Annotated in this window: 40 protein-coding genes (2 of these 40 only partly in view); 29 read left to right on the forward strand and 11 right to left on the reverse strand. The window is 37.6% G+C overall.

What is annotated here, in order from left to right:
- The 5 genes from XM47_RS00665 to XM47_RS00685 form a co-directional block, all read left to right on the forward strand.
- On the forward strand, positions 1–450 hold the final stretch of the coding sequence (locus XM47_RS00665) for a PstS family phosphate ABC transporter substrate-binding protein (protein ID WP_048688206.1). 519 nt of this gene lie to the left of the window's left edge; 450 of the gene's 969 nt are visible here — the last part of the coding sequence; the start codon falls outside the window, past its left edge; its stop codon occupies positions 448–450.
- Positions 451–683: 233 nt separating this feature from the next.
- Entirely contained in the window at positions 684–2,117 is a 1,434-nt protein-coding gene (locus XM47_RS00670; protein WP_048688209.1) for a sigma-54 dependent transcriptional regulator, read from the forward strand.
- Between the two features lie 151 nt (positions 2,118–2,268).
- Positions 2,269–3,360: a sensor histidine kinase gene (locus XM47_RS00675; RefSeq protein ID WP_048688212.1), complete on the forward strand. Its 1,092-nt coding sequence runs from the start codon at positions 2,269–2,271 to the stop codon at positions 3,358–3,360.
- Between the two features lie 11 nt (positions 3,361–3,371).
- On the forward strand, positions 3,372–4,700 hold the full coding sequence (locus XM47_RS00680; RefSeq protein WP_048688215.1) for a sigma-54-dependent transcriptional regulator: 1,329 nt from the start codon (positions 3,372–3,374) through the stop codon (positions 4,698–4,700).
- A gap of 59 nt (positions 4,701–4,759) precedes the next feature.
- Entirely contained in the window at positions 4,760–5,644 is an 885-nt protein-coding gene (locus XM47_RS00685) for a hypothetical protein (RefSeq protein ID WP_149865421.1), read from the forward strand.
- On the opposite strand, the gene XM47_RS00690 is transcribed toward XM47_RS00685, so the two are convergent.
- Entirely contained in the window at positions 5,622–8,090 is a 2,469-nt protein-coding gene (locus tag XM47_RS00690; RefSeq protein WP_048688219.1) for a glycoside hydrolase family 2 TIM barrel-domain containing protein, read from the reverse strand. The genes XM47_RS00685 and XM47_RS00690 overlap by 23 nt on opposite strands.
- 346 nt (positions 8,091–8,436) lie before the next feature.
- On the opposite strand from XM47_RS00690, the gene XM47_RS00695 reads away from it, so the two are divergent.
- The 7 genes from XM47_RS00695 (at position 8,437) to XM47_RS00725 (ending at position 20,548) form a co-directional block, all read left to right on the forward strand.
- Complete coding sequence (locus XM47_RS00695) at positions 8,437–11,271, forward strand: TonB-dependent receptor (RefSeq protein WP_048688222.1); 2,835 nt, start codon at positions 8,437–8,439, stop codon at positions 11,269–11,271.
- A 92-nt stretch (positions 11,272–11,363) separates the two neighbouring features.
- Positions 11,364–13,751 carry a glycoside hydrolase family 2 protein gene (locus tag XM47_RS00700; RefSeq protein WP_078061789.1) on the forward strand — a complete coding sequence of 796 codons (2,388 nt, stop codon included), beginning with the start codon at positions 11,364–11,366 and terminating at the stop codon, positions 13,749–13,751.
- A 67-nt stretch (positions 13,752–13,818) separates the two neighbouring features.
- On the forward strand, positions 13,819–16,395 hold the full coding sequence (locus tag XM47_RS00705) for a family 1 glycosylhydrolase (protein WP_048688224.1): 2,577 nt from the start codon (positions 13,819–13,821) through the stop codon (positions 16,393–16,395).
- Positions 16,396–16,399: 4 nt separating this feature from the next.
- Positions 16,400–17,788: an MFS transporter gene (locus XM47_RS00710; RefSeq protein ID WP_048688227.1), complete on the forward strand. Its 1,389-nt coding sequence runs from the start codon at positions 16,400–16,402 to the stop codon at positions 17,786–17,788.
- Complete coding sequence (locus XM47_RS00715) at positions 17,789–18,799, forward strand: LacI family DNA-binding transcriptional regulator (RefSeq protein WP_048688230.1); 1,011 nt, start codon at positions 17,789–17,791, stop codon at positions 18,797–18,799.
- 122 nt (positions 18,800–18,921) lie between these two features.
- Positions 18,922–19,827 carry a D-hexose-6-phosphate mutarotase gene (locus tag XM47_RS00720; protein WP_048688232.1) on the forward strand — a complete coding sequence of 302 codons (906 nt, stop codon included), beginning with the start codon at positions 18,922–18,924 and terminating at the stop codon, positions 19,825–19,827.
- 64 nt (positions 19,828–19,891) lie between these two features.
- Positions 19,892–20,548, forward strand: coding sequence for an HAD family hydrolase (locus XM47_RS00725; RefSeq protein WP_048688235.1), 657 nt, complete (start codon positions 19,892–19,894; stop codon positions 20,546–20,548).
- Here XM47_RS00725 and XM47_RS00730 read toward each other — a convergent pair whose 3' ends face one another.
- Positions 20,549–21,505, reverse strand: coding sequence for a DMT family transporter (locus XM47_RS00730; protein ID WP_048688237.1), 957 nt, complete (start codon positions 21,503–21,505; stop codon positions 20,549–20,551).
- Between the two features lie 243 nt (positions 21,506–21,748).
- Here XM47_RS00730 and truA point away from each other — a divergent pair, with 243 nt between their 5' ends.
- The 9 genes from truA to XM47_RS00775 all read left to right on the forward strand — a co-directional run bounded on the left by truA (position 21,749) and on the right by XM47_RS00775 (position 31,428).
- Positions 21,749–22,537 carry a tRNA pseudouridine(38-40) synthase TruA gene (truA, locus tag XM47_RS00735; protein ID WP_048688239.1) on the forward strand — a complete coding sequence of 263 codons (789 nt, stop codon included), beginning with the start codon at positions 21,749–21,751 and terminating at the stop codon, positions 22,535–22,537.
- 150 nt (positions 22,538–22,687) lie between these two features.
- Positions 22,688–23,548 (forward strand): acetyl-CoA carboxylase, carboxyltransferase subunit beta, encoded by an 861-nt coding sequence (gene accD, locus XM47_RS00740; RefSeq protein ID WP_048688243.1) that lies wholly within the window; start codon positions 22,688–22,690, stop codon positions 23,546–23,548.
- Positions 23,548–24,837 carry a bifunctional tetrahydrofolate synthase/dihydrofolate synthase gene (gene folC / locus XM47_RS00745; RefSeq protein WP_048688247.1) on the forward strand — a complete coding sequence of 430 codons (1,290 nt, stop codon included), beginning with the start codon at positions 23,548–23,550 and terminating at the stop codon, positions 24,835–24,837. The genes accD and folC overlap by 1 nt, the downstream gene beginning before the upstream one ends.
- 2 nt (positions 24,838–24,839) lie before the next feature.
- On the forward strand, positions 24,840–25,430 hold the full coding sequence (locus XM47_RS00750) for an SPOR domain-containing protein (RefSeq protein ID WP_048688250.1): 591 nt from the start codon (positions 24,840–24,842) through the stop codon (positions 25,428–25,430).
- A gap of 63 nt (positions 25,431–25,493) precedes the next feature.
- Positions 25,494–25,991, forward strand: coding sequence for a CvpA family protein (locus XM47_RS00755; RefSeq protein WP_048688253.1), 498 nt, complete (start codon positions 25,494–25,496; stop codon positions 25,989–25,991).
- A 14-nt stretch (positions 25,992–26,005) separates the two neighbouring features.
- Positions 26,006–27,514 (forward strand): amidophosphoribosyltransferase, encoded by a 1,509-nt coding sequence (purF, locus tag XM47_RS00760; RefSeq protein ID WP_048688257.1) that lies wholly within the window; start codon positions 26,006–26,008, stop codon positions 27,512–27,514.
- A 96-nt stretch (positions 27,515–27,610) separates the two neighbouring features.
- Positions 27,611–28,381, forward strand: coding sequence for a sulfite exporter TauE/SafE family protein (locus tag XM47_RS00765; RefSeq protein WP_048688259.1), 771 nt, complete (start codon positions 27,611–27,613; stop codon positions 28,379–28,381).
- A 345-nt stretch (positions 28,382–28,726) separates the two neighbouring features.
- On the forward strand, positions 28,727–29,542 hold the full coding sequence (locus XM47_RS00770; RefSeq protein WP_048688262.1) for a hypothetical protein: 816 nt from the start codon (positions 28,727–28,729) through the stop codon (positions 29,540–29,542).
- A 230-nt stretch (positions 29,543–29,772) separates the two neighbouring features.
- Complete coding sequence (locus tag XM47_RS00775; protein ID WP_048688263.1) at positions 29,773–31,428, forward strand: sugar porter family MFS transporter; 1,656 nt, start codon at positions 29,773–29,775, stop codon at positions 31,426–31,428.
- Between the two features lie 121 nt (positions 31,429–31,549).
- Here XM47_RS00775 and XM47_RS00780 read toward each other — a convergent pair whose 3' ends face one another.
- Both XM47_RS00780 and XM47_RS00785 read right to left on the reverse strand, forming a co-directional pair.
- Complete coding sequence (locus XM47_RS00780; RefSeq protein ID WP_048688265.1) at positions 31,550–33,202, reverse strand: polysaccharide lyase family 7 protein; 1,653 nt, start codon at positions 33,200–33,202, stop codon at positions 31,550–31,552.
- A gap of 68 nt (positions 33,203–33,270) precedes the next feature.
- Positions 33,271–34,716, reverse strand: coding sequence for a polysaccharide lyase family 7 protein (locus tag XM47_RS00785; protein ID WP_077066424.1), 1,446 nt, complete (start codon positions 34,714–34,716; stop codon positions 33,271–33,273).
- Between the two features lie 430 nt (positions 34,717–35,146).
- On the opposite strand from XM47_RS00785, the gene XM47_RS00790 reads away from it, so the two are divergent.
- Together XM47_RS00790 and XM47_RS00795 are read left to right on the forward strand one after the other, a co-directional pair.
- Entirely contained in the window at positions 35,147–38,071 is a 2,925-nt protein-coding gene (locus XM47_RS00790) for a TonB-dependent receptor (protein ID WP_048688268.1), read from the forward strand.
- Between the two features lie 141 nt (positions 38,072–38,212).
- Positions 38,213–39,064, forward strand: coding sequence for a hypothetical protein (locus XM47_RS00795; protein WP_048688270.1), 852 nt, complete (start codon positions 38,213–38,215; stop codon positions 39,062–39,064).
- 817 nt (positions 39,065–39,881) lie between these two features.
- Here the strand turns inward: XM47_RS00795 and XM47_RS00800 are convergent.
- Entirely contained in the window at positions 39,882–41,582 is a 1,701-nt protein-coding gene (locus XM47_RS00800) for a VCBS domain-containing protein (protein WP_048688272.1), read from the reverse strand.
- A 367-nt stretch (positions 41,583–41,949) separates the two neighbouring features.
- Positions 41,950–43,038 (reverse strand): polysaccharide lyase family 7 protein, encoded by a 1,089-nt coding sequence (locus XM47_RS00805; protein WP_048688276.1) that lies wholly within the window; start codon positions 43,036–43,038, stop codon positions 41,950–41,952.
- 275 nt (positions 43,039–43,313) lie between these two features.
- Between XM47_RS00805 and XM47_RS00810 the strand changes: the two genes are divergently transcribed.
- Complete coding sequence (locus XM47_RS00810; protein ID WP_053084483.1) at positions 43,314–44,321, forward strand: hypothetical protein; 1,008 nt, start codon at positions 43,314–43,316, stop codon at positions 44,319–44,321.
- A gap of 78 nt (positions 44,322–44,399) precedes the next feature.
- On the opposite strand, the gene XM47_RS00815 is transcribed toward XM47_RS00810, so the two are convergent.
- Positions 44,400–45,131, reverse strand: a complete 732-nt coding sequence (locus XM47_RS00815) for a FadR/GntR family transcriptional regulator (RefSeq protein WP_048688278.1) — start codon at positions 45,129–45,131, stop codon at positions 44,400–44,402.
- Between the two features lie 241 nt (positions 45,132–45,372).
- Here XM47_RS00815 and XM47_RS00820 point away from each other — a divergent pair, with 241 nt between their 5' ends.
- The 4 genes from XM47_RS00820 to XM47_RS00835 all read left to right on the forward strand — a co-directional run bounded on the left by XM47_RS00820 (position 45,373) and on the right by XM47_RS00835 (position 51,788).
- Positions 45,373–48,432 carry a TonB-dependent receptor gene (locus tag XM47_RS00820; protein ID WP_048688280.1) on the forward strand — a complete coding sequence of 1,020 codons (3,060 nt, stop codon included), beginning with the start codon at positions 45,373–45,375 and terminating at the stop codon, positions 48,430–48,432.
- Positions 48,433–48,598: 166 nt separating this feature from the next.
- Positions 48,599–48,934, forward strand: a complete 336-nt coding sequence (locus tag XM47_RS00825; protein WP_048689147.1) for a cupin domain-containing protein — start codon at positions 48,599–48,601, stop codon at positions 48,932–48,934.
- 8 nt (positions 48,935–48,942) lie between these two features.
- Positions 48,943–50,214 carry an MFS transporter gene (locus tag XM47_RS00830; protein ID WP_048688283.1) on the forward strand — a complete coding sequence of 424 codons (1,272 nt, stop codon included), beginning with the start codon at positions 48,943–48,945 and terminating at the stop codon, positions 50,212–50,214.
- A gap of 386 nt (positions 50,215–50,600) precedes the next feature.
- Entirely contained in the window at positions 50,601–51,788 is a 1,188-nt protein-coding gene (locus tag XM47_RS00835; RefSeq protein WP_048688285.1) for an iron-containing alcohol dehydrogenase, read from the forward strand.
- A gap of 563 nt (positions 51,789–52,351) precedes the next feature.
- Here the strand turns inward: XM47_RS00835 and XM47_RS00840 are convergent.
- Both XM47_RS00840 and XM47_RS00845 read right to left on the reverse strand, forming a co-directional pair.
- Positions 52,352–55,231, reverse strand: coding sequence for a chondroitinase-B domain-containing protein (locus XM47_RS00840; protein ID WP_245623393.1), 2,880 nt, complete (start codon positions 55,229–55,231; stop codon positions 52,352–52,354).
- Between the two features lie 709 nt (positions 55,232–55,940).
- Positions 55,941–56,150: a cold-shock protein gene (locus tag XM47_RS00845; RefSeq protein ID WP_048688287.1), complete on the reverse strand. Its 210-nt coding sequence runs from the start codon at positions 56,148–56,150 to the stop codon at positions 55,941–55,943.
- A 325-nt stretch (positions 56,151–56,475) separates the two neighbouring features.
- Here XM47_RS00845 and XM47_RS19435 point away from each other — a divergent pair, with 325 nt between their 5' ends.
- On the forward strand, positions 56,476–56,610 hold the full coding sequence (locus XM47_RS19435) for an alpha-crystallin domain-containing protein (protein ID WP_281175784.1): 135 nt from the start codon (positions 56,476–56,478) through the stop codon (positions 56,608–56,610).
- 211 nt (positions 56,611–56,821) lie between these two features.
- Here XM47_RS19435 and XM47_RS00855 read toward each other — a convergent pair whose 3' ends face one another.
- Both XM47_RS00855 and XM47_RS00860 read right to left on the reverse strand, forming a co-directional pair.
- Positions 56,822–57,511, reverse strand: coding sequence for a hypothetical protein (locus XM47_RS00855; protein WP_048688289.1), 690 nt, complete (start codon positions 57,509–57,511; stop codon positions 56,822–56,824).
- Positions 57,508–57,671: the final stretch of an FTR1 family protein gene (locus tag XM47_RS00860; protein WP_048688292.1), read on the reverse strand. It continues 631 nt past the right edge of the window; 164 of the gene's 795 nt are visible here — the last part of the coding sequence; its start codon lies off the right edge, out of view — the gene reads right to left on this strand; its stop codon occupies positions 57,508–57,510. Before XM47_RS00860 ends, XM47_RS00855 begins: the two co-directional genes overlap by 4 nt.

Raw genomic sequence — 57,671 nt, forward strand, 5'->3', positions numbered from 1 at the left:
GATGTTCAATTGTTTGGCCGTAACTCAGTATCGGGTACATATGGTTATTTCAAAAAGAAAGGCCTATGTAAAGGTGACTTTAAGAATAATGTAAATGAGCAACCTGGTTCGGCATCTGTTGTACAATCAATTTCATCATCGCTAAACGCAATTGGCTACTCAGGTATTGGTTACAGAACTTCTGGCGTTAAAGCGGTTCCTTTAGCTAAGAAAGGTACTAAGTATGTTGCGGCGACTATGGAAAATGCGGTAGCAGGTAAATATCCTTTATCTCGTTTCTTATATGTATATGTTAATAAGCATCCTAATAAACCACTTGATCCATTAACTTCAGAGTTTTTACGTATGGTATTGTCTAAAACAGGCCAATACATAGTAGAGAAAGATGGTTATATTCCTTTGCCAGCTGCGGTGGCAAATAAAGAATTAAAGAAACTAGGTTTATTATAAATTTAAACTCATCTCTTTAGTTGAATAAATGGCATTCAGGAGACTGAATGCCATTTTTTATTTCACAAGCCCAATCGTAAGAAAAACTTTTTTGATAAAAGCTTTTGGTTTTTATCAGCTAATTTAGCTTAAAAACCAAAAAATTGACGTTTTACCTTTTTTTATTTGGAATTGCTGATATATTTGTCAATAATTTAACTCGTTTTTATATAACAACAATAAATTGACAATACATGCCAAATAATAAAAGAATTTTATTAATAGCGTCAGAAAACCGAGATCTATCTGTATTAAAAACAATACTGCAGTTTATGTCTGAAGATTTTGATGCTGTAGAGCTTGATAACGCTGATACCTGTCTTAAGCAATATGATGAATGGAAAGCGATTATTTTTAATACTTCTGCGGAAGATATAGAAACTTGTCAAAAGTTAATAAATGCCTCTCCTGAGTTGCCGTTTATGGTTGCTGATTGTTTAGCTGACCTAGCTGGCTTGGCAAATGTAGTTGCAACCCTCAGTCAAAATGTTACTTATGCTGATTTCACCCAAGCACTTCATCACTGTGAATCGTATTTAAGAAATAAACCAAACAAACAAGTTAAAACGTCAAAAGATCTGATCCACACCTTGGTTGGTCGCAGCGGCGAAATGCAAACTGTGCGGAAGCTAATTGAGCAAGTCTCTCCGACTGATGCTAACGTGTTAATTTTAGGTGAATCAGGCACAGGTAAAGAAGTGGTTGCTCAGGCAATACATAGGCTTTCCAAAAGAGCTAAAGGCCCATTTGTACCTGTTAATTGTGGCGCTATACCTGGTGATTTACTTGAGAGTGAACTCTTCGGCCATGAGAAAGGTGCTTTTACCGGAGCAATTAGTGCCAGAAAAGGGAGATTTGAGCTCGCGCAAGGCGGTACTTTATTTCTAGATGAAATAGGTGACATGCCTTTACAGATGCAAGTTAAGCTATTAAGAGTATTGCAAGAGCGAGTATTTGAAAGAGTTGGCTCTGCGATTCAAGTAAAAGCAAACGTTAGAGTTATCGCAGCAACACATAGACAGCTTGAATCTTTAGTTGATGAAGGTAAATTTAGAGAAGATCTGTTTTATCGACTCAATGTTTTTCCAATTGAAACACCTTCATTACGTGAAAGACGAGAAGATTTACCGCAATTAGCAACTGAATTAATCCGCAGGCAAAGCGAACAGGGAAATGAAAGCATTAAATTTACCGATAATGCGATGCAATCATTAATGGAACATAAGTGGTCTGGTAATGTTCGAGAGCTTGCTAATTTAGTTGAGCGTTTAATTATCTTATTTCCAAATCAGGTTGTTGATGTTGCCGATTTACCTAAAAAATATCAGCATATAGAAGTTGAAGCTTTCGAGCCGGAATATCCTGAAAGCTTTATGGAGCGTGAAGCCTTAAATGATTTATTTGCGTTTGATGAAGAAGAGGAAGAGCCTGAAGACGAAGGTTTAGCTGTTATGACTAGCTTGCCGGAAGAAGGGATAGTACTAAAAGATTATTTAGCTGAGTTAGAAGTCAATCTGATTAATCAAGCCTTAGCTTTTCATGAAGGCGTCGTTGCCAGAGCAGCAGAAATGCTGGGTATGCGCCGAACAACTTTAGTTGAAAAAATGAGAAAATATGGTTTAAATTAGCGGAGTTTCCATTTTCTGGATTTCGCTTATTTAAGCGTTGTCAAAAAAACATCAATTCAATTTCACCTTAACTAGCTGATTATTAAATAAAAAATATTGGCACTTCAATTGCTATATTACCTGTAGTAAATTTTTTGACGCAGGTGATGACATGCAAGTCGCATTTAAACAAACTCCAGAGCTTAAACAAGAATCTTATCTAGGTGAACTAGATGAGTTAAGAGGTCAGGCTGCCCGTTTAACGCATTTAGTTAATGTATTACCTGCTGGCGTCGTTATTTTAAATGAATTTGGTTTTGTCGAAGAAGCAAATCAAATTGCGATCGATTTGCTCGGTGAACCTTTAATTAATTTAAAGTGGCTTGAAGTTATTAAACGTTCATTTAATCCACAAGCCGACGACGGTCATGAAGTGTCACTACATGATGGTCGTAGAGTGAAATTAGAAACAATAGACTTATCGCCTGAGCGCGGTCAATTAATTCTAATCACAAATTTAACCGAGACTCGACTGCTTCAAGCGAGATTAAATCACCTTAGCCAGTTAAGTGTACTGGGTAAAATGATGGCTTCACTTGCTCATCAAATTAGAACCCCTTTATCAGCTGCTATGTTATATGCAGCCAATTTAGCGAATCAAAGTTTAAATAAAACGGCACAGTCGAATTTTCAGAAGAAACTCGTTGCTCGTTTACATGATCTTGAAAGCCAGATTAATGATATGTTGCTGTTTGCTAAAAGCGGTCAAAAACAAGTCGCTGAAAAGTTATCTTTGCAACAGTTATTATCAGAAGTTCAGGCAGGTAGTGAAGCTATGATTATTCAAAATCATGGTCAACTTACAGCGGAATTACCAGAGCCTGATATCTTAATTTTTGGTAATCAAAATGCTTTAGCCAGTGCAATACAAAACTTGATCCATAACAGTATTCAAATGATACCAAAAGGGGCTCAAATTAGGGTATCGGCTAAGCGTTCAGATAAAGATCCTAGCTTGGTTTGGATTCAAGTTTCAGATAATGGCCCTGGTATTTCACCTGAATTACAGCAATCTGTATTTGATCCCTTTTATACAACCCGTACTAAAGGTACTGGCTTGGGATTAGCTGTGGTTAAATCAGTTGCCGAACAACATCAAGGTAGAGTGTTTATTGATTCCAAACCAGAGCAAGGTTGTACTTTCACGATAGAATTAGCTGTCGCTGAAAATGCTGTTTTAGCGCAAGTCGCTGGCCAGAACTAATGGAGAATACCATGGAAAATCAAATTTTAATTGTTGAAGATGACGCCAATTTAAGAGAAGCCATAGTCGATACATTAGCTATAGCAGGCTATCAGTGTATTGAAGCTGACAGCGGAGAAGACGCTTTAATTAAATTGAATTCGCATTCTGTCTCTATGATATTTAGTGATGTGCAAATGCCTGGTATCAATGGTTTATCTTTGCTACGAAATGTTAAAGCTAAATTGCCGAATATGCCATTTTTACTCATGACCGCATTTGCCAATATTAAAGATGCTGTTGATGCGATGAAAGAAGGCGCGACAGATTATTTAGCAAAACCTTTTGCGCCTGAAGTTTTACTGAGTTTAGTCGGTCGTTATATGCCAACTACTGAGAACCCTAAATTAAACCCAGTGGCGCAAGATGATAAAAGCTTAGAACTATTAAAGTTAGCCAGCCGAGTTGCGAAGTCTGATGCATCTGTCTTAGTGCTTGGGCCAAGCGGATCGGGTAAAGAAGTACTCGCACGCTATATCCATCAAGAATCGCCTAGAGCTGAAGAAGCTTTTGTTGCGATAAACTGCGCTGCTATTCCTGAAAACATGCTAGAGGCTACTTTATTCGGCTATGAAAAAGGCGCATTTACTGGCGCTTTGCAAGCCAGCCCTGGTAAATTTGAGCAGGCGCAAGGCGGTACGATTTTACTCGATGAAATTTCTGAGATGGATTTAGGACTACAAGCAAAATTACTTCGTGTTTTGCAAGAAAGAGAAGTCGAAAGGTTAGGCAGTCGTAAAACTTTGAAATTGGATGTCAGAGTGATAGCAACCAGTAATCGGGACTTAAAACAAGCGGTAGCTGAAGGCCTGTTTAGAGAAGATTTGTACTATCGATTAAATGTTTTTCCGTTAACTTGGTTATCTTTAGCGGAACGTAAAATGGATATATTACCTTTAGCTGAGCATTTAATTGAAAGGCATGTTAAAAAAGACAATAGAACCGCACCTAAACTCACTATGGCAGCGCGAACTAAATTACAGCAACATGATTGGCCAGGTAATGTCAGGGAGTTGGATAATGTTATTCAGCGAGCGTTAATACTGGCTCAATATCAAGTAATTGATGGTTGCGATATTTTAATCGAATTAGATACCGCTATGCCGCAAAATGAGCCAGTGAGTCAAGAGGAATCTCTGGGTAAAGAGTTAAGACAACAAGAGCATCAGATTATTCTAGATACTTTGTTGGCTTGTCATGGCAAACGAAATCGTGTTGCAGATAAGCTAGGTATCAGCCCACGTACTTTAAGATACAAGATTGCTAAGATGCGAGAAATGGGGATCGAAATTCCAGTCTAGGTATTTTCTGCTAGATAAGCTATGCTGTTAATTAGATATTGTTAACTATTCTGATTGATGTGACTAAAAAAATCTTTATTAACAGCTTTATCATTAGTTTGATTTTCATTTTTAGCATCACTGTATATGCGGCTGAGGTATTTACTTATAATCAAGGTGAAACCGAAGACGATGATAGAAATAGATATGATAAAAAATTACTGGTATTGGCTTTAGAAGCCACCAAAGCTGATTTTGGTGACTATGTATTACAGCCAACTAAACGTGGCAGTAATTACAAAAGAAATTTAAAACTCCTCGAACAAAACTTTTACACTAACTTTTTTATCCAAACTTCAATTGATGATGATATTTTAACTAAGTTTAAAGCAGTAGAAATTCCAATTGAAAGAGGCATAGTTGGCTATCGTGTTGGGATAATTAACCCTGAAAGGCTCGACAAATTTAATAAAAATATGTCACTTGATGAGCTTAAAAGATTAAGCATAATTCAAGGTGATGGCTGGTTAGATACACAAATATTAAAACAAAATGGCTATAATGTTTTTGGTATTTCTAATTACGATAGCTTGTTTCGTATGATTTCACTTTCGAGAGCGGATATTCTGCTTCGAGGCGCAAATGAAATTTCATATGAGTTAGATAACTTTATCACTAAATACCCTAATTTATCAGTAGAGCCGCATTTTATATTCCATTACCCATTACCAAGATTTTTTATTACTTCTAAATCGAATCTAAATGCAGCTAAGCGGATAGAAGTCGGTTTAAACCGAGCTTTTGAAGATGGTTCTTTTATGGCCTTGTGGCAAAGTCACTTTGGTAGTAGCTTGAAACAATTAAATTTAAAATCTCGACGAGTTATTGAGTTAAAAAATTCAAGTATTTCAAGCTTAGCGACTGACTATACTAAATACAATTTTACTCTTGCTGAAATGAAGTGAGTATGACTTCTGCAGGCTTTAATCCTTTAGCTGTAGCGGATACTGTCACTTGACCAATTTGATTTTTAAGGCTTTTTACTACCGCTACAAGTTTACCCCGAAAAGTATTTCTTTGATTGACTTGAAACCCTTCAACGGAAGCCGGATTGGCATTGCCCAGTGCGATTAGCTCCCCAGCCCCCGAGACTGATAAGTTTAACTCAAGATCATAATCCCAGTAGTAAACAGTGTGATCATTTTCATCTAGCAATTGCGCCGTAATATAAACTAAATCTCTGCCATCTGGTGTTAAATTTAGTTTTTCTGCTGATAAACTAATTTTCTTGGCTTGCTGACTAGTTTTAAGCTGCCACCTACCTTGCGTATTACCTGCTGAATCATAACCGATTGCCTCTAGTAATCCTGCTTGGTAGGGCACTGAATAGCTCGTTTTGTACTCTGTGGCTTTTGAGGTGGCTTTTTTTCCTAAACTCTGACCATTTAAAAACAGCTCAACCTCAGGGTAAGCTGAATAAACCAAGACGTTTAACGCTTTATTCTCTTGGCCTGGCCAAGTCCAACTTGGATGCAAATCTGGTTGAACCCAATGTAAATACCAATCTGGATTTTGGGCAGGTTGGAGCGACGGAAAGGGACTTTCTATAAAAGCTGATATTTTATTCTTACCTGTTTTCCATAATACATCTCGATAATATGCCGAAGGTCGTTTATTACCTAAGACGTCTAACTCGCCACAGTAGGCAAGTGTCCAAGGAAAAGGGGCTAAACCTTTCCACTCTGGCGCATAGCCAGTCCAGCCAATTGACGCTTCACCAATATAGTCCCAACCTGTCCAGACAAAGTCGCCTATGATGAAAGGGTATTTTTCAACATATTGCCAATATTCAAAGGCTCGGTTTGAGTATGTTTCTGAGCCGTACATTAATCGGTTAGGGAAACGTTCTCTGTCTTTTAAGTAATTAAATTCTTGGTAGTTGTAACCTACAACGGAAAACTGTGACAGCAATTTGTCAGACCAAGTGTCAGAGGTATTTGCACCTATAGTAGCGGGTCGGCTTGGGTCTAATTTATTAACGACCTGAATCAATTTTTTTGCTGTTTTTGCGCCTAAATCACTGGTTTGCTCTGGGATCTCATTGCCTATGCTCCACATAATAATGCTCGGATGGCTACGATCTCGTTTTATAAAATTAGTCAAATCGGTTTGCCAATCTTGAATAAAACGAGATGAATAATCATTCTTGTGATCCCATTTTTGTTGGTTCCAAGCGTCGAAAGCTTCACTTATTACTAGTAACCCTTGCTGATCAGCGGCATTTAAAAAAGCTTTAGAGGGCGGGTTGTGTGAAGTTCTAACCGCATTAAAGCCAGCATCTAGAATTATACGAACCTTACGCTCTTCTGCGGCTTGGTATGCGGCAGCACCAAGAAGATAATTATCATGGTGCAGATTCATGCCTTTTAGTTTAATGGGATTGTTGTTGATTAAAAGCCCTTGCTCAGGGTCAAAATTTAATGTGCGGATACCAAAATGACGAGTTTGGCTATGAATAATTTGACCATCTTCAATTATTGATTGCTTCGCTAGATATAAGTAAGGCTTACCGGGTTGCCAAAGTTTAGCTTGGTTGATAATTAATTCTATTTTTAGATTTTGTTGTTTAACTTGCGCTTTTAGTTTTTGCTGTTGAAAACTGACTAGGTTACTTTCAGTATCAAAAATTTCAGTTTTTAGGATGCGGGAATTAACTTTGCGCTGTGAGACTATCACTTCGGATAACAAGTTTACTTTAGCTGAATTGTCGAACACTTCAGTTGTGATAAAGGGAGAGTCTGTTTTTTGATAGCTTGATTGGTGGAAATGAATGCTTATGGGACGATATATGCCTGAGCCAGAATACCAGCGACTATTTAGATGATTATTATTGACCTTAACTGCTAGCGTGTTGTCGCCTTGGTAATTTAAATACGGCTCAATATTGATCTCAAAGGCGGTATATCCATTATGCTGGCCGCCAATTAACTGGCCGTTTAAATACACTTCTGAGTTTAAGTAAACACCGCCAAAGTGGAGCATAACGCTCTCAAACTTAGCTAGCTCATTTAAGGGGATATTTTTTTTGTACCAGCCAATACCACCAACTACGTAGCCAGTGTCATATGCATCAATTGAATTTGGCGTAAAAGGACTCTGGCTAGCTGCTAAATTTTCAATCGACCAGTCGTGTGGGATATTAATTTTTCTCCACAATTTTTCCTGATTTTCGCTACTGGTTGCCGCTAATAATTTTAAGTCGCCTTTATGAAAATACCAGTTCTCATTTATTTCTTGTTGTATGTTTTCAACAGAGGCTTGGGCAGTAAAACAAGTAAAAATATAAATGATGAATTTAGACGCCAACCAATTTACCCAAGTTTTTAATCTTATTTTTCTTGCAAACTTCATTTTGTCACCCTCATTTTAACTCGTGCCATGTACATCTCATATTAATTATGACATTAGGTAATCGTTTACTCAATCTTTTACTTTTTATTTTGAGTTGTTTTGGTTTTATTACTATTGTGTGTACTATTTGTTAAAAACAATATTAAATTGGTTTTTTATTTAAGTGGTTGAATTTGAATTGTTTTTTTGTTTTTTGGGTTGTTTTTGTTGTTTTTTGTGTGATTTTTTTTATAAAAAAGCTTTGGTAAACGATTAACTTGATGTATAAATAAACAAATGAACTGTTCATATTCAAACCAAACAATACATTTAACATTACATAAATATAGAAATACCCGAGGCACAAATGAAATTTAACCTTAAAAAAACTGCACTAACCTTAGCGATTTCTCAGCTCTTATATCAACCAGCTGTTTTCGCTGCTGAAAATGTTGAAACAGAAGATGAGATCGAAGTGATTTCGGTAAAAGGATTTGGTTCAAGTTTAGGTAAGGCATTAAGAGAAAAACGTTTTTCACCAAGCGTTGTTGAAATTATTTCTTCAGATGATTTAGGTACTTTACCGGATGTTAGTATTACGGACTCTCTCGTTCGTTTACCGGGTATTGCGGCTTCTCGAGATAGAGGAAATGCGAGTCGGATCTCTATTCGTGGTATGGGACCAAGACTCAATGTTGCAACTATGAACAATCGTGAAATTGTTTCAGCTGAACCAAGCCGAGATGTTCGCTTTGAGCAATTTCCTGCGGAATTGATTGATTCGGTAGAAGTTTATAAAAGTCCGCTGGCAAGTAAAGCTGAAGGTGGTATTTCTGGTTTAGTGAATATGAATTTTGTTAGTCCGTTATCAAAAGATAAGCGCCTGATTAATTTTGGTGCGAGCTATATGTATAACGAGTTAGGTAATGATTTACCAGGCACAGATGGTAAAGGCTATAAAGCAAATTTTAGTATTGTTGACCAAGTATCTGAAACTTTTGGCTATGCCTTTGGTTTAACTTATCAAGATCAGCCTTCGTTAGAAAAAGGTATTGAATCCTGGGACTATAACAATGCGGCTAACCGTGGAGATTTGAATGAAAATGGCAAAGTGGAAGATGCGCCTTGGGGTGTTGTCGCCAAGAGTAAACGAGGCAATAACGAAAGAACAGCTGGATTATTAATTTTAGAATACAAGCCAAGCGATAGTTTGACTATTAAAGGTGACTTATTTTATTCGCAATTTGATATTCAAGAACGCGATGATCAAATGGGGGCTGGCGATTTAGGTAACTGGGCGGACGACGGAAGCGGACCAAGAGGTTGGGGTTATGATGCTTACCATTCGTCTGGCTTGGTACCTGTTATTGTTGATGGGCAGGATGCTAATAGCGAACGTTTACAAGCTGGGATTCAAAGGGGGGGTGGCACATATGTCTCAGTGCCTACTTGGTTCCAAACTAATGAAATGTTAAGTGCAGGAGTTAATTTAGAATATATTGGCGATGTTTGGACAACAAGGCTAGACATAGGCTTATCAGAAGCAAGTATTAACTCAGTTTGGGCGAATATTACGCCTAATTTTAGCGGTGGTGATTATTTAGTTGGCTTTAATGCTGTTGAAAATGGCGGTGCTCAACCTTTAGGTATAGGGTCTGTTAATGATGCGAACAGCTATGGCTTAGCTGGTTTAGAATGGCAAGAAATACCAGCTGGTTCAGGTACTTGGGTTGAAGTTCAGGTTCCAGCAACTATGACAGGTGTGGGCGATCGAGAGCTCACAGATGAAATGGCTAATATAAATTTGGATTTTGAACGCGATTTAGATTTTAGCATTTTCAGTAAGTTATCATTTGGTGCCCGTGTAACAGACAGAACGAAAGTTAATGATGAACTAAATGATTGGACTCGTACGGCAAATTTAGATCATGGTTTAACTGATTTTGGCGAAATATATACAATTGGTAATGAGTATGCGTTTGATAAAAGTGTCTTTGCTGATCAAGCTGCACAATGGGATGATTTAGTGGCTGAATTTAACATCACAGATGCAGATTTAGTGCCGCATATTTATACCTTTAAAGATTGGGATATGGTCGCTGAAAAAGCCTTTGGTGGTGCGAAAAATCCTGCTGGCAATCGAGATGATAAGAATTTACTCGCGTCTTGGGAGTTAACCGAAAAAAATACGGCAGCCTATGTGCAGCTTGATATTACAGGCGATTTGGCCGGGATTCCTTTTACTGGTAATTTGGGTGTGCGTTATGCTAAAACAGAAGTGACTTCGACAGGCCATACCAGTGAACTTGGTGATTGGACAGAAGTGTCTCCGGGTAATTGGCAGCAGCCAACCATAATTACACCAACTCAAGTCAGTCATGAGTACGATGAAGTTTTACCTTCACTTAATATGGTTTTTAATATCACAAATGACTCTCAAATTCGTTTAGGCGCTGCGCGTACTATGTCTCGCCCACCATTATTAGAAATGAGAACAGGCTTTAGTTTTGATAAATCTAGCTTTCCGTACACTGCAAGTGGCGGTAATCCGACATTAGACCCATACATAGCAGATCAATTCGATTTAGGTTATGAATATTATTGGGGAGAAAGTTCAGCAGCTTCAATTAACTATTTCTATAAAGACTTAAAATCACACATAGGTCTTGAAGACAGCGTTATTAGCTACAACAACGACGAATACGATATCACTCGAACACTCAATGGTGATGGCGGCGTTATTCAAGGTTTTGAAATTTTATATCAACAGTCTTTAGATATGTTACCTGCACCTTTTGATGGTTTAGGTATTTACGCAAACTATTCTTATACAGACAGTGATGTGATGGAATTTAAACCGGAAAATAATCCATATAATTTAGGTGGTTTATCAAAAGATATCGCCAGCTTTACTTTGTGGTACGACAAAGACGGTTTTGATGCGCGAATTTCTGTGAATTATCGCAGTGAATATACGGGTGTAAATAGCTGGATCCCATCAAAAGTGAATTTAAATTCATCTGAAACAACAGCTGATGCGAGTCTTGGTTACTTTATCACTGAGCAGTTAAAAGTTACTTTACAAGCTCAAAACCTAACCAACGAATCATCCGTTAATTATTGGGATAATGACTACGCTAAGCCTGCATATAATGTTGAATGGGGTCGTCGTTACTTAATCGGTTTCCAATATTCAATGTAAGGCAAACATTAATTTTTAAAGTTTAAAGCTCAGCCTGTAAATAGTGCTACAGGCTGAGTAAATTTAGTAATTTTAACCCAGGTAAATGACACATGAATGCTTTCGTCCGCACCTTTTTATTTTCTATCCCCTTTTTATTAGCTGGCTGTAACAATCAGCAATCTAGCGAGAATAATAAATCGAGCGATATTTCTCAATTCCCTCTTTCTGAACAAGCCCAAGTCATAAATATTAATCAAGATTGGCAGTTTGTTAAATCCAAAACTGATATTGATGTGACAAATTTGGCTGCTGACACTTGGCAGCAAGTATCTTTACCCCATACACCTAAAATTGAACCTATCGTTGTGAATGACCAGTTCCAGGGGTTTAGCTGGTATAAAAAGAGTATAAATTTACCAACTCAGTGGCAAGACAAAGTTATCTTAGTTCGGTTTGAAGCTGCAATGAATATTGCTGACTTATGGCTAAATGGGGAACATATCGGCCAGCATGTTGGAGGGTACTTACCTTTTGTTGTTGATCTAACTGAGCATTTAAATTTTGGCCAAGCAAATCACTTGTTAGTAAAACTTGATAATAATGATAGCTATATTACAGGGCCTAAGCCGTTAGAGTTTTTAGATTTCAATACTTATGGTGGGTTATACCGAGACGCTAACTTATTGGTTAAAAATAAGCTTCATATTACTGATGAAATTTTAGCGGCAGAAGAAGCTTCAGGCGGTATTTTCGTGACTTATCCTATGGTCTCAAAAGACAAAGCAAGAGTCGAAATTAAAACGCATGTCCAAAATTCAGACTTAGTTAATCAAGATATTAAGTTAGTCCAGTTACTTAAAAAAGATGGAAAAGTGGTTGCTCAAGCACAAGCTAGTTATCAATTAGACAAGCAATCGGCTAAGCAAGTCAGCCAAACATTGGATGTGATAAACCCTGAATTGTGGCATCCAAATCACCCTAATTTATATCAGCTTGAAACTCAGTTATATGCAAGCAATGTATTGCAGGAAACAACCGAGACTCGAATTGGTATCCGTGAGTTTAAATTTGATGACAAACATCAATTATACATAAATGGTGAAAAGTTCTTTTTGCGTGGCGTAAATCGCCATCAGGAATACCCACATTTAGGTTATGCTATTTCTGCCGAAGCGGATTACCGTGATGCGTACAAGATAAAATCAGCTGGTTTTGATTATGTTCGACTGTCGCATTATCCACATTCAAAAGCCTTCATGGCTGCAGCAGATGAACTTGGCTTAGTGTTAATTGATGCCATTTTAGGCTGGCAGTATTACTCGCCATTTAAAGAGTTCAGAGAGCAAATTCTTCAAACTTGTCGTGATTTAATCCGTCGCGACAGAAACCATGCAAGTGTGATCGCTTGGGAGTGTTCATTAAATGAATCTTGGATGCCAGATTACTTCTTAACTAGCTTAAATACAGCGGTTCACTCTGAATATCCAGGTTCTTATTCAGCAGGTTGGCAGACGGGTTTCGATCTTTATTTACAAGCTCGTCAGCATAGGCTTGAACATTATTCAAAACCTACTCAGCCATACAATGTATCTGAATACGGCGATTGGGAATACTATGCGCAAAATGCGGGCTTAAGTCAGGATTCTTGGGCTGATTTAAAAGCCGAAGAAAGAACTAGCCGTCAATTACTTTCGACAGGCGAAAAACGTTTGTTACAGCAAGCTCGAAATATACAAGAAGCGCATAACGATAACTTGAATACACCTGCATTTGCGGATGGATATTGGGTAATGTTTGATTATAACCGAGGCTATGCAGACGATTTAGAAGCGTCTGGCATTATGAGTATTTTCCGTTCGCCTAAATATAGCTATTATTTTTACCAAAGTCAGCGTTCGGCAGATATAGTATCTTCAGATTATCAGTCTGGTCCTATGGTCTTTATTGCGAGTGAATGGCAAGCTGAGTCTAGTTTAAATGTCAGAGTATTTAGTAATGCAGATGAAGTGGAGCTGTGGCTAAATGGTCAGCTAATCAGTCGTAACAAGCCGCTAGTCAATGATTTGTCGAGTAACTTAGCTCATCCTCCTTTTGAGTTCGAACTCGATAAATTTGAAGCAGGCGAATTAATCGCGAAAGCCTACATAAACAAGCAATTAGTTGCTGAGCATAGTGTTGCAACACCAGGGCAGGTGAGCTCGATTGAGCTTGAGATAGATACAAGCGGCAAATTACCTGCAACAGGGGTTAATGATGCTGTTTTTGTATACGCCAACTTAACTGATGCTAATGGGCGTGTGGTGCCTATCAACGAGCAGAAGGTTCATTTTGAAACTCAAGGAGATGTTCAACTGATAGCAAAAGATTTTGCTTTATCAGAAAAAGGCATTGCCTCAGGTTTACTGAAAATTGGTGCTAGTCTTGAAGGAGCCAAAATTAGAGCGCATTACAAGGAAAAGGATATTTCAACCCCTTGGTTAGATATCTCAGAGCTTTAACTAAAAATTGCGAGCATCTGATAGTTAGCATGCTCGTTTTCTCTTTTTTCCTTGTTGGTATTTAAAAATGAAATCACTTAGCACAGCCCTTTTTTTAGCGAGTAGCTTATTTACTAGTTTAAACCTCCAAGCAATGCAGCAAGATGCTTATGTATCGGATGGCGTTTTAAAGTGGCCAAATGGCCAAGAAGTCGCGTTATTTGGGGTTAATTACAGTTCTCCCTTTGCATTTAGTTATCGCGCACTGAAAAAACTGAATATAGATCCAAAACACACGATAGATATGGATGTTGATCACATTGAGCGTATGGGAATGGATGCGTATCGGATCCACATATGGGATCGTGTTATTACCGATCAGCAAGGTAACTTATTAAATAATGAACATTTGGAGTTGTTTGATTATTTATTAATGCGCTTAGCTGAACGAAATATAACAGCAATTATTACCCCCATTGCTTGGTGGGGATCTGGGTATCCAGAAGCCGATCCGAAAGAACCTGGGTTTGCTGCGTTATACACCAAAGCTGAGATGAACCAAAACCCAGCCGCGATTAAGGCACAACAAAATTATTTACGCCAATTTATGGCACATAAAAATAAATATACAGGCATAGCCTATGGCGAAGACCCAAATATTTTAGCGTTCGAAATTTTTAATGAACCTAAGCATCCAGGCGATAACGCCGCAAGCGGTGAATATATTGAGTCTCTTATCCAGACCATTAAATCGGTTGGTGTGACTAAGCCGCTATTTTATAATACTAGTGAGCAGGGCGATCGGCCAAAATTTGCGGAAACTGTATGTAATACGAGTATTGATGGTGTGGCATATCAATGGTATCCAACTGGGTTAATTAAATACTCTAGGCTTGCCTCTAATTTGTTACCTAGTGTGGCCGAATATACCAATCCGTTTAAGCAGATTAATGCCTGTGGCAATAAAGCTAAGATGATTTATGAGTTTGATGCTGCGGATGTGACACAAGCGGTTATGTACCCAGCTATGGCGCGAAGTTTTAGGCAAGAAGGCTTCCAATGGGCAACTCAATTTGCCTATGATCCTGCACCTATCGCTCATACCAACGCGGACTATAATACTCACTTTTTAAATTTACTCTATACCCCAAGAAAGGCCATTAGTATGCTGATTGCGGGCGAAGCTTTTCGTCAATTACCTAGGGGATTTAATGCGGGTAATTACCCTGAAAATAATCACTTTTCGGATTTTAGTATTAGCTATAAAGATAATTTAAGCATATTAAATCAAGCTAAAAAATTGATATATACAGCAACCAATCAGGCAAAACCTAAAGCTAATCAAGCTCTAACTCAAGTTGCTGGGGTTGGCAGCTCTGAAGTGGTTAAATACCAAGGTACAGGCGCATACTTTTTTGATAAGGTGAGTGATGGCGTTTGGTTATTAGAAGTGTATCCAGATGCACAAAAAATCCAAGATCCTCATCAAAACTCTAGCTTGCGCCGAGAAGTTGTAAGGCTTTATTCTGGAATGCGAGAGTTTGAACTTAAGCTTGATAACTTAGGCAAACAATTTTACGTAAAAGGCTTTAATCAGGACAATCAATTTAAGCAGAAAGCCAAACAAGGTAAATTTTCTGTTTTACCTGGAAAGTATTTACTGTCTAAGTCATCTATGAGCTCAACTGAATTGGCCCAGATAGCACAAAATCAGGACAATCAGTTTTACTTACCAGCCAAGGTTTCTGAAAAAATCACCTTAGATCATCAAGCTCAAAGAGAATGGACCTTGAGTGATGATATTCAATTTAAAGTAAACATAGGGGCTATTGAGCAAGCGGATCAAGTTGAGTTAATGGTTCGATACCGTGGTCATTCGCATTTTACACCAATGACTATGGAACACGTTGAAGCAAACCAGTATCAGGTGAGCTTGCCAAAATCGGATAGTTGGAAACTCACAGGAGACCTTGAATATGCCTTCACCGTTAAAACGAATGGGCAGTTTTATACTTTTCCGGGAGGCGTACAAGGCTCGCCAACCGATTGGGACTTTGTTGATCAAGGTTATTATCAGTCTAAGTTAAAGCCTGAAAATGCCATCTTGGTATTGTTTGATGCCGAGAAAGATCAAAATACTCGATTATACCCTAAGTGGGGCAAGACTCGGTGGGATTATGTCGCTGGTCAAAATGGTCTGGGTACCGCTTTTAGGTTAAGCATAATGGACCTAGAACAATCAGGCTCAAATTGGTTATTGAGGTCGACGTTAGCCGAAGATAATCACTTTTCTGCGAAAAACTTGTCCGGTTATAACACGCTCGCGATTAAAGCAAGAGCAATAGGCGATACAGATGAATTTGTAAATATAGCTGTGTTAAATCAAGATGGTCTTGCCTTTGGTAAGACGATTCAAGTGGGACAAAATTGGCAATTTTATCAAATATCGATTGCTGATTTAACGTCGGTAAAAACTATGATGACAAATGGTTATCCTATGTTTTTACCAGCGGAATATCCTAGCTTAAAGCAAGCAGATGTTTTATTAAATTTAAATCAGATACAAGGTAGCCAAGTTTCTTTTGACGCAAGTAAATATTCGTCACAGGCACTAAAAGGTTGGCACGCTGTAGAACTTGAGTATATGTATTTAATCAAGAAGTAAGCTGATGGTGAAGTTAGAAAGCCAAGACCAAATAACAAATTTTTTGCCTTACCTTCCGTATGGAATTGGCTTTTTAGCTTTGTTTTTTATAAGTAAAGGAATCGAAATTTTTGCCGTCCCTTACTACCAAATGACTTTAGGAATTAACCCATTTCATTTAAGTTTGGCAATTACTTTACCTTTAATCTTGGCTTCTTTTGTTGGACCTTGGGTCGGCAAATTATCTGATGACACAAACTCTAGATTTGGCAGAAGAAAGCCATATATTTTTATATTTTCAATTATTAGCGCGGGATTATATGGCTTGTTATGGATGGTCGAACCAAGTTGGACGCATTCGCAGCAATTATTATATTTTGTCTGTTGTACACTAGGTTTTTATTTAGCTGCCAATTTTGTCTCTATACCATTAACGTGTTTTACCTATGAAGCGAGCTCAAGCTCTTACAAACGGACTCAAATTATCGGCTTCGCTTCTTATTTTACTTATACGGCCTCGATTTTTTATCAGTGGCTTTTCCCGCTGAGTCAATCTGAATTTTTTGCTACAAATCACCAAGGTATCATGTTCGTTGGATGGACTGTTGCGCTTGTTTTTATTTGGTTTGCAAGCATAGTGCCGATTATTTTAAAATCTGAATCAAATAACACAGTGTCAGGGTATAAAAATAAGCAAGCCGTTAATCGTAATTTAAAACAAAATTTGGCTAAAGTTTTTGCTAATCATAAAATGAAAATTTTACTCATTGTGCTTGGCTTACAAATGTTAGTGGGTGGTTATGCTGCGGCTATGGATTATTACTTAATCGTGTATCGTTTATTAGCGGGAGACATTGCTGCCGGCTCAGTATGGAAAGGTGTATTATCTACATCGTATGCCATTATGGGAATTGTTTATATACCTATAGTGACACGTTTAGTTAGGCAAGTTGGGCAAATATCGACATTGAAAATTATTTTTTTACTGACGGCGCTTGGCGGTATTTTAAAATGGTTTATTTTTGTACCAGATTCCCGCTGGTTATTGCTTGCTGACGCTGTTTTTTGTAGCCCAGTTTGGACTGCTATGGCAATTGTGATGCCTGCAATTTTAGCTGATATATCTGACGAAAATAGTCAAACTGAGGCGCGTGACAGCAAAGGCGTTTTCGTTTCTGTGTACAATTGGGCTATTGGAATTTTTATTGCTTTGGCTATGGTTATTGCTGCACTTAGCTTAAATTGGCTCGGATTTGATGCTGAGATGGGGGTCTATCAAGCCGAGGCTAGCCTGCTCGGGATGAAATATATTCTCGTGTTTGGCACTATAATTTCAGCTCTGTTCGCATATCTCATTTTAGGGTATTATCACAAGGTCAGTAATACCGACTCTAAGGGTAATGTAGGTAGTTAAATGGTTACAATAAAAGATGTTGCTAGAGCGGCTGGTGTTTCAACCGCTACAATTTCTAGGGTAGTGCACAACGGCGGAAATGTTGGCGATGAATGCCGAGCAAGAGTTAAAAAAATAATCGAGGAAATGGGTTATCGCCCTAACTCAAATGCGCAAGCTTTAGTCAATCGCTCGAGCAAAACGATTGGTATAGTCACGCCCAAATTATCTATGTCTTTTTTTGGTAGTTTAGCCTCGGGTGTTGAAAAAGCGGCACGAGAAATAAACTATAAATTGTTAATGACTAACTCATTATATGAAAAAGAAACAGAGCAAGCTGCGATTGATTCGTTACGAGAACATAATTGTAAATCTATTATCATACATAGTGATTACTCTGATGAAAAAACACTCGCTAAATTAGCGAAAGAAATCCCTGGATTAGTTGTCATTAATCGTTTTTTACCTAGTTTAGCGAATCGATGTGTTTGGCTAGATAATGTTTCTGGTGGTCAACAAATTGGTCAATACTTACTCGAAAAAGGACACAAAGAGTTTGCGGTTGTCACGAGTGTTTATAAAAACCGAGATCCTGATCTAAGGGTGCAGGGACTACTGAAAGCACTGGAAGATGAAGGTATAACAATACCGAGTAGTCTAATCGCGCAATCTACTTCTAATATGGAAGGTGGCGCTCTGGCCGCAAGAGCCTTGATTGAGTCGGGTAAAAAGTTCACGGCTGTTGTTGCTTACAATGATTTGATGGCGGTTGGTTTAATGAATGAACTTCAAGACCAAGGTATTCGAGTTCCAGAAGATGTTTCTGTGGTTGGTTTTGATAACTTAGATATAGCCAATGCCTGTCGACCTAGGCTAACAACCATGTGTTATCCAATCGAAGAAATGGCAGCTTATGCAACTGAGTTATCAATTGAATTAGCTCAAGAAAACAAAAAATTAGCGCAAAAAACTCATTTGTTTATGCCAACTTTAATCGAAAGAAACTCAGTCAGAGATTTAACTCAAAAATAGTCTATGTAAGTAAATAAGGTAAACGTATTCCCCCTTTTTATACCCCTTATAATGATAAGGGGCTTGGGTATATATGAGATTAATATTAAAATAAGTTAATTTTAATATATCCAGAAGACATTATGACTGCACAATTATCTGAATTAATCGCTGATATCAAGCAAATTAAATTAACTGATAGCCAAACTTATTATGGTCAAGAGCATGAAGCTCTACCTATTTTAGTGATTAAATCGGATTTATGTCATGCAGTGATTGCGCTGCAAGGCGCTCACGTAATCGAGTTTCAAGCAACAGGCAAAGCGCCATTGTTATGGAACAGCCCTAAAAGCCAATATAAATCTGGTAAAGCGATAAGAGGCGGAGTGCCTATTTGTTTTCCTTGGTTTGGCGAAAATCAATTTGATAAAAGCCAAGCTAGTCATGGCTTTGTTCGTAGTCAATTATGGGATCTGGTTTCTGCTCAAGTGAATCAAGCTGGTGAGGTTGAAATCGTCTTCAGTTTTGCTTCAAGCGATGATACTTTGGCAGTTTACCCATATCAATTTAACGCAGAGTATAAAGTCACTTTAGGCAAAAGTTTGTCGCTTGATTTAGTGGTGGCAAATTTATCTGATCAAGTGATGCCAGTTAGCTTTGCGCTACATAGTTATCATCCAGTAAGTGATTTATCAACGACTTCTGTTGAAGGCTTAGACTGGACCACTTATTTAGATAACTTACAAAACTATCAAGCTAAAATACAACAAGGACCTGTTGTTTTTGATGGTGAAGTTGATCGTATTTATTTAAATGTTGCGAATAGCCAAATTATCAAGACTTCTGATTCAATCAAATTATCGAGCGATGATTGTAATAGTGCGATTGTCTGGAATCCTGCTTTCGCTAAAGCCGATGGTATGGCTGATTTAGGTGGCGAAAACTATACCCAATTTATCTGTGTTGAGCGCGGCAATGCGTTTGCAAATAGTTGGTACTTAACGCCAAATCAAACCCGATCGGCTAATTTAGTGATTAGTAATTGCTAGCCTATATCTTGTTTAGTTTTTAACTAACCTCATATATGAGGTTAACTATTACAGAGAATATAAAATGGCGCAGCCAATAAAAGCTTTATTGCTTGATCACGACGGTACCTTAGTAAACTCTGAGCCTTGCCAGTTCCAAATTTGGCAAGGTATATTGCAAGGCTATGGGGTTGATTATCAATTTAGTGATTTTATTCCAAGAATTGGGATTCCGGGTGAAATAACTTCAGCATATTTAGTTGAAAAATATCGTTTACCGATTTCTCCTGCTGCTTTAGCTAAGGTAAAAGAAGAGCAAACCGATATCTTTTTGCAAACTAACGCCTTTCCACTCATGCCTGGTATCCAGACCATAATTAATTGGGCGAAAGAAAATAAGATTAAGCTTGCCGTTGTCTCTGGGGCAGAGCGCGCGAGCGTTGTGAGGAGCTTACAGCACCATAACTTGCTTAATCAGTTAGAGGTGGTCGTCGCGGGTGGTGATGTCGAAGTTAGCAAACCAGCACCGGACTGTTATCTGAAAGCTTTATCTGAACTCGGAATTAACGCTGAGCAAGCGGTCGCGATAGAAGACTCAGCTAGTGGTATACAGTCGGCCAAAGCCGCTAACTTAAAGTGTTTTGCAATCCAGCATGACTTCACGCCTGCAGAAAAGTTGAGTAAAGCGGATAAATATTTTTCTTCTCATCATCTTATATTAGATGCGTTAAAGCAGCTGTAGCTAGCTAACCTCTGCGGTTTTAATTGGCGGGGCTGCTTTTTTTAATTTACCTAAGCTAGCCGCCAATGAGCCGATAATCACTAAAATACCGCCCAAATATGCGTATTGGTTCAAATCAGAAGAGACAAAGTGAGTTGGCCATATTTCGACAGCGAAAATCATACCAATAAATGTAAACAAAGGGGCTAAAGCGGTTACTGCTGCAACTTTATAAGCAGGCCAATGTTGTAAGGCTTCTGCAAATGCACCATATCCAAAAAGTGTATTAGCACATGCGAAAATGAGCGCATAAATTTGTAGGCTATTCATTTTGGCAAGATCTGATACTTCACTAAAAGGGAAGTAAATTAAAGCGCCTATTAGGTACACATACAGCATAATTTGTTGCGAAGAAAAATGACTTAGTAACCCTTTTTGAAAAAGGGCGTATATTGACCAACCTAATGAAGCACACAAAATAAATAAGATGCCAATATTTTCACCGGCCTGACCGGATATCAATAAAGCAATCCTGTCGTTGAAAAATAAAATTAAACCGACAAATAGAATGCAGGCACCTAATATTTCATAAAGCGTTAGTTTTTCTTTAAAAATAAGACAGCTCAACAACATGAAAATGAAAGGGGCAATTTGGATCAAAACCTGTGCAGCTTCTGGTGTTAAGTGAGCTAAGCCTTTAACGTAAAATATATAATTAGCACTTAACCCTAACGAAACCAGTAGAATTGATACTATGATTTTTTTCGGTTCTATTTTTAATTTTGGTAGTCGCTTAGTTACGAATAAGAATAAGAAAACGAAAAAACCCGAAAATAAAAACCTAGCCGCAGTAATGCTGGTGGAGTCTAAAACTTCTAAAACAAGTTTTAGACTGACAGGTAACAGCCCCCATAAAATGGCAGTAAATAGGGAAAGTGAAAATCCAAGTAAATTGTTATCTGTCGGCTTATGTTTCATGTTTAAAAATACTAAATGTAGTATAAATATTATATATGTTCTGCTTGTTATGTACAGAAGTATAATTTTGCTAATGTATTCAGGCTATTATGCTTTATTTTTATGCCATTGGCTTTATTTATCACACAACTGATGAAGTTAATTGTGATAATTGCGATCTAGGCATTTTGAACTAGCATGGTTTTGGTATTTCAGTATAATGGCGCGATTTCAGGTTAGACTTAGCCGTAATCATTGGTAGCTATGAAACTCGCACTTGGTATTGAATATGATGGCGCCCAGTATTCTGGGTGGCAAAGACAAGATAATGTTCCTTCTGTACAACAAAAATTAGAAGAAGCTTTATCGTATGTTGCTGACGCAGAAATAACGGTTACATGTGCCGGAAGAACAGATGCAGGTGTGCATGCAACAACCCAAATCGTTCATTTTGAACCACCAAAAGAGCGAAAATTAATCGCTTGGATTTTAGGCACAAATTCTAAGTTACCGCACGATATTGCTGTGAAATGGGTTCACCCTGTGAGCGATGAGTTTCATGCAAGATATTCTGCTACGGCTAGACGCTATAGATATGTTATTTATAACTCAAATTTTCGACCTGCCATTATGCAACAAGGCATTACCCATGTGCATGATCCACTAGATGCAGATGCTATGCACAGAGCAGCACAAGCGCTAGTTGGTGAACATGATTTTTCGTCTTTTAGAGCAACTCATTGTCAAGCGAACACGCCATTTCGTCATTTAACTCATATCACAGTGGAGCGCACTGGCGACTTTATTGTGGTTGATGTGGCGGCGAATGCGTTTTTACATCACATGGTTAGAAATATTGTCGGTTCCTTGATATCTATCGGTAAAGGGGAACAAGCAGAGACTTGGATGGCGGAATTATTAAAAACCAAAGATAGAAAACAAGCGGGTGTGACAGCAAAACCTAATGGTTTGTACTTAGTACGCGTTTTTTATCCTGAGCATTTTGGTTTACCACAAATGCCAATGGGACCTCTATTTTTGCCCGAAAATTAAACGAATGAGTCAATTTTTGTAATTTGATCTTTTTATAGATCATCTTTTTGTTAAAAATAGCGAATTATTATGCTTTAATATGCGGCAATTATGCGCAGCTATATTTTAGCTAACTTAACATTTTTAGATTAAATTCTTCAGAGAGCCTCCATGAGTTGGATAGAAAAAATACTCCCAAAAACAAACTCAACTAAGAAGAGTAATGTGCCAGAAGGCGTTTGGGCAAAATGTACCGAATGTAACTCTATTCTTTATAAAGAAGAGTTAGCCCAATTACAAAACGTTTGCCCTAAGTGTGATCACCACATGAGAATAGGCGCGCGTTTAAGATTAGATTCATTTTTAGACACAGATGGTCGAGTTGAGTTGGGTGCAGAGCTTGAACCAGAAGATGTATTAAAATTTAAAGACTCTAAACGTTATAAAGATAGAATATCAGCAGCACAAAAAAGCACATCAGAAAAAGATGCGCTTGTTGCTATGCGCGGTACGACAAACGGTGTTCCTGTCGTTGCTGTTGCGTTTGAATTTGGCTTTATGGGCGGGTCAATGGGCTCAGTTGTTGGTGCTCGATTTGTACGTGCAGCAGAAGAATGCTTAAAACATAACTTACCATTAGTTTGTTTTTCTGCGTCTGGCGGTGCTCGTATGCAAGAAGCGCTTATGTCGTTAATGCAAATGGCTAAAACGAGCGCGGCATTAGCTAAAATGAGCGAAAAAGGTTTACCTTATATTTCAGTTTTAACAGACCCGACTATGGGTGGTGTTTCTGCTAGTTTTGCTATGTTAGGTGATATTCATGTTGCAGAGCCTAAAGCCCTAATTGGTTTTGCAGGTCCGCGCGTTATTGAGCAGACGGTACGTGAAAAACTACCTGAAGGTTTCCAACGTAGTGAATTTTTAAAACAAAAAGGTGCGATAGATATTATTGTTCACCGCCATAAGTTAAAAGATACAGTTTCAAGACTTATCGCTAAGTTTATGAAGCTACCAGCAGCAGAATTGAATTAATGTCACAGCTGTCCAAATCGGGCAGGCTAGGTTTTAATTCACTGTCTGCTTGGTTGACTCACTTAGAGTCGCTACATCCTAAAGATATTGAGCTCGGCTTAGATAGAGTTAAACTTGTATTTAATCAGCTCAATTTGGATTTTTCAGCAAGTAAAATTGTCTTACTTGCTGGCACCAATGGCAAAGGCACAAGTTGTCATTTATTACAGCAAATTTTAACCCAACATGGTTATCAAGTCGGCTGCTACAATTCTCCTCATATCCATGATTATCGTGAAAGAGTTACCTTAGATAATAAGTGGTTTTCTGAGCAGCAGCATTGCGATGTTTTTGCACAAATTGAAGCTGCTCGAGGCGATACTCCTTTAACCTATTTTGAGTTTGGTACTCTGGCTGCTATTACTATGCTAGCTCAAGCTAAACCTGATTTTATTTTATTGGAAGTTGGCTTAGGTGGTCGATTAGATGCTACTAATATAGTCGAGCCAGATTTAAGTATTATCACCACCATAGATATAGATCACAAAGATTGGTTAGGTGATACCCGAGAACTCATCGCTAAAGAAAAAGCCGGTATTTGTCGCCCGCATGGTAAAACCATCTGTGGTGATTTCCATCCGCCAGTGTCACTTCAACAAATTGCCCAGTCATTAGCGCTAGATATCAGCTGGCAGCTCGTGGACTTTAATTTCACTGTAGTGGAAGACAAATGGCATTGGCACAGTAAAACCTTAAGCTTTGATAACTTACCTAAACCGAATATGCCGTTACAGAATGCAAGTACGGTTTTAGCTGCATTAGAAAAATTAGAAATTACAATCGATGAGCAAAAGTTAGTTTCTTGTTTATCAAACTATCAATTAGCTGGGCGCTGGCAGAAAATACATAGTCAGCCTGATTTATTCTTAGATGTTGCGCACAACCCTGAATCTGTAAAGTATTTAAAAAAACAATTAGAAAATACAGTAACAGGCAGAAAGAAGGTCGCTGTACTTGGCATGTTAAAAGACAAAGATATCTTTGCCAGTTTAGAATTAATTTCGGCTATGTTTGATAGTTGGTTTTTAGCGGACATTAATCAGCCTAGAGGTGCTCAAGCTGAGACGTTAAAATCGGTTTTAGTTGATAATTTAAAAGTTGATGCAGGTAAAATACAGTGCTTTAGCTCTATTACTCAAGCAAAATCTGCTGCGATAGCTGAATCAAGTAGTGACGATCTAGTAGTTGCTTTTGGTTCGTTCTGGGTGGTAACTGATTTACTTGAAACGATTTCGCAGAAGGAATTATAGCGATGAATACTGCTTTCCATAATCGTATTGTTGGCAGTATCGTATTCATTGCTTTAATTGTAATTTTTTTACCTGATTTGCTTAGTGGTAAGAAAAATCAATTTATTGACGAAGTTAAAGCTATTCCGACATCACCCCAAATAAAACCTATTCCGGCCATGCCAAAAGCGCCCGAAGCTGAATATGAAGCGAAAATGAATTCGGCTAAAGCGCCTATTACGGATGAGCAGAATCTTGATGTCATTTTTATTAATGACGAAACACTAGCTGAAGCTGCTGAACAAACTAGACAACAAGTTGAGCAGCAGCAAGCTTCAGCTGCAGATAGCGAATCGCCATTTAATAAACCAGCTTGGGTTATCCAACTAGGCAGTTTTAAACACGGTAAAAATATTCAGAATTTAGTCGCTAAGTTAAAGCGAGAAGGCTACGTTTGTTTTACTCGACCAATTCAAACTCGTAACGGACCTTTAACTAAGGTTTATGTCGGCCCTGAATTAGATAAACAAAGTTTAGAAAAAATGTTACCAGAGTTAAAACGTCTGACTAATTTAAGCGGTAAATTGACAATTTACCGCCCAACAGAGAATTAGCAATGGTATTTGTATACTTGAATCTGCTAAGATCCGCCGGCAAAAATTAGCATGGAAATGACAATGGTTTGGATTGACTACGCAATTATTGGTTTGATCGCTATCAGCACCTTAATTAGTTTAGTTAGAGGTTTTGTCAAAGAGGCATTGTCTTTAGTTGTTTGGGCTACTGCGTTTTTTATTGCCAGCCAATTTTATTTAGATTTGGCCGCGCACCTAGGTAATATTGAAGAGCCTATGTTACGCAATGCCGCAGCTATCGCGATACTGTTTGTTAGTAGTATTATTTTAGGATCTATAGTTAATTATATTGTAGGTCAATTAGTTCAAAAGTCTGGGCTATCAGGCACAGACAGGGTACTAGGTTTAGCCTTTGGTGGCTTGCGAGGTATCTTAATTGTTGCTGCTGTACTATTCTTTATGGATGCATTTACACCAGCTTCAAAAGCGGAGTGGTGGAGTAATTCATTACTCATTCCAGAATTTTCTGTTGTTATTGAATGGTTCTTTGAGTACTTGAAACATAGTTCGAGTTTTCTTAAAGATATCAAACCTGTTTAAGAGGTATATTATCCATGTGTGGTGTTGTTGGCATAGTTGCTCATTCCCCTGTAAATCAATCATTGTATGATGCGTTAACCGTTCTCCAACATAGAGGACAAGATGCTGCGGGGATTATGACTATCAATGAAGGCATGTTTAAGTTAAGACGTGCAAATGGATTAGTCAGAGATGTTTTCGAACAAAAACACATGGAACGTTTAGCAGGTAACTGGGGCATAGGTCATGTTCGTTACCCGACTGCTGGTTCTTCAACTTCAGCGGAAGCTCAACCTTTTTATACTAATTCACCTTACGGTATTGCTTTTGTTCACAATGGTAATATCACGAATGCAGCTGAATTAGCTGAAAACTTAAAAGGCGGAGCTAGACGTCATGTAAATACGTCTTCTGATTCTGAGCTTTTGATGAACTTATTTGCTCATGAATTGTGTGAAGCGGAACACTGGGAAGTTAAACCAGAGAGCGTATTCCAAGCTGTAACGGCTTTACATAAACAGGCTCGCGGAGCTTATGCTGTTGTAGCTTCTATCATAGGTTATGGCTTGGTTGCATTTCGTGACATCCACGGAATTCGCCCACTTGTTTTAGGTAGCCGTAAATCTGAGCAAGGCATGGAATACATGGTTGCTTCTGAAAGTGTCGCATTAGACGCAGTCGGATTTGAATTTATTCGTGACGTTGCGCCTGGCGAAGCGGTTTACATCACTAAAGAAGGCGAGTTATTTACTCAGCAATGTTCTGATGAAGCTGAACTTGTGCCATGTATCTTTGAATATGTATATTTTGCTCGTCCAGATTCAAAAATTGATGATGTTTCTGTTTATGCTTCTCGTGTGCGCATGGGTAAAAAGCTAGGCGAAAAAATTAAACGTGTTTGGGAAGATTTAGAAATCGATGTTGTTATTCCGATTCCAGAAACAAGCTGTGATGTCGCATTAGAAATTGCAAATACCCTAGAGCTACCTTATCGCCAAGGTTATGTAAAAAATAGATATATCGGCCGTACTTTTATCATGCCAGGCCAAACTGAAAGACGTAAGTCGGTACGTAGAAAGCTAAATGCGATCACTTCTGAGTTTGAAGGTAAAAATGTTTTGTTAGTTGACGACTCGGTAGTACGTGGGACAACATCAGAACAAATTATCGAAATGGCTAGAGATGCTGGAGCCAAAAAGGTTTACTTTGCCTCTGCTGCACCTGAAATTCGCTTCCCGAATGTATATGGTATTGATATGCCAAGTGCCAGTGAATTAATTGCATATGGCCGAGATGTTGAAGAAATTAGTGAACTCATTAAAGCTGATGGTTTGATTTTCCAAGATTTAGAAGATTTGATTGAAGCGGTTAGAGAAGGTAATCCTTCAATAGAGCGCTTTGAAACTTCGGTATTTAATGGAAAATACATCACCAATGATGTTAGCCAAGAGTACTTAGAACAGTTAGATTTTTCGCGTAAAGATTCTGCGAAGAAAGGTTCTTCTGATCAGAGCTCAAGTTTAGAAATCCATAACTTAAACTAGTTTTAGGTTTCTATTCCACGCATTTTAAACGCCGCTTTTGCGGCGTTTTTTTATTCACTACAATAGTTAGCTCAATATTAAATTTAAGCCCGCCCTATGATTTTTGACCAATTATTATTGTTTGTTGTTAGTCTTGTTGCCAATACCTTATCCTCTTTAGCCGGTGGTGGGGCTGGGTTATTGCAGTTACCCGCATTGATTTTTCTTGGTTTACCTTTTTCGATTGCGCTAGCTACTCACAAAATTGCATCTGTCGCTTTAGGGCTGGGTGCTTCTGTTAAGCATTTAAAGCATGGTCAATTTGAACTCCCCTTAATTTTAGCCATGACTTTAGGTGCACTACCTGGTGTGGTTATAGGTGCGAATGTCATTTTATCTATACCTGTTCATCTGGCTTTATGGTCTTTGGGCGGCCTGACGATTGCATTGGGTATGTACTCAATATTTAAACCAAATCTAGGTTTAGTCGAAGTGGCAAAAAACTACCACCTAAAAGGTTATCTTATAGGCGCTTTTGGCTTATTTATTATTGGTATCCTTAATGGCTCTCTCACTTCTGGTACTGGTTTGTTTGTGACTATGTGGCTTATTTATTGGTTTGGTATGAGTTATGGCAAAGCAGTTTCATATACATTAATCATGGTTGGTATATTGTGGAATGGCACAGGAGCCGTGACTTTAGCTTTGCTGTCTGAAGTTCAATGGGACTGGCTACCAGCGCTTATCTTAGGCTCATTGCTCGGTGGTTATTTAGGTGCTTGTCTTATCATTGCTAAAGGCAACAAATTAGTAAAACGATGTTTTGAGGTCATGACAATTTTATCTGGGGTTGCTTTGTGGTTAAAGGCGGCAGGCATGTTTAACTAACATCAGTCAGGATAACAACTTGCTTTTTTGAGGGCTTTTTTCTTGATATCGGCGTTGAATGTGCTAATCATTGCCAGCTACTGCCTCTGCAAATTCATCTGACTCAAAACAAAAACATCACCTTAGAATTAAATCTTTTAAATTTAAACCTATTATCAATACCTTAGTTAAATCATTAATGATAGAGACTAAGCTGGAAAAATATCAATTTACCCGCATACTTAACTAATGAATTAACCTTATTATTTGCTAATGGATTGAGAATTGAAAACACTCAAATTTTTTGTTCTTCTGACATATTTTTTGATAAATATTAGGTCTTACTCTGAACCGTTAGATATATCTGTGACGGTAAATCCAGACCAAGAAGCAAAGTATTTAGATGTACTTGGCAATAAAAAGTGTTATGAGATTAATTCTTACCTCAATTCTTCAAGTTTTAGAAACTCAATTGAGTTAGTTGTTTTATGTAAAGCATTGTACCTCGCTGGAATTGAAGTTAATTTTAAGTTTCAACTTGTACCTAATTATGTCCGCTCACTATTAGAGGTTGAAAAAGGTAATGCACTTATGGCAGCTTCAACAGCTTGGGAAGCTGATATAGATGACGCCCATTTATACAAAAGTGAAGCTGTATTTAAATCTAAAGAGTTTGTTAAAGGTTTTTACACGACTCCAGCATTAATAGATGAAATTGAATTTAAAGTTCACGAAGCGCTAAATCACGGCACTTCACCTGTTAATGCATTAAGGCAATATTCCTTTTTGTCCGCTAAGCATTGGGTGTACGATTGGCATGTCATTAACGCTTTGTCGTTACCTGTTGCGAGTATGTCAGGTCATTTTAGTTTATGCAGAATGTTAGCGGCTAATCGGGCACAAGTTTATATGGGTGAAATGGTAATGATAGGTCGCGATAATTGGGCCTTTCCTTGTGATAATATCAAATTACTACCAATTGAAGGGATTAAGCTATCTTTTATTCAATCTCGCCATTACGCCATATCTAAAACTCACCCACATGGTAAAAAAGTATACGAAGCGCTCAATATAGGCATCAAAAAACTTAGGTCGTCAGGGGAGTTAGTGAAAGCCTTATATCCGTTGAGTCATCAAAAAGTGATCCTAGATAGCTGGGTCGATCTTTATCCGAAGCAGTAAGCAAAGATACTGCTAAAACTCGGTTTAAATACTTACATCTCATAAAGCAAACTTGAGTAACTAGAATAATATGTGATAAATATGCTTAATTTTATAAAATTTACTTTTTGCTAGATTAATACACACATTTGGTATATTGTTAACAATGCACGAGTTGTTTTAAATGTCTACTCATTGATAAACATCAATTATGACCAAAATATGGTTCAACAGTATTTAGAGAAGTAAATATGTATCAATCTAATCGTAACGCTTTGTTATATGCATTTATAGTTTCTATCGGGGGCTTTATTTTTGGCCTAGATATAATGCTAATTTCTGGCACCTTTCAATATACAGGCATAGAATTTGGGTTATCCGCATTAGAAAAAGGCAATATTGCAGCAGCACCTAACTATGGCGCTTTAGTCGCATTGCTTTTGGCTGGCTATTTTTGCGATAAATTTGGTCGTAAGAAAACGCTGATGATTATTGCCGCCTTGTATACTATTTCTGCAGTCGGTTCTGCTTTTGCAACTAGCTATTTTGAGTTATTTGCTGCGAGATTAATCGGCGGTCTAGCGTTTACTTCTCTTAGTTTAGCATCAATGTATATAGGTGAAATAGCGCCACCTAAGATGCGCGGTAAACTAGTTGGTTTAAATCAGCTTAATATTGTAATCGGTATATTGGCAGCGACCATCTTAAATTACTATTTAGTTGATTTAGTTAGCACTGGCTCAGCGCTCGCAAGTTCGATTGGCATGGACGATAAAAATGTTTGGCGTTGGATGCTAGGTCTAGAAATCTTACCGGCTATTTTATGGTTTGGTTTATTGTTTTTAATTCCAGAAAGTCCACGTTGGTTAATGTTGAACCATAGCGAAGAGAAAGCTCATTCAGTGATTGCCAAGTTAGTGCCGCCGAAAGAAGTAGAATCACAGTTTAAACAAATTGTCGATAGTCTCAAAAGCACTGAGCATTCTTTAAGTTACATGGAACAGATGAAGGCACTGTTTAGTAAAAGCATGCGTATGGCGCTTGTGATTGGTGTATTAATGGCAGCGATTCAAGCTTTATCCGGTATGAATGCTATCCTGGCATTTATGCCTATGATTTTCCAACAGGTCGGTGGTGGTGAGTCTGCTTTCCTACAGTCAATTTGGGTAAGTTCGATTGGTGCTTTATTCACTGTTCTTGGTTTGTTGTTAATTGATAAATTAGGCCGACGCAAAATTTTATTAGGCGGCTTAGTGACCTGTGCTGCTAGTATGTTGTTGGTAACCTATGGTTTTTATGATGCGACTTATGTCATCCCGTTAGATGGTTTAGCTCAGTTGTCTGCGACTATTGATACGAGTTTATTAAAACCTTTAGCAGGTGTTATTTATCAAACAGACACTGAATTCAAACAAGCTGTCATTGCAGCTATTGGCCAAGCAGATTTTGTTAAAGTTGAAAATGATTTATTACTCATGGCGACTAACATGCAAGGCATGCTGGTTTTAGCTGGCATAATTACTTTTGTTTGTGCATATAATTTCTCATTAGGTCCTATTTTGTGGATATTATTTTCAGAGATATTCCCAACCAAAGTAAGAGCGGTTGCTATTACTTCAAGTGCTTTAGTTGCAACTATATTTGGTGGAATCGTTGTACCTACCTTTTTCCCTTGGCAATTAGAGAACTTAGGTGCAACTAATACCTTCTTAGCTTATGCCGTATTTTGCATAATCGGCTTTGTGATTATGGCTAAAATTGCACCTGAAACTAAAGGTAAAACAATTGAAGAAATTGAAGATCTTTTAGCCGGGAAGTCTAATTCAAAAGAGAAATCTGGATCCGTGGCAGAAAGTCAAACGTCAAACTTTGAAACTAAACCATTGAACATGGAAACTTCTAAATAGCTTAAACCAGCGCTTTGGTACTGGTTATACTTTATAAGCTTTACCCAATAAAAAAGGCCATCATATCCATGATGGCCTTTTGTGTTTTCATGCCCTAAAGCACAGATATTGTTAATGAAAATTAGTCGTGAATTACTTCAACTTTTGAGAACGTTGCTTGGTAGACATTGGTTGAACTTGAGCTTGGTTTTTCTTGCGGATATAAACCGGCTTTAAAGTAAAAATCAGCATCTTTCCAATCATTACTCAATTCGTTACCAAAAGTGATAGTTTCTGTTACACCGCCGGCAGATAATTCAATACCCGTATTCGTCATTTTTATGCTGTAATCAAAAAAACCAGAAGAATCAACATAACCTAAGTTAACACTTTGTGGTGTTGAACTTGACGGTGTTTCATTATAAATAACTCGGATAGGTTTATTATCACCTTCCCAATGCAACTTGATTGTTGCGTAGCTAATGTCGTGACCGTGGATCTGACCAATAACGACTTTAGGGCTGCTTGGGTTATAGTTATCGATTCGGACAGTCGCATTTAAAGTGTGATCACCACCGTAAGACCAATTCGCACCACTTGTGCTTTCACATGGTGTCCAGTTATACAGTTCACGTAATTCTGAACGTATGTACGATGTATTTGGCGTTTTACCGTCTAAGTTCATTGGCACTTTAAAGTGTAAGCCTTCACTATCAGACCAGAAATAACTATTCGATAAATCTTCATCAAACACTTCTTGAGTACAATTAGCTGGTGAGATTTCAGCTGCAGAGCTGGTATTACCATCATCGTAGTAGGTGTCACCGTTTACAGGTAAAGTGACTTTCCAGCCATCCCAATCAAACCCAGTAGTAGGCGTTGATACTTTAGTTATATCAAGCCAATTTAAGTTGAAGTCACTACCTGTGACTTCAAGCCTGATTGTATGATTACCTTTAGATAGGTTACCTAAACTGATGCTTTGTGTTGTCCAGTTTTGCCAACCACCTGTATTAGTTACACTAATGCTCCCCAAGTTGTTGCCATCTACAATTACATCAAATTGACCTGTTGAGCGTAAAGAAGCTAAGCGAATATCTGCTTTAAATTCGCCTGCACTTGATACAAAGATAGGGTATTCAAGCCATTCTCCAGCTTTTATCCAACCGACATTATAGCCACCATCTGCATCAGATGTATTCTGAATATCTACATTATCTGCACGGTATTGCCCACCTGTATTACCTGAAGTTGTATCATAAAAATCGCTATAATTTTCAGCTTGGATTTTTGCTGGTACATTGGTTGTACCGCCAGGGCTTGTCGCATCTGAAAATTCTACGTCAGTGATACTATTCCAAGTATTAGAAGTGTTACCAAAGCCTTGAATTCTAAAGTATCTTGCCGTTACATTCGATGAAAAATCAAATATTTCGAGTGACGTTGTGCTGCCTGAGCTGCCACTGCTGCTCGCATCTACTTGAGTTGTCCAACTCGAGCCGTCGTCAGAGCTTTGAATTTTAAAGTAAGTTTGTCTTTGATCACCTTTATAAAAAGCAATCTTTAAACCTGACAAAGTCGTTGAGCTACCAAAGTCGTAACGTAACCATTGACTACCATCGTTGCCATTAGCTGACCAACGTGTACTAAACGTTGGGTCATCATCTATGCTATTTGCCGCTACGTTACCATCGTTACCATTGTCGGTAACTGCTGTAGGCGTTGCTGCAATCGCAAGGTTAGACATCCCCAATAATGCCAAACTTAGCGCAGATAGTTTTAGTTTTTTTTGCATGTTATTACCTTTGTTGTTTTAGTTTAATGAACCGCAGCTTGAGTTGCGGTGTGTTTGGAATACATGAATTATTGACTATAACCTTGGTGGCTATTATTTAATCGATAGAAGGTGGCTTGAACATAATCGTTACCGTCACCTGTGTTATTTTGGTTGTAGACCCCAGCTTTAAAATACATATATTGGTTTGCTAGGGTGTGGTAACCACTGTTGCTCATATCTACGGTTTGAACTACATCTGATTTACCATCACGAAAAATTGAAACAGTTAATATATTTGCCGTTACTTTAATTGAGTAGCTAAATACTTCGCCTAAGGCGATACCGTCAGAGGGTTCAGACGCAGAACTAGAACGGTCACCTATCAGGTTGTACCACTGTTCAGAATTACCATTGCCTGGCTCATGCGCTAAGTAAATGGAGCCTTTGTTATGACCAGGAAGTAAGCGGTAATATAAGCGTGCAGGTTCGTCATCAGTTGCGTGTATTTGACCTACAATCACACGGCCTACTTGAGATGCACTACCTGTTGTTGTGACTTTATCTACTTTGAGAGTTGCAGTTAATTCGCCATCTACACCACCAGCGGCAGCTTGATCAGATGCTGAATAGCTTGAAAATACCCAGTTGTTCTTATTGACGCCTTGAGTACTTATATTGGTATTACCCCGACGTAACATTTCACGTAATTCAGATCGAGTATAACTTGTATTGGTTGAAGTTTTTGGCGCGTCAATAGGGGCTTTAAATACCATACCTCCGTCGCTAGCGGTGTAAAACCAATCATTGTGAATATAGCTATCTGATAAGTTTTTTTCACTTATCGTGTCCGACTTGCCGTCGTTATTATTGTCTACTGGCACACCTAAGGTCCAATCTAACAAATCAAAATTGCCAGATGGCGCTAGGCTAGGGTCGAGATCTTGTGGGACAGGCGGTAAGTTAGTGATAGTTTGACCACAACCTCTAATTTTTATTTCGATTAAACTGTTCCAAGTATTCGTCGAATTTCCTAGTCCAGTTAGTCGCAGATAGCGAGCATCTGATTTTATTAAATCTTGTGTTTCATAACCTGAGTTAGAGCCACTTGATTGACCTCCCACCAATACAGATTTCCAATCTGAACTATCTTTGGATGTATCTACGTCGAAGTAAGAAGCACGACTATTACCCATATGCCAAACTAATTGAATGTCTTTAATGGTGACAATTTCATTTAAGTCAAAAGTGATGGTTTTACCAACACCATCGGATGACCAACGAGATGCTTCACCTAAGTTGTTATCAATCGCTAAATCTGGCGTATGACCATCATTAGTACCGTCATCATTTGCAGTACTTATCGATAAATTGATTAATTCATCACAATCTAAATTATCAGGAAGTGAAGGCGTGGGAGTGTTATTTGATATATCAGGCTCGTTATTCATTTCTACTGAGTTACACGAAATAAGCAAGCTGGCAATCAAGCCAACTAAATATGTATTTTTCACCATTTTTATTTTCAAATTCATTACCACTCTAAAATGAAACTTACTAACATTTGTAATTCAATATTGTTATACCAAATTAATAATTGGTCAATTAAAAATGTAGTTTATTTGTTTGTTTTTTGTTTTAAACTTATTTTTAATTATATCTCCATACTCTTATATACCATGGGTTTTAATTTAACTAATTGTTTTTTAATCTTTTATTTGTTTTCCTGACTCATTGGTTCATTAAAAACGAATTATGGAATATCTTTAAATAGTTATAAATTTTAGTTTTATTCTGTATCTAAATGATAATCCCAGGCTAAAACATTTTAATCTTTGTATAACATTTTTCTTGAAGTTGTTTTTATTGTGTGCAATAAATGTAATACATATTGGTTGGTGTTGTTAGTCACATTGAGCCGGTAGTTGTTAAATAAAAATTATAAGTTAAGTATGGGGTACTAGGATGCGATTAAAATTATCAAAAGTTATGCTGTCTTTATTGGCTGCAAGCAGCGTATCAACATTTGGTTATGCCGCTGAAAATGAAGAACAAATTGAAAAAATACAAGTTACAGGTATTGCTGGAAGCTTGGCCGAATCAGCTCGTTTAAAACGATTCAATCCGACAATTTCAGATTCTGTTGTAGCAGAAGATATTGGTAAATTACCGGATAACAACATTGCAGAAGCACTTCAACGAATTACAGGTGTTTCGATTAAATCTGACTTTGGTGTCGGTGAATCAGTTACGATTCGCGGTGTGAGTCAAAATTTAGTGCTTTTAAATGGTCGTTCTACATCGGGTCCAAATCGTGGCGGCATAAGCTTAGATGATTTTCCGTCAAGCTTTTTGAAAAAAGTAGAAGTTATAAAATCACCAACACCTGAAATGTTAGAAGGTGCATTAGGTGGTACTGTTAATATGGCAACGATTCGTCCACTAGAATTAAAAGAGCCATTAACTGCTATTTCTATTGACGGCGAATATGCGGATAAAACAGAAAATTTAGGTCCTAAAGTTAGTGCTGCTTTTGGTCGTAACTGGGAGTTAGGTGGAGCGGGCACATTTGGTGCTAACATAAACTTTGCTTACCAAGATCGCGAATTACGTCGTGATGAATTTTTTAACAAAGTAAGTATGGTTGATGATATTGACTTAGACGGTGACGGTTCGGTTGATGTATCTGGTGGTCCAAACGGTAAGTTCCAATTAAGAACAGAAAATACCCTTGAACAAAAGAAAGAGCAACGTGAGCGCACGGCATTCGGCGTTTCACTCCAATGGGCGCCAGAAAGTGCAGATGCTAATATTTATTTAGATATCAGCAAATCTGAGCTAGACGGCGGTCAAGAAGCTTATTCAATTCTTGACGTTGCTGGTGCAGTAAAGCCAACTAGTAATTCTTTTTATGATGCAAATGGTATGTTGCAAAACTACCAATTAGAAAATGTTTTCGTAATTCCAAAAACTTGGAGTGACTTTACCGCATCAGATGCATCTTCAAATGCAATTGGTGGTGAATGGTACATTACTGACACGGTTAAGATCTCGAGTGAGTACTCAATTTCTAAAGCGGAAGAGCTACAAACCGCTTCAGAATTTAACCTACGTCCTATTAGCCGTTCTGGTTATCAAGCAGATGGTAGCGTTGCTGAGCATAAAACGACAGTGACAGTTAATCACACCGATAGCAAAGTACCTTCTCTTGTTTATGATGACTCAACTATTCTAACGGGTGCTGATAATTTAGTATTTCGTGAGATGTACCATAAAACAATCTCTACAGATAACCAAGAATCAGCGTTTAGATTTGATGTTGAATTGACAGATTTAGGTTTAGATTTCTTATCTAAAATTAAAGCGGGTGTTCGTACAACTGAGACTGAATACAGCTCTTCACGCTTTGATTTAACATATAACGGTAGCAGTAACCTAAAAGATTCACATAAAAAAGCTAAATACAATGGTGTATTAAAGCCAACTTGGATCGACAGCAGTATTATTAGCGATAGCTTCACCACGTTTAATCAGAGCAACACTTTTGATCAAACTGGTTTCGCTGGTGCAAATGGCTTGTCGACTTATCGTGTATACGATGCTTCAATTTTGAGTAATAACGTTGAGCAAACTTTTGCTGAAGTTCAGCAAATTTTAGCGGGTTCTGATCGTGCGTTAACAGGCTCTTTAGCTGACAATATGACAGAAAGTATTAATTCTTATAAAGAGATCGAAGAGACTACACGTGCTTTATATACTCAGTTCCATGTCGAATTTGGTGATGTAAACGCAGTTGTGGGTGGTCGTTATGTTGAAACTGAATTAACTTCTAGTATTGTTGATTATGTAGATGCAAACGGTAATAAAGTTTTAGATACAAAAATGAATGACTATAAAGACTTTTTACCTAGTTTGAATGCTACATATACCTTAACTGACTCAACCTTAGTTCGTTTTGCTGCAGCGAAAGTAATGAGACGTGCTGATTTCGATGACTTAAGCCCTTCTTTGGTCATTAACAATGAGAAAACTTCAGGTACAAGTGGTTCATACGAGTTAGAACCTTACCGTGTAACTCAATATGATCTATCTTTAGAGCATTATTTTGGTGACGGTAATTTAGTGTCTGCAGCTATCTTCTATAAAGATGTTGCTTCTTTCACTGAAAACAGAACAACGTGTGTTGCGGATTCATCAACAATTACAGGTCAGGGCACAACTCAGTGGTCAACAATTTGTTTATTAGACACTGCAGGTGTTAATAAAGGTGAAATCGTTACACACTCTAATTCAGATGCAACTGCTGGTGAAAACTTTGTTATCGCTAAGCGTAACGACGGCTTAACGGGTATTCAGATTGCTAAAGAAGTGAACGGTGGTAGCGGCGAAGTAACAGGTTTAGAGTTAGCTTACCAGCAACAGTTAGATATGGTGCCTGGTTTAGGTGTGAACGTAAACTACACTTATGCAGATAGCTCTCAACCAGACGGTAATCCATTATTAAATATTTCTAACCATACATTTAATGGCCAAGTTTACTGGGAAAATGATGGTTTCCAACTTCGTTTAGCTTATAACTGGAGAGATAAATTCTTAGACACTCAAGTTGAGAAACGTGTTGAAACAGTTGGTGCTCTTGGTTTAGGTATTAAAAACTCTGGCGACCCAACTGCGGCAGGTTTTGATCCTACAGTGGGTAATAATTACAGAAATGCACGTGGTCAGTTTGATTTTTCTGCAAGCTACGACTTAAACGAGAATGTAACTTTTGTGCTTAATGCAGTTAACTTAACAGGCTCACCAATTAGTTATTCAAATGAATTAAACTCTGATTGGAAATATAGTGAAGCAGATCGCAGATATACTATGGGCGTTCGTGCTAAGTTTTAATTGATTAATAATAAGTACTTCAAACTTAAAATCCGATGAGTCTAAACTCATCGGATTTTTTCGTATGGGAACTCCATTTTTATTCTAAACAGCTAGTTTCCGGCCACTATCAATTTAATCCACTGTACTGGATGGTTAAAAATGCAAAAAATCTTTTCGTTACTCGCTTTTACTTTGTTCAGTGTTCACAGCTTAGCGGATGATCAAGTATCACCATGGTTACTGCTCGATAATTTTGAACACAATCAATTAACACAATGGCAAAAAGCCGATACCCAAAATCAAACTAAGCCTAAAATCGAAAACCCACAAATAACTGAAATACGCCAAGAGGCTCAGCAGAATCAAATAAATCATTATCTGATTAAAAAACCAGCCCAAGATGGTGTTGTCGGTAATCGTAAAGCTTTAACATTTTCTCCTTTACCAAAAGCAATTGAGGTCGGGGAAACTTATACCTTTTATTTACGAATTAATGTTGAATCATTTCCAAATAATCATGCTTTTGGCATTAGTAACCTGGCTGCTGAAGAAATTAAAAAGCAGGCTTACAATGCATTTGAGCCTACGTTAAGAGTTACAGATAAAGCAGAGTCCAACGGGTATAAAAATGATGGCGCATTAATGGTTAAGATAGATAGTGAGGACAAGTACAGGCAATATGCTAATGTACAAAATTATCAAGCTAAGCGGTCTGCTAAGCCATTGCAAATCGGGTCCTGGTATCAAGTTTGGTTTGTAGTCAACAACGCTTTAGTGTCTGAAGGTGGACAAACTTATGATGTGTATATGCAAGGTGGTGAGTTTACCAATCAAACTTTAGTATATAAAGGTGCTAAATTTAGAATGAAACGAGAGCAAGCGCTCATCTATTTTTTCGCTACCTGTAATACAGGTCCACATAAACAAGCTTATGGTAATGGTGGTTTAAAGTATGACGATATATATATGAGTAAAGGTTTAAACTTAAGTCTGCCTGCGCTGAAATTTTAAAGATACTGCTACAAAATCGTTTTGAATTATATTTTGACTAAAAATACTCATAGAATTAGCAATTTCTTATCCAGAGTTAAAGTTGAATAAACAGAAATTTGTCTGTTAGCTGGCTAACAGGTAAATAGTTGGATTTCATGCGTAAAGCTACTGACGCTGTAGCTGAATTTTTGCTATTACTCACAAAAGTACCAAGTTCAACTACCCTAGTATTCACAAAATAGCCCAGCCTTGAACAAGCCTTAAAAACTCGTCAACAATCAATATAACCGGCAGTATAAGTTGAAGCTGCAGCTTTGAACTAATTTGTTAATTAATAATTTTTATACAGTAATAGAACAGAATGATAGGGAGCACACCTGTTTGCTTTCGCTGAAACCTCGTTGTGGTACTTTCATCAATTCTGTTGTCGATAAATTAGGTAACTTCTACTCTGGATAACAACTTACTTTCTTGAGAAACTTTTTCCTGATAACTGCGTTTAATTTTCTAAGAAAATATACCACTCAAAAAGTAAAAATTGAATAACATCAATAACTTTATAGAGTTATCGAATTTCTTATCCAGAATTAAGGTTAAGTAAAAACAGGTAAGCTGTATTATCTCAATAGCCGTTCGACAGAAGCAAATTGTTCTAATGTGCTGTTTTAGAAACAGTAGGTTAAGAGCTATTAGTATGTTTATCTAGGTTTAACTAATACTCGTTTTTAATGAGTGAAGCACATTCCAGAATAGATCTGTGTTAGTTTGGATTAAGGTAAAAAAAAGCCGCATTCAAAATGCGGCTTTATCTAACATGTTTAACTTAGACTATGAGTTATTTTACTGCAACAAATGCTTCATTAGTTGCTGAGTCATTGTAAGTAACAGACAGATCATAACCTGAAGCAAAGCCTTCAAAATCTTCAGACCATTCTAAAGCAGTCGCTGCTGTGTCTGAATAAACTTTAATGTCGTCATAATAAACAGCACCGTTTACCGTAGAGCCATTATCGCTTAATTTGAAGACTAATTTCTCAACACCAGATGCGATTGAACTTAGATCATTACTGAAAGATGAGAAAGTACCTAACCCAGAGTCAACACCATTAATTTTTACTGTCACTAATGGCGCCGCTGTTGTATCCGTTGCGTCCCAAGTCATTTCAACATTAACCCACTCTTCAAGAGTGAAAGTTTGAGTAACAGAGGTGCTCGCATTACGGATTTGGAAAGTACCATTACCAATTCTTAAATCGACTAGCGCATTGTTTGTTGAAGTAGAGCTACCCCATAATGCGATATAAGCTTCTTTAGCCGAACCACCATCAGTTAATACTTCTTCTTTTAAGAATCGAGCAGTTATTGTACCTGTCGCTAAAGGATTCGCTAATTTATGACGTAACTCACCTGAATCTGAGCTATCTGTATCTGTAATTCTAAGTACGTTACTTGGCGCATTAGTATCTACTAAGCCTGTGCTAACTTCAGCTACGAATGCTTCATTTGTTGCTGAGTCGTCGTAAGTAACAGATAGATCATAACCTGAATCGAAGCCTTCAAAATCTTCAGACCACTCTAATGCTGTACCTGCTGTATCAGAATAAACTTTAATATCATCATAATAAACAGCACCATTTACAGTTGAACCATTATCGCTTAATTTGAAGACTAATTTTTCAACACCAGATGCTAATGAACTTAGATCATTACTGAATGATGAGAAAGTACCTAACCCTGAGTCAACACCATTAATTTTAACGGTTACTAATGGGGCTGCTGTTGTATCCGTTGCATCCCAAGTCATTTCAACATCAACCCATTCTTCAAGTGTGAAAGTTTGAGTAACAGAAGTGCTCGCATTACGGATTTGGAATGTACCATTACCAATTCTTAAATCGACTAACGCATTATTAGTAGAAGTAGAGCTACCCCATAGTGCAATATAAGCTTCTTTAGCCGAACCACCATCGGTTAATACTTCTTCTTTTAAGAAACGAGCTGTAATTTTGCCAGCAGCTAAAGGATTCGCTAATTTATGACGTAATTCACCTGAATCTGAACTATCTGTATCAGTAATTTTTAATACTTTAGTTGTTGCTGCGACTGGATCAGGTGCTTTACCTGTAATCGTAATATTGATTTGAGCTGTTACGCCATCAGCCGATTTTACAGAAATCATGTCAGTCAATGTATCTGACGTACCATCTAAAGCCATTACATCTGCATTACTCGTTGTCAGTGTATATACCCAGCTTCCATCGTTTTGAATAGAGAAAACGCCGTAAGTTGTTGCAAGTGAAACTTGGCTATCAACTCTGTCTTCTGCAGTATCAGGGTCTGTAATTATAACAGTACCAGTTACGTCGGTTGTGTCATCAAATTGAACACTTTTATCTAAATCACCAGATAAAATTGCAGGTGTATTAATCACCGGAGTGGTTACAGGCTCTACATCAGGTTCAGAAGTAGTATCTAAACTACATGCTGAAAGCAGAAGAAACATGCCTATTAGAGTCATATTGTTTTTGGTCTTCATGGGTTTTATCCTCGTTAATTGTGCCGCTAGTGATGTTAGGTGACATACACTTAAATTCAATTTGTAAAACAGATTGTTTTCTCAATTTGTATTGTGATCCCCAATACTTCTCTCACCAAATTGAGATGGTTAATACAAATTTCATAACAAAATTTGAAAGCCATGATTATAAAATACAACAAAACCTAAACATTTAGCAAGTTGTTTCTTACATTAATGACAAACAATTGTGTAATACACTGTGTTTGTCATTAAATAATCAAAGGTCAGCGTATTAGTTAAAGCTAGGCTTTTCATGGAGTAAAAAAAACAGCCGCTCGAGAGCAGCTGTTATCCTAAATTTGAATGTATGCTCTAATAACCCGTATTACATAGCTGGTTTACTGCTGCCTACTTTCAGTTTAGTGAATGTTACTTGCACGTAATCGCCATTTGCTTTGTCTGTTTTCCAATCACCCGTACCAGGACAAGCGGTATACCATCCACCAGGTGCATCTTTAGTACTACATTGATTATATGCACCTGCTTTAAAATAGTGCCAATCACCTATGTAACCACCTGGGTGATCGAGTTCATCAACTTTGCCATAAGCGTCAATATTGTTTGACAAATCAATAGAATATTTGATGGTAGGCTTTCCTTTAGCACTGAATTCTAGATGCATAATATTTTCATGAACATTAATGACGTAATTAAATTCTTCACCTAGCGCAATGCCATTTTCAGCTGGGTCTGTAGGGTTTTCCCAAGTGTAACCCCATACAGGGTAAGCAATGTCTGTTCGGTTTGGATCTTCTTTAGGTAAGTTTCTTTCATAGTTCCAAAACACGGATCCCGTGTTATGGTTAGGAAATTTTTTGTAATAAATTTTAATCGGCTCATTACCCCAACCAAAGCCAAGTCCTAGATTTATTAAATTACTATCTTTACCCGCATGTATTTGGCCGACAACAACTGAGTAGGCTGGATTTTTATCAGGATATCCTGCTCGTTTAGAAACATGGTCAACTTTTAAAGATGCTTCTAACATTCCACCAACTTTTGCAAATCTATCTGACAAAGGGTGCGCTTTAATCGCAAAATTGTTAAGAGGGTACTTAGTTTTTATTTTGGTATTTGTGCCCCGTAACATGTGTCTAAGTTCACTTCGGGTATTAGAAGAACCACTTGTGGTGATCGCCTTATTTGGTGCGGCAAAGACCATATGGCCATTTTCATCCACATAAAAATAATCTGGATGTGAGTAAGATTGAATTTGTTTTACATCTATTTCGTCAATTTTACCATCCCGATTGCCATCCATTGGTAAGGTAATTTTCCATTCACTTAAATCAAATTTTTCAGCCGGAACTAGACCGCTTCTTGACTGACTAGCAGTCTCAGTTTGAGTCGATGTACATGCCGCTAGAGCAGAGGCTATAACAAAGATAGGAGTTGCAATTTTTAGTACGCGCATAAGATTCGCCTTATTCGATTTTTAGTGCTGCTAGCTTGTAATAATTTAATCAAGCACAAGCCTAGCTGGTTTAAATTGATTGATACACTCAATCCATTTAACAAATATAGACCATTTTTTAGTCTAGGTTATTTTAATTAAATGCTGTTTTTATGATTACAGGTGTGTAATACATTTGTTATTATGGTGTAATACATTGAGGTTAGTCAATGCGCAGTTTTAAATATTTTATATTTACACTGGTTTTATATATTTAAACTTAAAGGTGTTGTGTCATGTTAATGATAAGATTTGTAAAGCAATTGGTTTTGTCTTGTTTTGTATTAATGCTGTGTAGTTGCGGGGGAAATTCTACGGAATCTAATTCTGCCATAATCCTTGATGATTCCAGTTCGGGCAACCAAGGTAATGGTCAGCAGGGTAGCGGTGGTTCTGGGCTAAATGCGCAGAAGTTTATTCCAATACAAACCTTTACTTTGGATTCAGATGGTCCGAACCTTGGTAAAACTGCCTATCAATTAATATGGCAAGTATTTGGAGTTGGCTCTATTGAATCACCAGACTTATATAGTAAAGACCACACTGAAGTAGAGCATATAGTTGAAGCAACGGATGATGTTGTCGGGCATTACTTTAATTTTTTAGCACATAGAGACTTAGATTATAACAAAGGTGTTGTATCAGATAGACAAAGAAATGAAATCAAAGCGTATGACAATTCAAACCCCAATTTATTAGGGTATGAAGGAGAAACTTTTCAGTATTCTTGGAAGTTTAAAGTATCAAGTGAATTAGAATTATCGAGTAAATTCAGCCATTTTTTCCAACTGAAAGCAAAAAACGCAGTTAATAGTTTTGCCAATGGTGATGACGATCAACCTATTGTAACCATTAGCGGTGTAGAGAAATCTGCCAGCGGAAATGAATTACAAGTTAGGTATAGTAAAGGGACTGACACCTTAGGCGTGATGACTTCTGATGTATATCTTGCGAAGTTAAACTGGGGCAGTATAACAGATGAGTGGTTGCAGATATTTGTTCAGGCAACTTATGCTGAAAATGGTCATTTAGTTTTAGAGATAACAAGATTAAGAGACAATAATAAAATTTTATCAATTGAAGAAAGCGGCATAGATTTATTGAGAGCTAATGACAGCAATGACTTTGTCAGACCTAAATGGGGTATTTATCGCTCAATTAGTGAGGCAGAGAGTTTAAGAACGGATGAGGAAAAGGTTTCTTTTGCAAATTTTGTCGTAACAAAAGGTGTTTTACAAGAATAAGTTAATCGAATGTAGGCTAAGAATAAATGCCGACTGTTTTTACAATCGGCAAATCAAAGTAAGACGTTTACCCTAATATCAACTTAAAATGTGTTCAAGTGAGTAAAGCTGTCGAGTCGCTTGAGACTTTTGCTTAATTTCCTCAAGTGCTTGAATTTCACTTGCTTCAAACAGCGCGTTGATTAAGCGATTAAAATGTTGGTGCATTGCACTTCTTGCTTGTTCTGGATTTCGAGCTTTAAGTGCTTGATATATTTGCTTATGTTCTTCTTTTCTTTGTGCATTACTTTGTTGGCAAATATGGCTGTGTGCTTGTTTAATATGGGGCTGGTTACGTAGTTCCCATAAATTTTTAATTGAGTGAATCAAAGCTTTGTTATGCGTGCTTTTACAAATCATTAAATGAAACTCTCTGTCTGCTGATTCACTTAATTTTTCATCATCTAATTGTTCTACCAAATCTTCAAGTTTGTTTAATTCATCTTCTGTAATTGAAGATGCAGCTAACGCAGCGGCTTCACCTTCAACGAGTGCCCGACACTGTGTCAGCTCAAATGCAGAAATGCTGCTTACTTCGCTCTTATCAACCTTATCTTGGTTGATGACATAAACACCGGCATTTGTTCTTACTTCTACACGGCCTCTAACTTCTAATGCAATGATGGCTTCACGAAGCGTAGGACGACTAACATTAAATAATTCTGACAATTCTCTTTCAGATGGTAATCGAGTTCCAGGTAAATAAGAGCCGTTATTAATACCTGCTTCAATTTTTTCTACTACGCTCCAAAACAAACGGCGACTTTTCACAACGCATACCTCTCTCAATCGACATATTATTTTATTAACATCTATCTTAGCAATATTGTAAAACAAAATCTATATTTATCAGCAGCGGTAGGTATTTAGGGTGTTACCGAATATTTACAAATTTAAACATTTGTTATCTTTGTAAAACAATTAAATCTATTTGTTGAGATAAAGTGTTTGACAATTGTGTTAGTTGCATTTAGATTAAAGTGAAACACTGTGGTCAGTCAGAGGATTCATAATGAAACAAGTACTAACAAAAAATAAAATAGCAAAAGCGATTAGAAATGTATTGATATATGGCGGGCCAATCGCCATGTTGTCTGTTGCCAATCAAAGTGCATATGCGGCAGAAAATACAGATGATTCGGGTGAAGCCCCTGAGGTGATTCAAGTCACTGGCAACCGAGCTACTATGAATCGCTCATTAAATGAAAAGAAAAATACAATCGCTGTTGTTGATGCAATTGCTGCAGCTGACTTTGGTGATTTACCGGGGTTATCTTTATCTGACGTAATTGAAAATATCCCAGGTGCTTCTGGCCATAGAGAAAAAGGTAGCCAAAATGAAATCTCACTTCGTGGTTTAGGTTCATTTTTAGGCTATGCAACTTTTAACGGTCGTTCTATTACTAATGCTGGCCCAAATCGTGCGGTTAACTTTAAAAAATTCCCTTCTGAATTAGTCGACAAAGTTGTTATTTATAAAACACAGCAAGCCGATTTGGTAGAAGGTGCTGTATCAGGCTTAATCGATGTTAGCTCGTTAAAACCAGTTGCCTATGGTAAAGAACAAACCATAGTTGAAGTAACAGGTGTTTATAACGATGGTGCAAACAATATCAAAGGTGAAAGCCCATACGGAAAAGAATTTTTATTCTCGACGGTAAATAGCTTTGAAGTCGGTGAGGGGGATTTAGGTTTTAGCTTAGGTGTTACTTACTCTGATTCTGCTAACCCTGAAGAAATTTATACGACTAGTTCAAATTTGAACTTGTGTGGTTTACGTAATGCAGATGGTACTGAAATAGGCGGCACGGTTAACTGTGATTCGGATCCAAATCGAGGTGGCAGTGCGCACTCTATTCATAAAACGCTTGATAAAGCTGAATCGACAGCTGCAATTAATCAGTATGACCCTACTAGCTTATTTATGATGCCGAGTAGTTTTGCGTACCGTACGATTGAAGATGATGACGAGAGAAAAAGCATAGTTTCTGCGATTCAATATACGCCTAATGAGTTTTGGGATTTTAATGCAGATGTGGTTTATTCTGAACTTGAATATTTAGAACAACGCCATGAGCTTGCTTTGTCAGATGTTCGATACGGTCAAACAGATCATATAATGAATGACGAGCATGCACTGGTTTACTTTAAAGGTTCTTCAAAAGCTCAGCTCGTTGGCGAAAGACGAAGCCAGTATGATGAATATACAGGCTGGGGTTTAAAAGCCAGCTACACGCCTAATGCTGATTTAAAAGTAGATTTAGATTTATCTTATTCAAACTCTTACCGTGAAAGAATTCGCCATTTAGCACGTTATGAGACTAAGAATCAACAAACTTTTACTTGGGATCGTCGAGATACTTTAGTACCTAACTTAAGTTTTAATGATGCTAGTGGTAATGCTTACTGGGAAGCAGGTTTTGATAGTGCAACAGCTTTTGATCCTTCTAGTTTAGACTCGTTAGATCCGACTATTGATACTATTCGTTACTATCGAGATCTTGAGGAACGCGATGATACGATTTATGCCGCTCGTCTTGATTTAGACTACAACGTAGGTGGTTCATTTATTGATAGCGTTAAATTTGGTGTTCGTTATTCTGAAGAAACTATGTTGGTTGATGAAGATGCTAAGTGGGCCAAGGCTCTGGTACCAACCGATACACAACCTGAAGAATTTAAATCGACTGATTCAAGTGCTGGATTAGCTGATGATCTTGAAGAAGCGCTTGCAACTGACGTTAAAAATAATTGCTTGAGTGAGTTTAATAACAAAGATTACTTTGGTGACGTATCTGGCGGTAATCCTGTAAATGGTTTCTTAATCATGGATGCTGAGTGCGGTATTGCGCAAATCTATGATAGAGATGAAGCAGATCCGACGCAGAGAACTTTCAGTGACATAGGCAATTTAGCTGAGCGCGAAAGCCCTGGTGATGTTGATGCCCAAGAAAATATACTAGCAGCATATGCTATGGCAAATTTTCGCAGCGAGCTAGGTAGTTTACCAATTGAAGGTAACTTTGGGGTTCGAGCTGTTAGAACTGAAACAACTTCTTTAGGTTGGAATAATGGTTTGGTCTTATCTCGCGGTGAAGATGGTTCTTATACAGTTGGTGTCGCTTCTGAAGTCGACTCTACACCGATTGTCACTGAAGCTGATAATTTGAGATTTTTGCCAAGCGCCAATATTACTTTTCACTTAAACCAAGACTTAATGTTACGTTTAGGTGCGTTTAGAGCTATGTCGCGCGTTGCACTACAAGATATGTCTTCTGGTCGTGTGATTAACTTTAATAATTCTGATAATGAAGGTCAGACAGTACAGAATATTAATGAAATCCCTAGTTTGGCTGGTGACATCATAGGCGGTAATCCTTATGTCGCACCTATGATGTCATGGAATGGTGATGTTTCTTTAGAATGGTACCCAAGCCAAGATGCATACTTAAGCTTTGCTTATTATTGGAAAGAGTTTGATGCTGTGTTTAGAAGCTCTAAAATATATGAGAATTTTGATGTTGCGATTCCTGACGGCACAACAGCGACTTTTAGCTTACCAGTTCTGATTAATGATGTTGAAGATAAGTCGTCTGTAATTCAAGGTTTTGAGCTTTCAGCGCAGAAGCACTTTAGTGAATTACCAGCACCATTTGATGGTTTAGGTGTAAAAGCAGCTTATAACTATTCTGATTCAGATTATCAAAGAGAAGATCCAAATTTCTCTGGTTTATTAGAGCCTTCAAATATGTGGGGGAACTCTAAAGAAACTGCATCAGCGTCTGTTTATTGGGACTTTGATAAGTTGTCATTAAGATTATTGTATAAATATCGTTCTAAATACTATCAGCCTAGTAACTTGTTTGACACAAGGTCTAACCGTTATGTAGATGATGCTGAGTATTTCGATTTCAGTGGTAAATATAAGATCAACAAAGTATTTTCAGTTAGCTTGAAAATGTTGAACTTATTAAATGAACCGAAAGTGCAAGTTCGAGGTGTAGATTCAAGCATATCAGAAGTGTCTTCGACAGGAACTAAAGTGTTCTTATCTGTCGCTGCTAAGTTTTAATCACACTGATTAACTCCTCAGCGGAACATTTCACTTACCTACTTTGTAAATGTTCCGCTTTTTTTAGTTTGGCCTTTTAACCATTAATTATTAATGGCTATGTATAGGAAGGCCATATTCACACTGCATCAGCCAGATGGGCAAAATTTTAGTAAGAGGTATAAATATGCAACAAAGTGAACGTTTAATTAAATCAACTGACAATGAAATTGTTGATTTAGGTGAAGGGTTAAAACGCCAATTATTAGGTTACAACCATGAGCTGATGTTAGTTAGAGTATGGTTTGATAAGGGCGCAGAAGGGTATTTACACAAACATCCTCATTCTCAATCAACTTATATTGAAAGTGGTGTGTTTGACGTTCATGTTAATGGAGAAGTGAAGCGTTTGTCAGCAGGTGACGCTTTTTTTATTCCGCCAGAGGAGATGCACGGTGCGGTTTGTATTGAAGAAGGCGTATTAATAGATACATTCAGCCCGATTCGTGAAGATTTTCTGTGAGGCAAAATATGTTTATAAATAGATTAAGATGGGCAGTTGTATCCCTTATCGCATTAGCAACGGTTATCAATTACATTGATCGATCTGCACTTGCGGTAATGTGGCCGAGTATTGCATCAGATTTAGGTTTAGATAAGTCTGATTATGCGAATATCATGACAGTTTTCATGGTTTCATATGCGATTGGTCAAGGTGTTTTTGGTGGCTTGTTCGATAAGTTAGGCGCTAGAATCGGTTTTACTATCTCTATCGGTGCATGGTCAATTGCGACAATTTTGCACGGTATCGCAACCACTGTAACTTCATTTTCAATATTTCGTTTCTTACTTGGTTTCAGTGAAGCTGGTAACTGGCCTGGTGCGACTAAGGTTAATGCTGAGTGGTTTCCGGTTAAAGAAAGAGCTTTAGCTCAAGGTATATTTAATGCTGGTGCTTCTATTGGTTCTATTATAGCTCCGCCGCTTATCGCTGCGTTATATGCTTTTATTGGCTGGCAAGCAACGTTCTTCGTTATTGGTGGAGTAGGTTTGTTTTGGTTAATTCCTTGGTTATATTTATATAAAGGCACACCGAGTCAACACCCTATGCTCGCTGAAGCAGAACGTCAGTATATTTTAAGCGGCCAAAAGCAAAATAATGCTGATTCTGACGCTGAAGAGTACGTACCTACTTACCGTGAAATGCTTGGCCACAAACAAGCTTGGAGTGTTGTATCTGCTCGTTTGTTCATTGATCCTGTTTGGTGGTTATTTGTTGCTTGGTTACCTTTGTATTTGAATGAAAGATTTGGTTTTGATGTAAAACAAATTGGTGCGTTTTCTTGGGTTCCTTATGTTGGTGCTATGTTTGGTGCATTGCTGGGTGGTTGGATTTCAGGTCGCCTCATCGGGTCTGGTTGGTCAGTTAATCGAGCTCGGAAAACTGTCATTGGTGCTGGCTGTTTGATTATGTTACCTGCTTTACTTGCAACTATATATGCAGAAACGCCAACTATGGCTGTTACTTTGATTGCCTTTATTTTATTCGGCTTTCAGGTGGTAATTGGTAATATTCAAACACTACCTAGTGATTATTTCTCAGGTAAAACGGTTGGCTCTTTAGCTGGTCTTTCTGGTGCGAGTGCGGTGTTAAGTGTTATCGTTGTTACTCAGTTGGTTCCAGTATTATCTGCTAATGGTAACTACTCTGTAGTGTTTGGCTTAGCGGCTACATTTGTTCCACTGTGTTTCATATCCGTTTTATTCGGTGGTAAAATTAAAGCTGTTGTGGCTAAACGATAAGCTGATTAATCCTGAGCTCTCCTAAATGAGTTCGGGTTTAATAAAATCTTCTAATGGTGTAAGTGAATTTAAATACTCATTTACACCATTTTTGTCTGTCCTCTTATAACAATCTCTTTATTGTCTTTCTCCTTTCTACAAACTAAATGTTGCTATCAATCAAATTTTTTATTTTTGACTGAATTTCAGCTAGATTGTATTACCAAATTTATTGTTTTTGTATTTAAGATTTTTATTGGTTTTTTATTAATTTTAACAACCTTTTTATCTTACCAAATTAAAAATATTGTTTGACAAATTGTAGGGTTTTTATAATACTTATCACATGACAATTTAACGATTAGTTTAAATTGTTAAGTTTTCTAACAGAATTGATGAGGTGTACGATGACTCCATTTGAGTGGAATTTCCCAACAAAACTGGTTTATGGACCAGGTCGTTTAAGTGAAGTAGGTCAAATAGCTTCTGGCTATGGTAAAAAAGCAATGATCGCGACTTACGCGAAAGGTAGTCCATTAGATCCAGTAATAGAACAAGTTGAATCAGCGCTTTTAGCTGCTGGTTTAGAAGTGGTTATTTTCACTGGAATTGAGCCAAACCCACGCGCTCAAACTATTGATAAAGCGACAGAGCTTTTCTTAGAAGAAAAATGTGATCTTGTTATCGCATTAGGTGGTGGTAGCGTTATCGATGGTTCTAAATATATCGCTGCAACAGCATTTTCTGGTGGTAAATCATGGGATTATGTTGTTTTAGGTGATCGTACACCTAGAGAGTATACAGGCGCATTCCCAATTATCTCTATCCCAACTATTTCAGCTGCTGGTTCTGAATGTAATGCTGGTGGTGTTATTCAAAATGCTGAAACAAACGAAAAGAGTTTCTCACGTTCACCATATCGTATTCCTAAAGAAGCAATCGTTGATCCAGAAATCTTAAAATCTGTACCATTGCATTTAACTAAAGAGAGCTGTATCGATATATTCTCTCACTTGGTTGAACATTATTTATCAAGCCATGACGAATCAGAATTTGCTGATCGTATGACAGAAGGCATGATTTTATGCTTAATCGATAACTTCGAGAAGATAGTTGACGATATCGAAGATACTGAAGTTCGTGGCCAATTAGCTTTATGTTCTATTTTTGGTTGGTCTGGCTTCCAAGCATTAGGTCGTTTAGGTTGTATCCCAATGCATTCAATTGAAATGCCGTTGAGTGCACACTATGACTTACCTCACGCTAGAGGTATGGTAGTGGTTATCCCAGCTTATTTTGAGCATATGGCTGCTTCTTTACCACATAGATTTGCGAAACTTGCGAGACGTTGTTTTGGTGTTACTGAGTCTGATGACTTGGCGGCAGCACAGTTATTACACGTTAAAGTTAGAGAATGGTTCAAGCGTATGGATTCATACTTAACGCTTAGCGATGTAGGCATTCCAGACGACAAGTTTGAGCAAATGGCTGAAGATGTTGTTCGTATGTTCCCTGGTGGCGCTCCTGATAGCACAGCCGGCCCTCGTCCAATTACAAAAGACGAAATTGTTAAAATGTACGAATTGTGTAAATAGTAGATATTTTCATAATCAGCTAAGGAGCTGCATTTGTATTTTTTACGAATGCAGCTTTTTCGTTTTAAACCTTTTATTTTTGTTTTTTAGCTTTTGATATAAGCCTATATTTCCCCAATTTATATTGCTGACAGCTCTGACAGTTTACTAAAATCCGTTTAATTCACACTTATCTTGCTTTTGTTAAATTAAGTTCAGTTCAGCTTGCTCAGTACTAGCCCTGCCTTTAGTTATCGGAAGTTATAGGGAGATAAGTTAATAAGTATTGTTAAACCTTCTTTAAAGCAAAGTTTGTACCTAATGCGGGGCAAAATCAGCCTCTCATTCAGTCCGCTTTTTAAATTAGCAAAATAGCCGTTTTACAAATAACAAACAGTTTAAAATTGTCCGCAAAAGAGCAACAGAACTTAGCTATTGAGAGTGATTGTTTTAGTGATGATGGGGGATAAGTACAGAGGTGATTTCTTATCTAGAGTTAAGGTTAACTAAGACAATGGAATGAAAGATAAAGGGCGATATAGATTTAGCTCTATTATTCACCCTTTAGAAATGTAGCTAAATTTTTAATCAGCTGCTGCTTCTGACTCACTCGGTGATAAAGGATGTGAGACTAAGCGTATATTATCAAAATAAGCCTCAGTGCCCTCTGTAGGAGCTCCTTGAAAGCTTAATTCAAATTGATCGACTCGGATTTCAGTACCATTGGTCGAATCGAATTGGGCAAAAACAGTTAAGGATGTATTTGAGCCAGAATCAAAGCTAAATTCATCTTTATAAAAACTATCATCACCTTTTGTTGTGCCTGCAGATTTTAATGCGGAATAGACAGACTCGATACTAGCAAGCCAATCGGACGTGACTGAAATATCAGTGTTGGTTGATACGCCGAAATGAATTGATGAATCGTCGTCACTTTCTTTGTAAAGATTGTACATTGACATAGTGTAATAAGTGTTTGGTTCCACGGATACAGTTTGAGCAATATACGGGTTGTGAGGCGTACCTGTATCAGCGCCAGCGTTCCATTTAAATTTAATCGAGCCATCGGCACCACCTGCAGAGTTACTTGACTCTTGCACTTGGCCTATTCCTGTACCTTCAACAGAAGTCCAACCGTCATCCCCATCATCAAAATTAGGGTTAACTAGACCGGCTTTATTCTTGACGAAATCATCTACCGAAGCTGTGATGACAGCAGAGGTTGCATCTCCTGAGTTAAAACTAACAGACTCAAAGCCATAAGAAGTTGAGTTTCTTTCAGCGGCATAAGTAAACCCATTTAGTAGTATGGATAGTTTAGCTGCGCCTCTCATAAAAGCAGATAGGGTATAATTAGTATTGGCTGTCAAACTAACTGTTTGTGTAACATTGGCAGAATTAGTATCCAGCTTTAAGCTTTTACCGCGTGAAAATACTTCGTCTGCTGCTGTTGTGATACTTGCACCATTATTTGTCCAACCGGTAAAGTCTCCGGTATCAAAGTCGTGGTTGGCAATATTAACTTTCTCGACGTAGATTTTACCCGGAGTTGGACGGTAATTTTTAGGTCCTACGTCAGCTGATGTAAGCGGTGCTAATAGGTTTGTATCAGCTAAGATTTCATCTGCACCAGATGCAGTAACACTTGAACGCGTTTGTCCGTCCATATCAATCGTAGGTAAGGTGAAACTACCTGTGTTGACGACAGCTGCCGTTAAGCTTGGGCTGTTTGTACTTGGACGATATAAGCCATCGTTTGCTTTTTCCAATTCTGCATCTAATTCAGCAAAGCCTGTAACAGATGTTAGACTATCCTGATCTGAAAATGCCTGACCATAAACATAGTTACCATCAAAAGTTGATCCGGCAGGCATACTCTCACCATTAGTGCGAATCACAGGACCAATCGCATCTGAGATTATATTATTGACAAAATAAACGTTTTTAGGAGCTTCGTCGTTATTACCACCGTATACATTTAAACTGTTTACACTATCAACAATCGTATTGTGCGCAACCAAGATATTCTCTACATTTTGATAGCCATTATCTGTATCTCCAGCACCATCACCTGTTGTTAGTACAATGCCACCGTTCCAGTTAGAGCTTTGGAAACGAGCACCTTCAATATAATTATTGGTGACTATATGGCCGTCATCAACTAAGCGGATCCCACCAGAAAAAGGGTTATCATCACCAAAGATAAAGTTATTACTAATATTGGCTTCTGCACCATGGCGTGTCACGATTGAACCGTTACTATCTCGAACCGTATTATTGCGAATTATATTATTTGCTGATTTGTTTGAAATAATTTCAGCCTCACCTTGAATACGCTCAAAGTAATTATTTTCGACAATAGTATGAGAAGGTGCAGAATGCGTTGTGCTTAAACCTAAGCGAATACCCTCGTACTCGTTGTCACTACTTCCAGCGTAAGCTTGACCAAATGCTGGTGGACGATCACCAAAATAGTTATGATCGATTTGTCCATAGTCAGCTGGGAAGCCATTTGTATTGAAATCACTCTCAGATGTCCAGCGAGGGAACACCATTAATGCGCCGCGCGATTCTTTACCTGAGAACCAACTATGATCCACTCGGTTATGGTGGCCATAAAATTCAACCCATTTTGAGCTGCTATAATCACCGGCGTCCATGTCAATCACGGCAACTTCGGTAACACGGCAATAACTACATTCAGACTCTTTCTCAAATTTAATGATTGAACTACCTGACTCACCGTCTCTAAATACAAAACCTTGTAATACAATGTACTGGCCGCCTAAGCGAGCTGATATTTCACCACCTGTAATAATAGCTTTACCTGGGTTTTCAGCTGCCACTGTGATTGGCATGTCTTTAGTACCTTGGCCTTCAACGCGTAATTCAAAATCACCCGTATAAGTACCATCAGCCATACACAAGGTATCTCCGGCAACTAGGTCTTCGGCTGCATCTTCGAATGCTGAAATTGAATTAACGACTTGAGTACAATATACGCTAGGTACACTATCATCACCAGAGACTGGACCTGTATCCACGACAACAGGATCAACACCTGTGATAGTAATAACTAGATCTGCGCTAGTACCATCTACAGAGCTGATGCTAATCGTATCTATTAATGTTTCACTAGCAGATGAAAGGGCTGAAACAGCATTGTTTGAAGTATCTAATTCGTATGTCCATTCGCCCTCGGCATTAATTGAAAACGTACCATAGCTTGTTATCATATCATTTTGAGGTACTGCCGCTTCTTCTGAATCATCATCGGAATCATGAATATATATTTCACCTTCCACTTCGTCGGTTAAATTATTAGCGATTATTTTAGTTAAACCCGAAATTGAAGCTGGTGTATTTGAAGTATTATTTTGTTTTTCAGCGTCATCTTTTAGTTCGACATCTACGCAAGCTGATAATGACAATAGCATGGCTAATGTTATTAGATTTTTGTTCACTTTTTTCCCCTTTGTCATATTTCCTAACCCTTTTTTGCTTAATTTTTTTGTAACGTTAAAGCGCTAAAGGCGAGTTAATTTATTCTCACCACAAGTGAATATAACAAAGGTAAAACATTAATCAATATTTTAATTTACAAAAATGTAATACATTTTTATGTGTTTTGTCAGTTTTGTTGTGTTTTTAATACGCAGATTAGGAGTTATTGATCTTTGTTTATAATTTGAGTTGAAAGATAAATTATTTCAGGCAAAGCAGAATTAAGAAAATTTTAGCCTCACCATCAAGGTAAATGACTATTTCTCTTTAATCGCATTAGATTTTGTTGATTGACGACGAGGATTCAGGGCGAAATTTGAACTCAAATCAAGCTAGGTACACTCGGATAGTATGTTTGTAGATGAAAAAATAACATTATGATCAACAAGCTCTAATGGAAGGTGGCCGGTATTGGTTATTTAAATTGATGTTAGGTGGTTTAAAGTAAAAGAGTGAGTTTATTTGACTAGAGAAACTTTAATAAATGGTTTTGTGTATAAGATTATTTAGACTGAGTAGATATATATTTGAATATGATGAAAGCGGTATGGCAAAAGCTGAGATAATTAAAAATATTGTGGGGAGATTACTACGAGGGATTAAATAGCTCGCTTATAGTAGTAAAGCGAGCTTAATATTAATACAGAAAACAATTTCTGTATTAATTATTTAGATACATACAATGTTTTCTGCTTGTGGGCCTTTTTGACCTTGAGTAACAGTAAATTGTACGTTTTGACCTTCAGCTAGAGTTTTGAAACCTTCGCTTGCGATTGCGCTGTAATGAGCGAAAACGTCTGGTCCAGATTTTTGTTCAATAAAACCAAAACCTTTTTCTTCATTGAACCATTTAACTACACCAGTTGTTGTATTAGACATAATAGATATCCTAGAAATTAATAAATTTACCTTGTAATAAGGTGATTAAGCGGTAAGAAAACGAATATTTAACTGAGGATAACGCGAAGAATTAAAACTAAAACGACGAGGTATAGACAAACAAACACGGCTTTCTCTTAAGCCCGAACTCCATTGTAGCTGGATCGGCCCTACGAAAGCAATGTTTATTTTTTGTATTACAAAAAAGTTCTACAAAATGACTTGATATATCATTATCTAAAATAGTGTAAGTGATTCGTCTTTTTTTGAGTTTTACTTACAAAAATTGTATTTATTTTATGTTGCTTCTAATGAAGGATATATTATGAACTCAGTTGATTTAACCCCACTATACCGCAGTAGTGTTGGCTTTGACCGCTTAGGTTCATTGATTGATAGCTCGTTAACAGCGGAAGCAACTTCTGATGGCTATCCGCCTTACAATATCGCGAAGCTTTAGCTGAGAATTGCTATACTATTACAATTGCTGTCGCTGGTTTTGCTATTGAAGAACTTGATATTCAAATTGCTAAAGGTGATAAGTTCTCTACTAATTTAGATAACATGAAAATACTCAAAGTGATTTTTTGAGTATTTGATCATAAATTTTGTCTGAATGGAATCTCATGCTCCGACCCCATAATAATTAAGGCTTATCAATGGTGACCGGCTTAAAACTCATATTCTAGCGCTAGCCTAAAACTATGATCTTTAACTGGGTTTTTAATTTCAGTTATAAAGCCTGCTTCCCATTTAAATTGCCTATTACGATCGATTCGAATAATCCCCATGAAAGCAGGCCCTACACCGATAAATGATTCGCCAGTATAAATTTCTATTGCAGGTTGAAGTTCTGCCATTAAGCGATAACGATACTTTAATCTAAATTCTGCTTCTAACTCATTTTTTTGGTTTTTTCCCCATTCATACACAGTAAAAGCATTGAGTGTTAGGCTAGTTGCCCCTAATTCTTTTTCAAATAAAAGGCCGGTCGTAAACTCCCAATCTTCAGATCTGTGCCTTTTTTCAAGTTCAAATAACATTCCCCAATCAGCCCACATTTCTCCCTGTTCAGTTAGCATCCAACGAAGTTCTATTTCATAGGCTTGTAAGGCAAAGCTTTCTACATTAGTTTCTTCTCCAACTAAGTATATTTCAGCCATTAGTTGTTCATTGAGTGCCTTACCAAATGCTATTCGTTGGCCTAATACGTTTCCTTTCTCTGTTTGACGGGATAGTAAACGCCACTCGAACTCTATTTCATTCGGAAGTACATAAGGTTGATACACTTTATCTACCACAATACCGTCAGCGCTCACAACTGAACTAAATACGATTAGTAATATGCCTATAAACTTCATTTCAAATCTCCTAAGCTACAGCTCATTTTTTTCCGCGCCACTTTGAAAACTAAACAATAAGTAATGATTGAAGTAAAAAGGCTTATCGTATAAACCAAAAAATATTCGCGAGTTGGAGCAGATACATATCCTATGAGTGTATTAAGTAGATAACCATATT

This window comes from Catenovulum maritimum (genome assembly GCF_001050375.1).
Lineage (GTDB): Bacteria > Pseudomonadota > Gammaproteobacteria > Enterobacterales > Alteromonadaceae > Catenovulum > Catenovulum maritimum.

Excerpts from the sequence above, each read along its gene's own strand:
- purF (WP_048688257.1), top strand. The coding sequence starts at position 26,006 with ATGTGTGGTGTTGTTGGCATAGTTGCTCATTCCCCTGTAAATCAATCA.
- XM47_RS00820 (WP_048688280.1), top strand. The coding sequence starts at position 45,373 with ATGAAACAAGTACTAACAAAAAATAAAATAGCAAAAGCGATTAGAAAT.
- XM47_RS00720 (WP_048688232.1), top strand. The coding sequence starts at position 18,922 with ATGACTGCACAATTATCTGAATTAATCGCTGATATCAAGCAAATTAAA.
- XM47_RS00725 (WP_048688235.1), top strand. The coding sequence starts at position 19,892 with ATGGCGCAGCCAATAAAAGCTTTATTGCTTGATCACGACGGTACCTTA.
- accD (WP_048688243.1), top strand. The coding sequence starts at position 22,688 with ATGAGTTGGATAGAAAAAATACTCCCAAAAACAAACTCAACTAAGAAG.
- XM47_RS00855 (WP_048688289.1), bottom strand. The coding sequence starts at position 57,511 with ATGAAGTTTATAGGCATATTACTAATCGTATTTAGTTCAGTTGTGAGC.
- XM47_RS00800 (WP_048688272.1), bottom strand. The coding sequence starts at position 41,582 with ATGAAGACCAAAAACAATATGACTCTAATAGGCATGTTTCTTCTGCTT.
- XM47_RS00810 (WP_053084483.1), top strand. The coding sequence starts at position 43,314 with ATGTTAATGATAAGATTTGTAAAGCAATTGGTTTTGTCTTGTTTTGTA.
- XM47_RS00670 (WP_048688209.1), top strand. The coding sequence starts at position 684 with ATGCCAAATAATAAAAGAATTTTATTAATAGCGTCAGAAAACCGAGAT.
- XM47_RS00755 (WP_048688253.1), top strand. The coding sequence starts at position 25,494 with ATGGTTTGGATTGACTACGCAATTATTGGTTTGATCGCTATCAGCACC.
- XM47_RS00835 (WP_048688285.1), top strand. The coding sequence starts at position 50,601 with ATGACTCCATTTGAGTGGAATTTCCCAACAAAACTGGTTTATGGACCA.
- XM47_RS00750 (WP_048688250.1), top strand. The coding sequence starts at position 24,840 with ATGAATACTGCTTTCCATAATCGTATTGTTGGCAGTATCGTATTCATT.
- XM47_RS00705 (WP_048688224.1), top strand. The coding sequence starts at position 13,819 with ATGAAATCACTTAGCACAGCCCTTTTTTTAGCGAGTAGCTTATTTACT.
- XM47_RS00785 (WP_077066424.1), bottom strand. The coding sequence starts at position 34,716 with ATGAATTTGAAAATAAAAATGGTGAAAAATACATATTTAGTTGGCTTG.
- XM47_RS00765 (WP_048688259.1), top strand. The coding sequence starts at position 27,611 with ATGATTTTTGACCAATTATTATTGTTTGTTGTTAGTCTTGTTGCCAAT.
- truA (WP_048688239.1), top strand. The coding sequence starts at position 21,749 with ATGAAACTCGCACTTGGTATTGAATATGATGGCGCCCAGTATTCTGGG.
- XM47_RS00695 (WP_048688222.1), top strand. The coding sequence starts at position 8,437 with ATGAAATTTAACCTTAAAAAAACTGCACTAACCTTAGCGATTTCTCAG.
- XM47_RS00710 (WP_048688227.1), top strand. The coding sequence starts at position 16,400 with ATGGTGAAGTTAGAAAGCCAAGACCAAATAACAAATTTTTTGCCTTAC.
- XM47_RS00700 (WP_078061789.1), top strand. The coding sequence starts at position 11,364 with ATGAATGCTTTCGTCCGCACCTTTTTATTTTCTATCCCCTTTTTATTA.
- XM47_RS00805 (WP_048688276.1), bottom strand. The coding sequence starts at position 43,038 with ATGCGCGTACTAAAAATTGCAACTCCTATCTTTGTTATAGCCTCTGCT.
- XM47_RS00780 (WP_048688265.1), bottom strand. The coding sequence starts at position 33,202 with ATGCAAAAAAAACTAAAACTATCTGCGCTAAGTTTGGCATTATTGGGG.
- XM47_RS00690 (WP_048688219.1), bottom strand. The coding sequence starts at position 8,090 with ATGAAGTTTGCAAGAAAAATAAGATTAAAAACTTGGGTAAATTGGTTG.
- XM47_RS19435 (WP_281175784.1), top strand. The coding sequence starts at position 56,476 with ATGAACTCAGTTGATTTAACCCCACTATACCGCAGTAGTGTTGGCTTT.
- folC (WP_048688247.1), top strand. The coding sequence starts at position 23,548 with ATGTCACAGCTGTCCAAATCGGGCAGGCTAGGTTTTAATTCACTGTCT.
- XM47_RS00795 (WP_048688270.1), top strand. The coding sequence starts at position 38,213 with ATGCAAAAAATCTTTTCGTTACTCGCTTTTACTTTGTTCAGTGTTCAC.
- XM47_RS00775 (WP_048688263.1), top strand. The coding sequence starts at position 29,773 with ATGTATCAATCTAATCGTAACGCTTTGTTATATGCATTTATAGTTTCT.
- XM47_RS00845 (WP_048688287.1), bottom strand. The coding sequence starts at position 56,150 with ATGTCTAATACAACAACTGGTGTAGTTAAATGGTTCAATGAAGAAAAA.
- XM47_RS00730 (WP_048688237.1), bottom strand. The coding sequence starts at position 21,505 with ATGAAACATAAGCCGACAGATAACAATTTACTTGGATTTTCACTTTCC.
- XM47_RS00680 (WP_048688215.1), top strand. The coding sequence starts at position 3,372 with ATGGAAAATCAAATTTTAATTGTTGAAGATGACGCCAATTTAAGAGAA.
- XM47_RS00830 (WP_048688283.1), top strand. The coding sequence starts at position 48,943 with ATGTTTATAAATAGATTAAGATGGGCAGTTGTATCCCTTATCGCATTA.
- XM47_RS00715 (WP_048688230.1), top strand. The coding sequence starts at position 17,789 with ATGGTTACAATAAAAGATGTTGCTAGAGCGGCTGGTGTTTCAACCGCT.
- XM47_RS00790 (WP_048688268.1), top strand. The coding sequence starts at position 35,147 with ATGCGATTAAAATTATCAAAAGTTATGCTGTCTTTATTGGCTGCAAGC.
- XM47_RS00825 (WP_048689147.1), top strand. The coding sequence starts at position 48,599 with ATGCAACAAAGTGAACGTTTAATTAAATCAACTGACAATGAAATTGTT.
- XM47_RS00675 (WP_048688212.1), top strand. The coding sequence starts at position 2,269 with ATGCAAGTCGCATTTAAACAAACTCCAGAGCTTAAACAAGAATCTTAT.